This is a genomic window from Pseudomonas sp. ArH3a (genome assembly GCF_022648765.1).
Taxonomy (GTDB): Bacteria; Pseudomonadota; Gammaproteobacteria; order Pseudomonadales; family Pseudomonadaceae; genus Aquipseudomonas.
In genome coordinates this window covers 4,695,710-4,752,233 of the sequence record NZ_CP080330.1, presented here as the reverse complement: position 1 = coordinate 4,752,233, position 56,524 = coordinate 4,695,710, and the positions used below count along the sequence as shown (strand labels likewise).

Below are 56,524 nucleotides of genomic sequence, written 5' to 3'. Positions count from 1 at the left end.
TCTATCTATCAAATGAAAAGACTGGCGGATAATAAGTGGTTTAGCCTCAAAAAATTTCCTCCGCTTCAGTCGGATGCGCCTGATGGAACATTAAAAGAGGCCGTGCTGATGTGGTCCCCGGTTAAGTTAGCCCAGTGGCGCGATACCCACTATCAGGTGATTAACCTTAACCAATTGCAGGGGACGCATATGCCGACGCAACCGCCTATCCGAGATGAAATCTTGTGGACGTTCTTGCCAGATGACGCCGCGCTGCGCAAGCAGGTCATACCTGCTATTGCCCCTCAAACCGTTTCAACGAAAACGACGACAAATCCAAATCACTCGTCCCCCGTATGCACCACTGCGCAAACGCCTCACCCAGCGCCGCCGAATGCTTGAAACCATGCCCCGAACACGGCGACACCACCAGCGTGTGCTGCAGCGAAGGGTGTTCATCGATGATGAAATGGTGGTCCGGCGTCACCGTGTAGGCGCACACCGCTGACTTCACCACATTGGCCGTCACTCCCGTGATACGGCCCTGCACCTGTCGTTCAAACATCTCCTGCGCTTGCGCCGCCGAGACCGTGCGGTCCAGCGTCTCGGGCGTAGAGGTGGTGTCATATTGCGCCGTGGCCAGCTTCAGGCTGCCTTCGCCGGGCAACGCCGGGAACCCATAGTGGGTCTGATCCTGGCCATGCGTGAGGATATAGGTGGGGGATTTCCCCACCAGATCGGCACCCGGTTCAAGCTCGAACCAAAACAACTGCTGGCGATAAACACTGAGCAATTGATCAAGCGGCGCGCCGAGCAAACCGCCCGCCCAGTTGCCTGCACTCACCACCAGCTTGTCAGTCTGCAATGTGCGCCGGTCGGTGGTCACCGTCACGCCGCCCGCGTCCGAACTGATGTGGGTCACGGTTTCGCCCTTGTACAGCGTAGCGCCGTGTTGCTCGGCCAACTTGAGCTGCACGTCAATGCAACGCTCCGGGCGCACAAAGCCGCCGCCGGGCTCGTAGTAGCCAATGGCACTGTCCGCCACGTGGGCAAATTGGGGAAAGCGCTGGCGAATCTGCGTGGCATCCAGCAATTCATGTTCGATGCCATAGGCCTGCGCCAGACCAATCGTGCGCAAGGTAAAGTCGGTTTCATCGCAGGGGTCAAAGCCATCGTGTGAGGTCAACACCAGCAACCCCGACTGCTCGAACAACGCCTCCCCGGACAACGCTTCCAGCTCACGCCAGATACGGTGCGAGTTACGCACGATGGGCACGTACTGAGCCCCTTCACCCACCGACAGCCGCGTGATGCGCGTATCGCCGTGGCTTGAGCCGAAGGTGTGAGGCGGGTGATGGCGGTCGATGCCAGCGACTTTTACCCCGACTTTCGCCAGTTGATACACCGTGGCGGCCCCCATGGCGCCTAGGCCGATGACCAGCGATTCATAGCGTTCCATGGTGGGTACTCGCGTGTGAGGGGTAGGGGGGAGTTGAGGTGACGGCGTGGAAAAAACAATCGACACCGCCAAGAGGAGTGTGTGGGAGTTTGACAGTTGTGTGCGTTATAGATAAGGGGGGCTCAAGTTTGCCCGTACCATTCGCAATGGATTTCGGCTCCTCGGGTTGGTTGAGTCTTTTCGTGCTCCCCCAATACGCCGAGGAAATTCATTCCAGCATCGTAGTTTTCTGGAATTTTTTCGGAAAGGTAGCGCCCCTGTTGATGATGTTGAGAGCATTTTGTGGGCGAGTGATAGGGACAAGGGATATCACGTTGTGCACTCATTTTTTCGGCTAAAGGTGCTCGCGTGTTACGCGGTCGCTGGTTTTGGGGCTGCTGCGCAACCCAACGCGGGGCAAGCCCGCTCGCCACAGGAAGCGCGCTAGCCACAAGGGCACGCAGTGCTGGCTAACCGACTAGCGCACCACTTCTAATGCCGTTATCTCATTCACATAATGCGATTCGCTCGAGGTCAACTCCAGCGTCAGCGCCACGCCCAGGTCTTCGATAAATACGCGGGAGGTTTTATAGTCGCCCTGGTCGCACGCCAGCTTGATGGCGTCGCCGGTCAAGGCGGCAAACACCTGCCGTGCCGGGATGCGCTCACCGACCTTGCAGGTCAACGAAGTTTCGTAGGGTTTGTCGGTCGGTTGGGCAGGCACATTCAGCATCTTCATGCGTGCGCTCAGCGTTTGGCCAGGGGCCCAGCTGTTCGGCAGCTTCAGCTCGACTTCGCGGGTTTGCAGCACGCGACCATCGCCTACGCCATTCATCTTCGACTTCAACTGGATCAGGTCGGCTTGCGTCAGGCGATCAACGTTGAAGGTATTGCCGTAGGCCTCGTTCTTCACCAGCAAACCACCCTCGGCCTTGAAGGTGACTGAGGTTGGAACGTCCTTGCTGCCATCGCCTTTTTTGGACAGGTAGCTGTAGTTCAGCGTCTTGAACTTCGGTTGCAGCAGGGGCGAGTCGAGGCGCTGGAGCACGTTGGCAGGCACGTCGACATCGCTGAAGTTGGTTTCGATCTGGGTGCGCGGGTAGTCGACCGGCGCGATGTCGGGACGCAACAGCGCCAGCAGCCCGGCATTCACGCCGCCTTGTACCGAGCAGCTGACACGCGATTGTGTGCCTTGCTTGCCTTGCGGCTCCACGATCAGCACCCGTTCCACCTGCCGCGTGCCCGGCGCCTTGCCCGGCTGGGGTTTGATTGACTGCCAGCCGTTGCCGACCTTGAGCTCGCTGCGCGTGTATTCCTTGTCGCCTTTTTGCAGCGACCCGGGTTGTTCCAACAGCGGCGCGAGGCGCTGGGCAACCTCATCGACACCGCCGTCCACAATGAAGCCCCAGTAATAGTAGCGCCCCAACGGGCCGAGGTCGGCGACCTCATCGGCATACGACAACAGCTTCAAACCCGCAATGGGCGGCGCGCTGACTGGCACTTGGTCGGCCTTGCGGTCGGCGCGGTTTTTGACCGCGATCCAGGTGAAGTTCTTTTCCTGCTTGAGCGGAGCGTAGGCCTGCCAGGCGTCACGGTGCGTGTTGAGGCTGGAGAAGAAGCTCGCGTCGCAGCGTGTGAAAGCCTTGAGTGTGTCGGTCAAGGCGGCGTCGTCGGCATGGGCGAGGGACGGCAACACGGCAGCAGCCAGGAGGAGGGCGGGCAACTTCATTACGGGGGATGTCCTTATCGGAGAAAGGCGAGGCGGCATTATCCAGTAGATGGGGGGCGGCTTCTAGGAAAACACGGCAAGCCCGCTCGCCACGAAAGCAAGCCAGCTCCCACAGTTGAACAGCGTCGCGTCCCTCAACCGAGGCGTCGGCGCCAATCGCCGCCATGCTGGGCGCTGCATGCTTGCTCGGAGTCGAAGCGCACGCAGCGATCAATGTTCACCGCCGTCACCTCGGCCTCGTGCAGCGCCGCCGCAGTCAGCTCACGCATGCGTTGGTCGGCGCCAGTTGCCAGGGCGTGGTCCTGATTGGCGCGGGTATCGAACACCCAGGTCACCCGCAGGCTTTGGGGGAAGGCGGCGTAGTCGACGGTGTGGGTCAGCCAGTCGAAGCCTGGAATTTCGGCTTTGGCGGTTTCACAGGCTTCGGTGAGTGTGGCGACCAGGCGGCGTTCGAGGCGGGCGATGTCGCGTTTTGGGGAAGGCATTAAGGGGTTCCAATAAGTTAGCGCTTAATCATCTGTTTTTTGGGTGTTTTTAATAAAAGTCATAGTAAAGCGCCCATTCGCCAGTGACGACGTTCTTCCAGAACATCAAGCTCCCGCTGTCCACGACGTTGAGGTTTATTTTCGCGTCAGACGATAGCTGGAACACAAACTCAAAGCCCGCGCCCGGGTCGACGCCCGACTGGCAAAACGAAGGGTAGCCGCCGATTTTATGTTCGTAGGTATGGGTGACCAAGTCGTAATAGCTTTGAATCTCGCCGGCTCGTTCCAGCTTGAGTATTTCATCCTCCAGATCAGCAGGTACGCCGCCGCCATCCCACAAAGGAAAATCCTTCGGCACAGCTTCCGCCTTCAATGGGAAGGGTTTCAGGAAGGAGTGCGCAACCGGTAGCGGCTTGCGCACCAGCACATCGTCAGCGCTATATTCGCGGATCAGCCAGTTGTTTCCCATGGGCTCAAAGTGCTCGGGAAATGGGTCCGACATAAACAGCGTCAGTACGCGAACCCCTTCAAGCGCCGCGCAGTGGAAGGGCAGGCCGGGCAAGTAAAACTGCGCATAGGGGAGTAGCTGCTCCCCGGCGTCGTTGGTCGGCACCCCTTCGTCAGGCGCGAACAGAAACACCTTCCCAAGCCAGCTTTCTTCATCGTCACCGCAGGGGCGAAAACCTCCGGCAATCAGTTTGAGGGCAGGTCGGGCCAGGCGCTGCTGGATGTCTTTGATCTCCATGGTGATGTGAAACTCCTTTAGCACTGGATATCACACCGCGCCTCAACGGCGTGCAGCCGTAAGGTCAGGCCCGATGCGAAGCACACGACAATATGATGGTCTGCCGGAAAGGTATCCGAGAGGTAGAACGCTTGCGTCTCGGCATCGGGCGCCACAATGCCGATCGCATGCAGCACTGTGTCATCCTCGAGCGGGCTGTCGTGGCGCCCGGTCGCCGAGAAGTAACTCACTTCATGGAACATGACGGTGATTTCCCGAGGTTCTTCGGGCGGCACCCAGTCCTCGGTTCGCCGCGTAAACCGCAGTGACAGCGTGCGCTTTTCCAAGGCGTAATGGATGGCGCGGGCAACATAAAAATTGTGCAGGTCGCATGCCCGACCCTCGACCTCAACTTCTATATGCCCGAGTGCGAAACCATGAAACTTCATCGTGCCGTCCTATCGCTGTTGAAACGCCACTTTCAGCCCCAGCCCCATAAACAGCGTGCCGATGATTTTACCTTCCCAGCGACGCAGCCTGGAAGAACGCCTGGCGTGGCGTGACCGCAGGCAGTTCAAGCCGCGCGTGTGTGCCGGTTTTGGCCATAAACGCCCGCACGCCTAAATAAATCAGGTACGACGCGCCCACCCACTTCACTGCGTTAAACGCCGCCGCCGAGGTCATCAAGATCGCCGACAAACCCAGTGCCGCGCACAGCGTATGAATCAGGTCGCCTGTTGCCACCCCCCAACCCGGTGGCGATGCCGACCTTACGCTCGCCTTGCAGCGTGCGAGTGAGTACCAGCAATACCGAGGGGCCGGGGATCAGGAACAGACCGATCACCACGGCGACGTAGGTGAGGAGGGAGGCGAGTTCAAACATGGCGGGCTATCTCGGAACAGGCCGCGGCTTACAGTAATCCCCATGTCGGCGCTCAATGCAACGCCGTTTCAGGCGAATGCGTCTTCGATAAACGCCTCCAACGCCTTCTCCTCCAGAATCTCGATAGAGAAATGCCCGAAGCGCTTGGGCAACCAGATGATGCGTTTCCCATCCGGCGACCGCAGGTCCTCAAGGGTCAACGGCTTGCCGTTTTCATCCTCCGGTTGCACCCCGGTGGCGATCAATTCGGCGTAGGCCGTTTCGATGTCCGGTGTGGTGTAGCAATGCCGGTAGATCATCCCTTCGCCGTGTGCGTCCAACAGCTCGCGCAAGTTGCCCGTCAATGGCTGAACCAGCATGAAACGCTCCTGGCCCATCAGTGCAATCGCAAAACGTACCTGCAGGCCGCCGCGATCCCAGACCTGGGTTTTGGAAATTTTGGCGTTGAGAATCTTTGCGTAGTAGGCGCACACCTCTTCGAGGTTCTCGACCAAGACGTCGACGTGGCTGAACTTTAAATCCATTGCAGGGCTCCTGGTGAGTGGCGGGTATTGCTGATGCTGCGGTGCGGGGGGTGTGGCAAGCCTGACAGCGTGTTTTATCAGGATGGGCCGTACTTCCCTGAAGCTGGCTCGGCTTCACCTTATACAACCATTGCGACGGATCGCAACGGCGATGTGGTGGCGCAGGAGTGGTTTGAGAATGCGGGTATTGCGTTGCACAAGATGCCGCAGGGTGAGCTTTTTGTATCGCTGATACGCAGTGCTGAGCGGTAGGGCACGCCTGTCGGGTTGGTTTTAACCGGCAGATTGAATATCTACCGCCGTGACCTCCAAAGCCCGCCTCAAGCTGATGGCTCATTCCATCACCCTGAGGACAGTGCCCATGAGCACGCCTAACACGCTTGCAGCGGTACCAACGCATCAAGAAATACGCACTCACCTGCTTGAAATCGACCCTGGGTTGCGTACCCAAACCAAGCTTCCCGTGGAGTTGCCAGCCGAACTGTTGGCGTTGGAAAAGCTCAACACCACCTTGATCACCGCCAACGACGTCCTGTTGAACCGGTCACGCAGTTTGTTCCAGGCATTGACGCAGGCAGATCTCACCCAGGCAGCCGGCCAGACGCTGCTCGCCACGCTCAAAACCGATTTGAACACACACCTGCAAGGCCTTGACGAAGCCAGCACCGTGGACGGTCTGGGCCGCAAGAGCTACATGACCTCCACGGCCGGCCTCAGCGCGCTGGAACAGCAGGCCACGCTGGATGTGCGTGACCATCTGCTGTCTCCCACCGAACAACGCATGATTGAAGACTGCTCCCGGGGCCCGACCTTTCGCCCCGGCATGTACTCGCTCAATTTCAGCTACCAGGACGCGATCGTGACATTTGCGGGGGCCTTTGTGCTCACGCGCAAATCCAGCCCTGTGGTGGATAACCTGACGTCGGGTGAGGACCTTGGCCAGGTCCTGTTATTTACCCCAAACCGAGGCCTGGAGGCTTTCGACTCTCTGGCAGAGCTCGACCAGTGTCTCAAGGCGAGCCTGGGGCTGCCGGCGGGCCACGCAGAGTTTTGCCGCTATTTGCCGGTGCGTTACCAAGCGCTGGACGTAGCGGGTATTTGGCCCCTGCAATTGCTGCCCATTGAAGGCGAGCCACTGTTCGAACATACCTACAACGCGATGCTCGATAAGCGCCGCCAGGACGTCGACCTGGCCTTGAGCCTGGTCGACAACCCGTTGCACGACGCAGCGCTGCTCAAATTGGCACTGGACAACGCGGTAAAGGCTGCGCTCCCGGATTTGTCGTTACGCCTGGCATTCAGGCAGCAACAACTGTTGGAACGAAGCTTGTACAACAGCCTGCCTGATTGGTATCGCAGCGCTGACGCGATCAGCCAGCAAACCCTGAGTGGTTTCATACAAGGTTACAACCAGGCCCGAAATACCTTTATCGACCTGCTGGGGCCTGCCGCTTCGCCCCAGGCCTTGGCGCTTTATCAGTTGACCGAGTACCTGGACGAGGAGCTGGAGATTCATGACCTGGATCTGCAAAACCTGCAAGTCACGACCCGCCGTAACGTTGCCTACGTCGGCATCTACGAGCAGCAGCGCAACCTGGCGCAGCTGAGCTATTCGGGGCTGCATACCGGTGATGAGCGGCCTGCCTCGGACTTTCTGGCCAGCACTGCCCTGACCTACGCGGGCGCACCACTGCAGGGCCGCCATGCCGAGCTGAATGCGCAAAGCCTGCTGGATATACTTCGCGAACCGGACCTGCAACCGCGCCTGGACTTTGCGGCGCTGCAAAAAGCCATGCAGCGCAAACCTGAATTCAAACAGGCTGCCCTACACCTGTTCGATCAACGCCTGGTGTTGCTCGCTTATGTCGCCAAGTTACGAGGCGACTTGAACCCGGCGAACTACCTGTTGTTCGAGGACCTGCGAGCCGGCACAAACCCGCGTTTGCGTGCGCAGACCGTGCTGCTGCATGGCGCGCAACTCAAAGACCTGTGGTTATTGCGTGAGGAGGATGCCGATGGCCAACCCCAGCGCTTGCTGTTGTGCACCCCCGGCTCGCCACGTGAGCAACAGTTCCTTGCCTTCACGAGCGAGCGCGAATGCCAGACCCATATCATCGACTGGGCCGATGACAAAACCCGGTACAACGGCCAGACCATGAGCGACTACTTGCTTGCGCAATGCCCGCTGCGTTTTCGCCCGAAGATGGGCACGTTCCTCGCCGGGCTGGGCTTCAAGCCCGACGCGAAGGAACACGAGGAAGTGACATTCGGCCCTCTGTGCACCCATACAGTCTGCCTGGAGGCCATGGTTGTTCATTCGCAAAGCGCAGCGCTGGATGACTACGAATACAGCACCCCGCTGTGGTACCGCTCTGCCTCGGCGCCAGACCGTACCCGGTTGACCAGCCTTGGCGAGGATGCTGCGGGTGCCTTGCTCGCCTATAACAGCCGGCCGGATTCAGAAGCGAACTTCATTACCTTCAACGCCTATCTGCACGAGCAAGCCAAACTCAGCCTGAACACGCTATTGGGGCGTAGCGAGAATGATATTGACCCGGACACCGTGTACGTTTCGGCGCCTTGGCCGTTGGTGGGCGGCCTGCCGGCGCCTATGTCCTATACCCAGTTATACAGAGACGGCTACAAGGACAACGTCGGCTTCATTGACCCTAAATTCTCGACCTCGGCCACCTTCAGCGGGCCGAAAGGGCTCGACATTAGCCTCCTGACTCCGCAAAAGGTTTCCCGCGCGGTGACCGGTGTGTGGATCGGTCAGCGTTATACCGAAGAAGTTCGCGACAAGTTGCAAAGCGCAACCAGCCCCGGTTACACCGAGCGGCGCAACGCTACCCTGGCGATTAACCAACTGCAGATGAAATACGCGGCGTTGGACTGCTGCCTGCGCGGCCATATCGCCCGGGTCGACCTGACTTGGCTGGAACACGCCATCGACAGCCTTGGCGATACCACGGTTGCGACCCGCAATACCTATAAGGTCCATCGGCTGGTGATTGACGGCGAATGGGTCATCGGCAATTACCTGTTCAGCCATGCGGACAACCCGGTTCTGCTGTACACCCCCAACGCCCCCGATGGCATCGACGTGCGTGAGGCTAAGCTGTTCAACTACTGGCTGAAAAAAGTCGACGGTGTATCGGACTATCTCCATGGTCGAGTGACGGTCAAAGCCAGGACCCGGATCGGCAGTTTTCTGAAGGCTGCCCGCGATGGGTTGCCCGAGACGATAGATCGCACGACCTCAAGCCCCGCACGTCATGACCCGATAGCCCTTGTCACGCCCCTGGCAGACCTGCGACACGAGCTGTACAACATGGTCTTGCAGCGCAAAATAGATGATGTGGTTGCCACCACGGTCAACCGCACGGACATGATCATGGGGGTTCTCTGGACGTGTGTAGAGCTGGTCACGGCCATCGCCACCCTCCCATTTCCTGCCTTGAGCCTGGGCCTGGGTGGCCTGCTGGCGTTCAAGGACGCCATGCTTGCTATCAACGCCTACCACCTGGGCGACAAGGATGGCGCGCTGCAACACTTCATCGGCTACCTGGCAAACCTGGGCGGCGCGGTGGTGTTCGACGTCCGCCCGGCCTTCAAAGGCCCGTTTAACGCATTGTCGATCAGGCCGGCGCTTAAAGCGGCAAAACTGGCCACGCTGCTTAAGGCGTCCGACCCTCGCATTCCTGGGGATATGAACCCCGTGCTCTTTGACGCCAAGGCGTTCTGGGTAAAGAGCACACCGGATTCCATCGGTCGTCATCTGCTGTATCGCTACGATTCGCTTACCGGGCAAATGCATTCAACCTCGCGTCTGGTCAACCAAAATGCCGAGGGGCGTTGGGTACGTTTTGGGGAGGTGGGAGGAGGGCGCAGGAAGTATCAGGCCCTTCAGGAGGGCGCTGAGCAGCCCCTGGCCAAATACGAGATTTCATCGGTGCAAGGCAAAAATTTTAGAGTGGCACTCGACCCGGATTTCCGCAAAAGCCTCGTCGACTATCCTGACGAAGTGCTTGCGACAGGCGCACGAGTGGAGGCCTATGAGGCGTTTCAGGCGCTACGCGACAGCTATCCCAACCAAGTGAAACAGCTGGTTCAGGACGCAGACGCATTCTACGCCTCGCCGCCAGCACGCCCGACCCGCACCGGTTTGCCGGTACTGGCGCCAGATTCCAGCCCCTCCAGCGTGCTTGCCGCCCTGTTCTCCCTCAAGAACGGGCTGATTATTGGCGCAGCCAACGCCAGCGTCGCCAGCAAGCAATTACTGATCGAAGACATTCAGGCATTGGCTGCGCAAGGGCTCAAACGCTTGTACATCGAGAACCTGCCGGCTGATGTTTTTCGCAGCAAACTTAGAATTATCAACGGGGAAGTCAAAGGCAAACTTGCGCACGCGTTGAGTACCGTCGAGGACCACCTGGCACGGGTCGACAAGGCGCTAGGCTGGGAGGCAGATGCCCCCTTTACCTTCCGCAAACTGATGCTGGAAGCGCACAAGCACAAAGTCGCCATCGAGGGTGTGGACGCGTCGAGTTCCTATCATATGGAGCATGTGTTGGCGCTCTCTGATGCACAACGATTTATCCCGCGCAGTGGCAAACTCAGAAATTTTTATTCGCACAAAGCCCTTGCGACCCAAAAAGCCGATGAAGGTTGGATCGCCCTGGTCGATCACAACCGCGTAGGGAGTGTCGACGAACTGCCGGGGCTGGGCGACTTGCAAAATGTCGTCGTCCTGCGTGTTGATGACGTTGCCCCGGGCCAGGCCGTGGGCGTCCTGCCCGATAGTTCTGCCGCCCAGCTGGCCCGGGGTGACTACAAGCTGACAATGGCAGCAGCGTCACAAACGGTGCCGACGGCCGGCCCCTCAACGGCAGTGCCGGTGCCGCTTGCCCCGTCCCACTACACGGCGTTTGATCTGCCCGCGATCCATAAACCCAACTTGGACGAAATGGTCTACTCGCAAAACGCCCTGGATACCCGATATGGCTTCACTGCCGAAAGCCCAGATGTATTGGCGTTCAGCGCTTTCAGGAGCACTCGCAATCGCTTGGATAAAACCGCCAGAGACGCATTTGCCGCTTACACCCCACCGGTACGCGCCGATTTCACCGACCTCGCCACGGCGACCACTGAAGAGGCGTTTATCGAGAAACTGTATAAACAAAAGTTGGGCCTTGTCATCGGCGAAGGCCACGCTCATCAATCGAGCAAACAGGCCCTGATCAAACACATGCAGCGGTTCAAAGCGCAGGGCGTCAAAACCCTGTACATGGAGCACCTGCTGACCGATCTGCATCAGGCCGAGTTGGACACCTTTTATAAAACGGCGAAAATGCCGAAAAACCTGCAGCGTTATCTGAGCGCACAAGATGCTGGCCATATGGGCCGTTATCGGGGTGACAACACGTATACCCATGTGGTCAAGGCCGCGAACAAGGCCGGAGTGCGCGTCCGAGCACTCGATTGCACAGCCAGTTATCACACCCGAGGTATGGAGGCGGTTCACGGCCGCTATAACGTTTTCAGCTATTTCGCCAATGAGGTGATCAAGGCTGACCAGGCTGCAGTGGGCCCCCATAAGTGGGTAGCGCTCATGGGCAGCGGCCACCTCGATAGCGTCCATGGTGTACCGGGTATCGCGCAATTGCAGGATGCGGTCAGCTTGACGGTACGCGATGTCGCCCCCAGCAACGCACGCCCGTTGCACCGGGGCGGATGGGAAATCCTCGAAGGCGGGATAGGCAGCTCCGGCAGCGTAGCCGTGCGCAGTGACTTCAAGATAGACGTCGCGATTGCCGGCAGCTCTCCACCGCTGCCCCCGGCCCAAACGGATCGCACGTGGCTGAGAAATATTGACGACTTCCTGATCGAGCGGCCGTCATTGGGCGAGGCCAATGTGCTCCACCGTGCCGACAACGGAGAGATTGTTTCCACCCCCATTCAAATTGACGATAAAGGCCAGTTTTTTGTTGAGCGTTGGCCGCAGTTGAAGGATCAACGTTTCTTCATGTTTGAACACGTGAACGAGGCCCTCAAGGCACACACGCGTTTGACCGCCGCCTCTACTAAGACCCAGCCAGGCGCACGGCTGAAAAATATCGGCGACTTCCTGATTGAACGGCCTGCAGTGAACCAGGCCACGCTGATGCGTCTTTCCGAAAACCGAGAAATCATTTCTCATCCGATAAAAATGGACAATGTGGGGCAGTTCTATATTGAGAACTTTCCACGGTTGAACGAGCAACGTTACTTGTTGATGGAGGACGTGGTTCAAGCACTCAAAACCGAACTGAACATGACAGCCGTCCCCTCGACGACGTCGTTGCGCTCACGGTTGAGGGAGAGCGGCGACTTTCTGATTGAGCGGCCTTCTGTGGCGCACACTAATCTGCTCCACCGAGCCAGGACGGGGGAAATTGTCTCCACGCCTATTCAAGTTGACGTCGATGGGCGTTTGTTTATTGATCGTTGGGATGATTTGAAAACCAGACGTTTCGATACCCTTGGGCAATTGATCTTCGCCCTCAAGGCAGGAAAGGGCATGTTACCCGCCTTCTAATCGCTTGACCCACTTTGGCCCTGGCCCTGCATCTTGTGCGGGCAGGGCTTTTTAACCGTCGATGTGGCGCTGTCTGTTTGATAAGCAACTGAGGCGTTGAGCTGAAAACAGCCCGTCGATGTGCATACCGGTCTACCATGGGGGCCCGGTAGTGGTTCCACGCACTACCGACCTCTCTTCTCAAAGGTATCGCTGATGTCCATCGACCAAATTTCCCTCCCCAAAGGCGTAGGCCCTCACGCGGCCAAGCTCCTCGACGCCATCACCGGCGCCTCCACCCATGAAGAACTCAACCGCGCTGGCGGCAAAGCCGAAGGTTTTGTGCTGGGGCTGGAATCCACCAAGGCCATCAAAAGCCAGATCGCTGAGTCGCTGTATGTGGCTTACGACGACGCGGCGAGTAATCGGGCGGGTGAGCTGAAGGGTTGAGCATTAGCTAGATAGAGCGTTTTGCGGCGCAATTTGCGCGCAGGTCGTTAGACTGGGCACCTTTGATTTCTCAGGATGAGGCTGTCATGTTTAAAGTTGCTCTGGCGTCACTGCTGCTGACCTGCACCTTCTGCGCTTCGGCGGCTTCGGGTGTCGATGTGTCGAAAATTTACGGCAACATCCAGTTCGTCGATCACTATCCCGACTACAAGGTTAAGGTTGTTAACCACTACCCTGACCTCAAGGTACAGCGGGTAGATCATTACCCTGACTCAGCCGGCAAATGGAAAATGGTCGATCACTACCCGGACTACAAGATCCAGATCGTCGATCACTACCCCGACTTCACCATTCAGTACGTGGATCACTACCCTGGCGCTAATTGAAGGCAGCGCCATCAGCGCGCTGGCGCTCACACAACCCTCCAAAAAGCAAAATTGGGCGGGTGCGTTGAAGGGCTGATAATCAGCCAGGGCAGGGCGCTTCGCGGTTCAGAAGTCTGGCCGTGAGCAGTACGCCCAGTTTGCTCAGTGGGTGGATAGCCAGTGCGATGGCGCGGTGTTTGCCGCACAGGTCTTCGGACAGGTCGAGCAGTAGTGTGCTGACGCAGGTGAAGGTTTCGTAGCTGTTGGTGATCAGGGTTTCGGTGCTGGCGTCGGGGACGACGGTGAAGGGGGTGGTTGAATCCTGTGTGACGTTAACCATTGTTAAGTTCCTTGCTTGGGCTACAACCTCATCGCTACTAAACCCGATCAGCCTTGAGACGGCCACTCCAGCGCATTCCCCTGTGGGAGCGGGCTTGCCCGCGAAAGCGGTGGGTCAGTCAACATCAATGTTTGCTGGGCCGACGTCATCGCGGGCAAGTCGAGTCGTCGCACCGCGGCTCCCACATTTAATCTTCGCTGCTCTGAGCATTGCGTTCGCTTAACTGAACGGCATTAGGGCAAGCCCGCTCGCCACAATGGCTTGCGGGCCACAGATTTTCTCTGTGCACCACAAAGGGCGGCGGCGGTGCTTAAAAGGCTTGGTTTACACCCACCCCACGCATGATCGAAAACCGTGGGTCGAGCAGCTTCAACGTTTGTTCTCCCTTCAAGCGTCCCACCACCACGTGATAGGTCTTGGGCACTTCGGAAAGGTGTTCCGGGTTACGCGCCAGTTTCTCAATCGCCGGGGTTTTGGCCCACGGGGCGATGGGTTGCTGGCGGATGTCCACGGTCACCACCCAGGATTTTTCGACGGCGGCGCCCATTGGGTGAGTATTAGCGGCGGTGTTCTGGATCTTGGTGATTGCATAACCTTGGGCGTAGCAGAACCCGGATTTTTCCTGCACGTAGGCGGCGCGGCCGGGCTCGGAGAGGGTGTAGGTTTTATCGTTTTTGGCAAGCAGGCCGGCGTCGGTCAGGGCGTCGAAGGCGGGCTGGTTGGCGCTGGAGGTGCCGCTGCTGAAGCTGTCGCTCAGGGTGATGGGGAAGTTGCTGAACATGGGCGCGGTGACGCAGGAGGCTCCTTCCAGTCGGGGTTGCAGCACCGCTTGAATGTCGGTGTCGGAAGGGCTGTCGCTGCAGGCCGTGAGCAGCAAGGCGCTGGTGGTGATGAGGGCCATTTCTCTGATGCGCATCGTTTTATCCTTGACGATTGGTTGCAGGCGAGCAAATTGTATAGAAACATTGCAGTAACGAAACCCACTCCACACGTGGTGTAGCGTCGGAGGTTCTAACGGCGCTGAATACACAGGAACGCTCATGACATTGACCGTCAAAACCCTCCTCGAACTGGCCATGGCCAACCCCATCAACGCCGAAATCACAGCGCGCCTGCCCGCCCTCGGCGTTGACCAGTGCATGCTCACGGCGGGCTGCCTGTTCCAGGCGGTGTGGAATCATCAGTCGAACCTTCCCGCCGACCGAGGCGTAAAGGACTACGACGTTTTCTACTTTGATACGGACCTGTCCTACGAGGCTGAGGACAGAGTCATCCGCTCGGCCGAGCAGTTGTTTCAGGATTTGGGCGTCAACGTCGAGGTCAAGAACCAGGCGCGGGTGCACCTTTGGTACGGCGAGCGCTTTGGTCGGCCTTATCCGCAGCTGCACACGGCTAAACAAGGCGTTGATCGCTACTTGGTGGCGGGCACGTGCATCGGGCTGGAGATTGAAACGGGTGAAGTGTATGCGCCGTATGGGTTGGAGGATGTGGCGCAGGGTGTGCTGCGGATTAATCCTCATCACCGCGAGCCGGAGTTGTTTGCGGCCAAGGCCAAGAGTTATCAGGCGCGCTGGCCGTGGCTGAAGATTGTGGCGCCTGATTCTGTGTGAACTTTTACCCACTCCCCAGGCGTCTTATCCTGAAATGAACCCTGACCGCTGACACCAGCCAAGGACAGCTCATGATCTTGCTTATTTTCCTCATCGCCTGCGGCGCTGCCGCCAGCACCGGCATCATTTTCAAACCCGGCCAGTGGTACGAAGCCCTGGTCAAACCCAGCTTCACACCGCCTAACTGGCTGTTCCCGGTGGCCTGGACGGTCATCTATCTGCTGCTCGCCTGGGCCGGTTACCGCTTGACCATGATCCCCGGCAGCCAACTGGCTTTGGGCTTGTGGGCCGCGCAGATTGCGTTGAATACGCTGTGGACGCCGGTGTTTTTCGGCGCGCATCGCATCTTCGCCGCGATGGTGGTGATAGTGCTGCTGTGGCTGGTGGTGGCGGCGCTGGTGGTGATGGCGTTGCGTTTGGACGTGATCACCGGGCTGATCCTGTTCCCCTACCTGGCGTGGCTGAGTGTGGCGGCGGCGTTGAATTTCTCGATTCTTCGCAATAACCGCTGATGGCGCACACCCCCTGGCCTGCCAGCGAGCCGGAGCTGGCCGAGATGCGCGGCTTTAATAAAAAGCTCGCCTGGTTGCCGCGCTTTAAAATCCGCAACCGCATCACGCCGCGTGTGATCCAGGCGCTGCTGCGCGTCAGTCAAACGCTCAAGAAGGCCCCGGCGGCGCAAACCCATCTGGTGGGCTCGGTACCCGTGCGCATCCTGCGGCCGGCGGGTAAACCCAAGGGCGTGGTGCTGGATATCCACGGCGGTGGCTGGGTGATCGGCAATGCGCAGATGGACGATGACCTGAACCTGGGCATGGTGCAGGCGTGCGGCGTGGCGGTGGTGTCGGTGGATTATCGGCTGGCGGTCGATACGCCGGTCGAGGGGTTGATGGAAGACTGCTTGGCCGCCGCTCGCTGGCTGTTGGGCGACTGTCCTGAGTTTGCCGACCTGCCGGTGATCATTGTTGGTGAATCAGCGGGCGGCCATCTGGCGGCGACGACGTTGCTGGCGCTCAAGCAATGGCCGCAGTTGCTCGCGCGGGTGAGCGGGGCGGTGTTGTATTACGGGGTTTATGATTTGACCGGCACGCCGAGCGTACGCGCAGCCGGGCCGGACACGTTATTACTGGATGGCCCGGGGATGGTCGAGGCCTTGCGTATGCTCACGCCGGGGTTGAGTGATGAGCAAAGGCGGCAGCCGCCGTTGTCACCGTTGTATGGCGACTTTACGGGGTTGCCGCCGGCGTTGATGTTTGTCGGCGAGCTGGACCCGCTGAAGGATGACACGCTGTTGCTGGCAGAGCGGTGGGGGGCGGTGGCGCAGGTTGAGGCGCACTTGCTGCCGGAAGCTGCCCATGGGTTTATTCATTTTCCGGTGGCGCTGGCAAATAGTGTGCTGGTCTACAGCAGGGCGTGGATCACTCAACAGATCAATGGCCGCTACACAGGTGGAAAGTCTTCGTAGGATTTTGGCAGGTAGCCCCAAATTCTGAGTACGTCAGCCCGAACTTCAAACTCGAACCCGATGTGTGCAACGGCCTGGGATATTTCTTCCGTGTGGTCAATGAGCGTGTCCGGGCGCAGCATTCCCTTGGCGGGTGCAATGCTCCGCAGGCCGATATCGAACCACTCGACGTAAGCAAATGGAAACGGCAGGTGGTAAAACCACTCGGTATCCCAGCCCGAAATATAGCCTGTGACGGATTTGGATCGAAAGGATGGCCGCCACCCCTCAAGCTGGCGAAAGTGGTTAATCAGTTCATTCCACTTGGTGTTGTTAGCCGCGCTTGCCAGGTTTCTTGCCGCGACAGCGGCCTGTATTTGCTTGCGTTTTTTATCATTCTGGCCTGCGTCTGCCATTGGCAGTTCGTGCATATTCAGCCCTTTTGGCCCCTGTGCATCGGGGCGGCTATCTTAGCGCCCAGCCGCCGCAGGGCATTAGTCGTGCTGCCTGGCGTCGAATGAAGTCACCCATCTGGTTTCCATACCAACTAGGCACTTTGGCGGTTCGTTGATCAGTACGGCTGCATCGTCACCCTGATTCAGATAGGTCAGGTAATCACCCGTCTCAAAGGTGATGTTGAACCCAACAAGCGAGGCTGTCTGGTCCCTTGCTACATCGATAACCCCGTGAACCTCGGTGATGACCTTACCCACCAGAGACGGCACGGATAAGCTGGCAAACAGGTTTTCCCTACGCCACGAGCAACTGCTCGCGTCATCAAGCTCAAAGGCCTCAGCTATTTCCAGCGCAGATAGATCCGCCCCGACACTTTCGCCATCGCTTAGCAGGTACATCGTAACGTGCGCAAGGTCGTCGCATCGCCACTCGAGCGAACCTATGTCGTCGACGCTTTTCTCATCGTTGAAGTAATACTGGTCATGCGAAAGCTCGCGAAGCCGTTGGCCGACCAGCAAGCGTGCATGGCTTAGGTCTTGGCCGATTCTCTCGCGAGAGCGGGTATGACGGTTAACCATAGGGGGGCCTTTTCTGCGAATGGCATGGAACGGTACATTAGACTAAACATTGGCTTGCCCGCTGACGGATTTGTGAAGTAGTTGAACTTAAAACCTGATCAATAAGTCAGGATAAGCAGCTGCTTCTCTCCCCTCACAAGGATGCCACCATGCGCGAATACACCCTGAACTACCTGTTCAACGACGAGCCCCGCACCCACGTGTTTGAACTCAAACAGCCTGAACTACCATTGCATGAGGCGGCGATGCATGTGTTGCAATTGCATTTTGGCGATGCGGAGAATGGACTGATCCTGCCGCCTGCGGATGCGACGCCCGAGGAGATTCTGGAGCAGGCAGAGGTGGTGGGGATCACCCAGATCAAGGTTTTATGAACCAACGGCCCGTCCTCCAGGCAGTCACTGCCGCGGACAGTACTGCGGTGCTGGCCTTCGTGCTGGAGGCCCGCGCCGAGCTTTTCCCCAAGCTCAGCGCCACGGGAATGCCGGACGACCTGGCACGGTTTGAAGCGACCTACCTTCAAGGCGACGGCCAGTTCCTGATCGCTCGCGCCGAGGGCCAGATCGTCGCAGCCATTGGCTACTTGCCCTACGACGGCCGTTTTCCGCAGTTGGATTACCAAGGCCTCAAGACGGTGGAGGTGGTGCGCCTGTTCGTACTTCCAGCGTTTCGCCGTTCTGGTCTGGCAGGCGAGTTATACCGCGCACTGGAGGCCAAGGCGCGGGCGGATGGAGTGGAGGTGGTTTACCTGCATACCCATCCGTTTCTTCCTGGGGCGATTGATTTTTGGCTGCGGCAGGGGTTTGAGATTGTCGATGTCGAAGCCGATCCGGTGTGGCAGACGACGCATATGCAGCGGTATCTATAGCGCCGAAGACCTGATGTGGGAGCTGGCTTGCCGGCGGTGGCGGTGTGTCAGCTAAGGATATGGCACTGATCCACCGCTATCGCCGGCAAGCCAGCTCCCACAGTTCAATTGTGTTGTTTTGAGGTCCGCTGTTAGCTCATCAGTTCGAGCGCAGCCGCAAGATCTGCGCCCCATCAAACGGGTCTGTCAGGTAATGCGCCTGCACGCCAAACGTGTCTTGCAAACGCTGCGGCGTCAGCACTTCCAACGGCTTGCCCAGTGCCACCAACCGCCCGCGATCCAGCACCGCCAGCCGATCACACGTGAGCGCCTGGTTCAGGTCATGCAGCGCAATCAGGGTGGTCACCGGCAGCGCCTGCACGCCTTTCAAGATCGCCAGTTGATGCTGGATATCCAAGTGATTGGTCGGCTCATCCAGCAGCAGAATCTGCGGGCGTTGCGCCAGGGCGCGGGCGATGTGCACGCGTTGGCGTTCGCCGCCGGAGAGGCTGCGCCAGGCGCGGTGGCTCAGGTGGGTGGCGTCCACGTCATGCAGGGCCTGGTTGACGATGGCGTCGTCTGCGCCGGCCCACGGGCTCAGCGCCGACAGCCAGGGCGTGCGGCCCAACGCCACGGCGTCGAACACGCGGATGGCGTCGTCGGTGTCGGCCTGTTGTTCCACCACCGCCAGCTGTCGTGCAATGGCGCGCCGGGACAGGTCGCCCAGGCGTTGGCCGCCCAGGCGCACTTCGCCGCTGCCAGGCGTGCGTAACCCGGCCAGCAGTTTGAGCAGGGTGGATTTGCCGGAGCCGTTTGGGCCGACGATGCCGAGGGTTTCGCCTAAGGCCACGTCCAGGTGAACATCACGCAGTAACTCGGCGTCGCGCACCTTAAAACCCAGGCCCGTGCAACTGAGTACCGTCATCGCGCATTCCTCCGGCCGATCAGGATCAACGCAAACACCGGCGCGCCGACCAATGCCGTGACCACGCCGACCGGAATCACCTGGCCCTTGATCAAGGTGCGCGACAGCACATCGGCGGCAATCAAAAACAACGCGCCGCCCAAGGCGCTGGCCGGCAGCAACCGCGAATGCCCGGTGCCGACCAGCAGGCGCACCGCGTGGGGGATCACCAGCCCGACAAAGCCGATAGAGCCGACCAGCGACACCATCACCGCCGTCACCAGCGCCGCGCAGCCCACCAGTACAAACTGCACGCGGCGCACTGGAATGCCCAGCGACGCTGCCGAGTCGGTGCCGAAAGTGAACGCATCCAGCGCGCGGCGGTGCCACAGGCATACCGCCAAGCCTGCGACCGCCACCGGCACCGCCAGCCACACCGACGGCCAGCGCACGCCGCTGAGGTTGCCCAGCAGCCAGAACAGAATGCCGCGCGCCTGTTCGGAGCTGGCCGACTTGGTGATCAGGAACGCGGTGAGGGCATTGAACAGCTGCGAGCCGGCGATGCCCGCGAGGATGATCTGGCCGGTGCCGCTGGAAGAACCGCTGGCGCGCGCCAGCAAAATCACCAGTGCGAACGCCGCCATCGCCCCGACAAAGGCACCTGCCGAGAGTGAAATCAGCCCGCCGCCCACGCCGATCAGTGCCACCAAGACCGCGCCGGTCGAGGCGCCGGCGCTGATGCCCAGCAAGTAAGGGTCGGCCAGTGGGTTACGCAGCAACGATTGCAAGATCACCCCGCAGGTGGCCAACCCCGCACCGCACGCGGCGGCGACCAGGGTGCGGGTCAGGCGGTAGTTCCACACCACGCCTTCGTCGATCGGGTCCAGCACGTAGCCGGCGGCCAGCAGTTTATTGGCGAGTACTTGCAACACCACCTGCGGCTCGATAGCGGTTTCGCCGATGGCCACGCCGGCGAGTACGGCGAGCAACAGCAGTGTCAGGGCGAGTAGGGAGCGGATCATTTGTGCAGGTCGTAGCCGTCGATGGCGCCGGCCAGTTGTTCCAGGCCGTCGAACATGCGAATGCTGGCTTGCAGCGCCAGGGCGTCAATAATGATGATGCGGTTGTTTTTCACCGCGTCCATGTTGCGCGTGACGGGGTCGCTGCGCAGGAAGGCGAGTTTCTTTTCATGGTCGTCGGCCGGGTAGCGGCGGCGGTCCATGCGGGCGATCACCAGGAAGGTCGGGTTGGCCTTGGCGAGGGTTTCCCAGCCGACGGCTGGCCACTCTTCATCAGACTGTACGACGTTGCGCAGACCGAGGGTTTGCAGCATGAATTCGGGAATGCCCTTGTGACCAGCCACGTACGGGTCGCTGGCCATTTCGGCGCTGGAGAACCATACCAGCGCGCTGGCCTGCTTGAGGCCTTTGCCTTGGGCTGTGGCGACGGACTTGGCCAGGCGCGCCTTGAGTGCGTCGTTCAACTGCTGGCCGCGCGCTTGTACGTCGAAGATCTCGGCCAGTTGGCTGATGCTCTTATAGACAGTGTCGATGCGAAACGGCTCCAGCCGCGTGCCGTCGGCGCCGACGAGGTTGTCCTTGCCTTCGCAGTCGGAGGGCAGCAGGTAAGTGGGGATTTTCAATTCGTGGAATTGCTCGCGGGTGCCGACCACGCCCTGCGGGCCGACCACCCATTCCAGCTCTGCGGCCACCAGTTGCGGGCGCTTGGCGATCACCGCTTCGAAGCTCGGCTCGTTGTCGGCCAGGCGCTCGATGTTGTCGTTCTGAGCCTTGAATTGCGGCAATACGCTGTTGAACCACAGTGAAGTGCCAACCACGGTGTCGGCGACGCCCAAGGCATAGAGCATCTCGGTGGCGGCCTGGCCGATGGTCACGCTGCGCGCGGGCGCTTGCTGAAAGGTGAGGGTGCTGCCGCAGTTCTGCACCGTCAGCGGGTAAGCAGTCGGTGTGGCGTGGGCCAGGCCACAGAAGGCGAGGCCGGTGATCAGGGCGGTAACGCGTGGCAGCATGGGGCAATCTCCGGGAGAACCGTACGTGACAACAGGGGAGGTACGGCTCGGAAATACACCCACGGACGCTGCAGGTTTTGCAGGGCACGGATGGCCTTCCCGGACACCCCGCCGGTCAGTGATGTAGCTGGGCCGGCAGGTCTCCTGACTGATGCGTCGTCGCCTCGCTCCGGCCTTCCCGGGCAATGCCCAGTGGCGATGTGGAGCAGGCTCAGCACCTACAGTTGCGGGGGCAGTTTCGATTGGCGCGATGGGCTGCGCTTCGAATTCCCTATTAGTCCCGTTTGGGAACCGGCGCGGTATGGTAGTCGATCATGGCAACGAGGGGGAGCCTGATCCGCGCAATTGGCCTGTTGCAGCCACTGGGGTCTCTATCCCTTGGCATAGGGTGTACCATCAGTCTCTGTTCATCAGATATTAGTCAGACATGCCCACGCATAGCGAAGAGAGCCGCCGGATCGTAGCTTCTCTGGCGCACCGTGTTGGTCCGCACGCTGACACTGCAAGCATCGCCACGGCGATTGTTTCCATTTTGCAGGATATGGGCGCAGCACTGGCGCCCATTATCGGCCAGCAAGGCGTCGCCGCGCTGTACCGCCGCAGCTTCCATCTGTGCGTCTCGCCCCGTCCACGCCTGGCCGGCACCTATGACAGCGTGCCGGCCGCGATGGACCTGATTGCCCTCAAATCCGTACTCGTCGAGCAGAACGAAACCGATGCGCTGTTTTTCGGTGAGGTGTTGCTGACAACCCTCTACGAGCTTCTGACCACGCTGATCGGGCCTTCACTCACCGCACGTCTGCTGGTTGACGTGTGGAAGCCTTCTTCGAGCGACACCTCTTCGCAGGAAATTTCGCCATGAGCACCAAAGTGACTATCAACCGTCTGGCCACGGGTGTGCCAGGACTGGACGAGGTCCTGGGCGGAGGCCTGCCGGAGTTTTCGTTCAACTTGATCGCAGGCCCTCCTGGGTGTGGCAAAACCACCCTGGCGCACCAGATGATGTTTGCCCTGGCCACACCAGAGCGCCCAGCGCTGTTCTTTACCGTCCTCGGGGAGCCGCCGCTGAAGATGCTGCGTTATCAGCAGCAGTTCGATTTTTTCGACAGCGAAGCGATCAACCAGTCGATTCGCTACATCAATCTGGCCGACGACACCTTGGCCGGCGACCTGGACGAAGTGTTGCGGCGCATTGTCAGCGAGGTCGAGGCGCATTCGCCGTCGCTGGTGTTTGTTGACTCGTTTCGCTCCGTGGTGCTGGCCAGCCAGACCCAGCACAACCCGAACAACAACCTGCCGCAGTTCATCCAGCAACTGGGCATGTTGATGACCACGTGGCAGGCGACGACCTTCCTGATCGGGGAATACTTCACCGAAACCGACACCAACCCGATTTTCACCGTGGCCGACGGCCTGATCTGGCTGCGCCAGAGCGTCGAGCGCAACTCGATGGTGCGCAAGATGGAAATTATGAAGATGCGTGGCCAACCGACCTTGCCGGGGCTGCACACCTTCCGTATTGCCACTTCGGGCGTCAAGGTGTTCCCGCCGGCTGCTATCAATCGCGCAGTTGACGCGCCATCGACGTTCCCGATCACCCGCCTGAAAATGGGCGTGCCGGCACTCGATGAGATGCTCGGTGGCGGCCTGCCTCGCGGGTATTCGCTGTTGGTGGCCGGGCCATCAGGCTCGGGCAAGAGCATCCTGGCGGCGACCTTCCTGGCCGAAGGCGCGCGCAACGGCGAAACCGGGGTGATTGCGGTGTTTGAGCAACGGCCCAACCATTCGCAAAACCCTAAATTGGCCGAGTTGATCAAGCGCGACAAGATTGGTTTGGTGGACAGCCGCTCGCCGGACCTGTCCATCGACGAAATCGTGCAATTGCTGCTCGGCGAAATCAGCCGTTTGAACGCCACCCGCGTCGTCATCGACTCGCTGTCGGGCTTTGAACTGGCGCTGGCGCCGACCTTTCGCGCGGACTTTCGCGAGTCGCTGTCACGCATGGTGACTGCGCTGACCGCTGTGGGGGTCAGTGTATTGATGACCTCGGAGCTGGAAGACCGCTACACCGACCTGCGTTTCAGCCCTTACGGCACCGCGTTCCTGACCGACGCGATCATTGTGCAGCGCTATATCGAAGTCGAGAGCCGTTTACTGCGCATCATGGCGGTGGTCAAGGTGCGCGCCAGTGCCCATTCCGATCAACTGCGCCAGTACCACATCGACGATAACGGCCTGCAGATCCGCGACATGCTGCCCGAGCAGGAAGGGTTGCTGGGCGGGCGGCCGACCAAGAAAATTTCGACGGGAGCCAAACATGTGTGAGCCCGACTCATGAGTGACGGCGGCCGTAAGAATGACAGTGAGCTGAAGAATGCTGCTCACGAACTGTTCCTGCTTGGGCAAAAAACCGTGGAGGCGCGCGCCGTACTCGCCGCCCTGCAACAGCAATTGACTGACGCCAGCAGCCGTCTGGTGGATACCCAGCACGTCGAGCAGGTGATCGAGGCCAATCAGCAATTGGTGCTGGCGATTCTTCTCGCGCAGTCAGACGCGGTCAATCTGCCGCGTGTGGAGGAGCAGCGCCTTTACCAGGAGCTTCGCGAGGCGAATGCGCAATTGGTGATCGCGGCACTCAGCGCCCAAGACCTGCAGGCGACCGCCGAGCGTGCGCTGGGCCAGCAGAAAAGAATCCTGGCGATGGTCGCGCATGAGCTGCGTAACCCGTTAACACCGATCAGCATGATCGCCGAGCGCATGGTCCGGCTGCCGAGCGACCAGCTGCCGCGCATGCGTGAGCTGATCGAAGGCCAGGTGCAGCATATTTCACAACTGGTGGACGATTTGCTGGACGTGTCCCGCGTCAGCACGGGCAAGCTGCACATCGAACGCAGGGAGGTCGACATGCTGCAGATTCTGAGAAGCGCCATTGATGCGTGCGGCCCGGTGATGCGCGCGAAAAATCAGCGGTTCGATGCCCACCTGCCTGACGGCAGCTTGATGCTCATGGGTGACGCGGGGCGCCTTGCGCAAATTCTGCATAACCTGCTGGCGAATGCAGCCAAATACACGGCGGTGGGCGGTACCATTGTGATGTCTGTCAGCGTGGCGGATGAGTTGAGGATCAGCATTGCTGACAACGGCATTGGTGTGTCGGCCAAGGCGCTACCGTTTATCTTTGATCCTTACGTGCAGGATGAGCACGCCATCGGCTTTAACTGCTCTGGCTTGGGGATTGGCTTGACGGTGGTTCGCGAGCTGGTGGAGGCGCATGGCGGCAAGGTCACCGCCATCAGCGAGGGCAAGGGCTGTGGCAGTGAGTTTGTGGTGACGTTGCCGTTGTTGAATGCCTGATTAGCGCCGTCCTTTTGGCGAGCGGGCTTGCCACAACAATCCGCTCGCCACAGAAGGATTTGACTTACTTGCGATCCAACCAAACCGTCTGTGCATTGCAGAATTCCCGCACGCCAAAGTGCGACAACTCCCGCCCGAACCCACTCTTTTTCACACCGCCAAACGCCACCCGAGGGTCGGACACGCTGAAGGCGTTGACGAAGATCCCGCCGGTTTCCAGCTGGTTGGCGATATCCCGTGCCTTGGCCGAGTCGGTGGTGAAGATGCTGGCGGTCAGGCCGAACTCGCTGTCGTTGGCCAGGGCCACGGCGTGGTCGGCATCGCGGGCGGTGATGATCGAGGCCACGGGGCCGAACAGTTCCTGTTTGAACGAGGTCATTTGGTCGGTGACGTTGGCCAGCACGGTCGGCTCATAGTAGTTGCCGGCGCCGGGGACTTTGTTGCCGCCCAGCAACAGGGTCGCGCCTTCTTCCAAGGTGGCCTGGACCTGGCCATGCAGCTCGTCGCGCAGGTCGAAGCGGGCCATTGGGCCGACGTAGGTGCTGGTCGCAGTCGGGTCGCCCATCACCAACGCGCGGCTGGCTTCGAGGAATTTGGCGGTGAAGGCGTCCACCACGCCTTCTTCGATAATCAGGCGCTTGGCGGCGGCGCAGACTTGGCCGCTGTTCTGGAAGCGCCCGATCACAGCGGCCTGCACGGCGGCGTCGAGGTCGGCGTCATTGAGCACGATGAACGGGTCGGAGCCGCCCAGTTCCAGCACACATTTCTTCAGCGCCGCGCCAGCCTGTGAGCCGATGGCGATGCCGGCGCGTACGCTGCCGGTGAGGGTGACGGCGGCGATGCGTGGGTCGGCGATGGCCTGGGAGACGCCGTTGTTCGTCACGTTGACCACTTCAAAAATGCCTTCGGCGAAACCGGCTTTCTGGAACGCTTGCTGGATCAGGTAGGCGCTGCCCATCACGTTGGGTGCATGTTTGAGCACGTAGGTATTGCCGGCCAGCAAGGTCGGCACGGCACCGCGCAGCACTTGCCACACCGGGAAGTTCCACGGCATTACGGCGAAGATCGGGCCCAGCGGGCGGTATTCGATCTGCGCGCTGCCGTTGTCCACCAACGTCGGTTCTGGCGCCAGCATGGCCGGGCCTTGGGCGGCATACCACTCGGCGAGTTGCGCGCATTTTTCGATTTCGGCACGCGCCTGGGCGATGGGTTTGCCCATTTCCAGGGTGATCATCTGCGCCATGTCCTCGGCTTGATCACGCAGGGCAGCGGCCAAGGCCAGCAGCCATTCGGCGCGTTGGCTCACCGGCTGGCGGCGCCAGGTGCGGAAGGCAGCGGTGGCGCGGTTGAGCGCGGCGTCCAGTTGCGCCTCGGTTTCGTAAGGGTAGCTGGCGACTGTTTCGCCGTTGGCGGGGTTGATCGACAAGGCGTGGGTCTGGTGAGTGATAGCGTTCATGGCACCGTCCGGCTGAATGAGTGGAATGGATTGAGCCTACGGGGATGTATGTTTTCTGGAAACTGAATAATATTGAGGGGTTCGTTCTCAAATTGAGAATGATATTTGGGTTGGGACGCAGCGCTCCGGGCGCTATTCCCACGCAGAGCGTGCGAACGATCACCTTCACGATGGGAGAATGACTTGGACTTGGTGCAGCTGGAAATCTTCAAGGCCGTTGCCGAGCAAGGCAGCATCAGCGCGGCCGCGCAGTTGATTCATCGCGTGCCCTCGAACCTGACCACGCGCATCAAGCAGCTGGAGCAGGACCTGGGCGTAGAGCTATTTATCCGCGAGAAGAGCCGCCTGCGCTTGTCACCGGCCGGGTGGAATTTCCTCGGCTATACGCGGCGTATTCTTGATTTGGTGCAAGAAGCCCGCGCCACGGTGGCGGGGGAGGAGCCCCAGGGCGCTTTTGCCCTGGGGTCGCTGGAGAGCACGGCGGCGGTGCGTATCCCCGCGTTGCTTGCGGCGTACAACCAGAAGCACACCAAGGTCGAGCTGGACCTGAGCACCGGGCCGTCGGGCACGATGATCGAGGGCGTGTTGTCCGGGCGCCTGGCGGCGGCGTTTGTCGATGGGCCGGTGTTGCATGCGACGCTGGAGGGCGTGGCAGTGTTTGAGGAAGAGATGGTGGTGATCGCACCGCTGCACCACGCGCCGATCACGCGCGGGCAGGATGTGGCGGGGGAGAGCATCTACACCTTTCGCTCGAACTGCTCGTATCGGCATCACTTCGAACGCTGGTTCTCACAGGACGGCGCGGTGCCGGGCAAGATCTTCGAGATGGAGTCCTACCACGGCATGCTCGCCTGCGTCAGCGCCGGGGCCGGCCTGGCGCTGATGCCGCGCAGCATGCTGGAGAGCATGCCGGGGTTTACCGCGGTGAGTGTGTGGCCGTTGAGCGACGCGTTCCGCATCCTGAATACCTGGCTGATCTGGCGCCGGGGCACGGTGTCGCAGAGTTTGAACAGTTTTGTGAAGTTGTTGGAGGAGAGCGTTCTGCAGGCGAAGTAGATCCCGTGTGGGAGCTGGCTTGCCTGCGATAACGGTGTATCAGTGATAGCGGTATCAGCAGGTCTGACGCTATCGCAGGCAAGCCAGCTCCCACCGTTGATCTTTGTTAACCGCCGAACTGGAAGGTGCCCATCGCCAATTTGGCCATGATCGCCGTCGCACCCAACTGCACCAGCCACAAGGCCAGTCCACCGAGGAACACGCCGAGGGCCACTTGCAGCACCAGGCTTTTCTCGCGCTTGGCTTGCGGCGCGCGCGGGGTGTAGTCATGCAGTTCGTCGCGGTCAGCGCGCAGGTCCAGGTCGTCGTTTCTCATAGGGCTCTCACAGCAAAGGGGCAGTCGGGGTTCAGTCTAGGGCTGGTTGCGGCAAGCAGCGAGGTTTTCTTCCTGTGGCGAGCGGGCTTGTCGAATCGACAAGCCCGCTCGCCACAAAAAAGGGGAAGCCACTAAATGGCTTCCCCTTCATCACAACCATTACAGGCTTACAGCACCTGAACAATCGCCTTTGTCACGGCACCAATGTTCGCCTGGTTCAGCGCCGCCACGCAGATGCGGCCGGTGTCGAGTGCGTAGATACCAAACTCAGTGCGCAGGCGGGTGACTTGCTCAACGGTCAGGCCGGAGTAGGAGAACATCCCGCGCTGGCGGCCGACGAAGCTGAAGTCGTGGCCCGGGGCTGCCTTGGCCAGTTCCGCCACCATCTGCTCACGCATGCCACGGATGCGCAGGCGCATTTCGGCCAGTTCCGCTTCCCACTGGGCGCGCAGCTCAGGGTTGTTCAGCACGGCAGCCACGATTGCTGCGCCGTGGGTCGGCGGGTTGGAGTAGTTGGTGCGGATCACACGCTTGACCTGGGACAGGATGCGCGCGCTTTCTTCCTTGGATTCGCTGACGATCGACAGCGCGCCCACGCGTTCGCCGTACAGCGAGAACGACTTGGAGAACGAGCTGGACACAAAGAAGGTCAGGCCCGACTCGGCGAACAGGCGTACTGCGGCGGCGTCTTCGTGGATGCCGTCGCCAAAGCCCTGGTAGGCCATGTCGAGGAATGGCACCAGGTTTTTCGCCTTGACCACGTCCAGCACTTGTTGCCAGTCGGCTGGGCTCAGGTCGACGCCGGTCGGGTTATGGCAGCAGGCGTGCAGTACCACGATGGACTGTGGCGGCAGGGCGTTGAGGTCTTCGAGCAGGCCGGCACGGTTTACGTCGTGGGTGGCGGCGTCGTAGTAGCGGTAGGTCTGCACCGGGAAGCCGGCTTTTTCGAACAGTGCCTGGTGGTTTTCCCAGCTTGGGTCGCTGATGGCAACCACGGCATTGGGCAGCAGTTGCTTGAGGAAGTCAGCGCCGATTTTCAGCGCGCCGGTGCCGCCGACCGCTTGTGCGGTGATGACACGGCCGGCGCTCAGCAGCGGCGAGTCAGCGCCAAACAGCAGCTTTTGCACGGCCTGGTCGTAGGCGACGATCCCGTCGATCGGCAAGTAGCCACGGGCGGCGTGTTGCGCCACGCGAATGGCTTCCGCTTCGGCAACGGCACGCAAGAGTGGAATCTTCCCCTCTTCGTTGCAGTAAACGCCCACGCCAAGGTTGACCTTGGTGGTTCGTGTATCGGCGTTGAATGCTTCGTTGAGGCCCAGGATTGGATCGCGTGGTGCCATTTCGACAGCGGAGAACAGGCTCATTTTTGCGGCAGCTCTATGGGGGAATGGAGGGACGTGTCGCGCTCCAGCCGAATGCACTAGAGCGGTGCACAAACGGGGAGCTAGTATAGAGGCCATCCAGGCTGAGGGCGACAGCCGAAACGGCTTTTCGGCCAAGTTTTTCGGTTTATTTGCCGACCATTAGTCTTATTGCAACATGGGGCCACGACGGCAGGTAGGACGATTACCTTGAAACCCGTGACATTCGGCACCACTTCTACAGCTATCATGGTTTTTTCCTGCAACCTGCGATGACTATTCGCGGGTTGCTGAGCTTTTTCGTCCCTGGCGGTTTCGAGTCTGGGGTGACTTCACGAGGTACGTTATGTCGGATTTCCAGCTCGTCACCCGCTTTGAACCCGCCGGCGATCAACCCGAAGCCATTCGCCTGATGGTCGAGGGCATCGAAGCCGGCCTGGCGCACCAGACGCTGCTCGGGGTGACCGGTTCAGGCAAGACCTTCAGCATCGCCAACGTGATTGCGCAGATCAATCGCCCGACCTTGGTGCTGGCGCCGAACAAGACCCTGGCCGCGCAGCTGTACGGCGAGTTCAAGGCGTTCTTCCCGAACAACGCGGTGGAGTACTTCGTTTCCTACTACGACTACTACCAGCCCGAAGCCTACGTGCCGTCGTCCGATACCTTCATCGAGAAGGATGCGTCGATCAACGACCATATCGAGCAGATGCGGCTGTCAGCGACCAAGGCGCTGCTGGAGCGTAAGGACGCGATCATCGTCACCACGGTGTCGTGCATCTACGGTCTGGGTAGCCCCGAAGCCTATTTGAAGATGGTGTTGCACGTTGATCGCGGCGATAAACTCGACCAGCGCGAGCTGTTGCGTCGCCTGACGAGCTTGCAGTACACCCGCAATGACATGGACTTCGCACGCGCCACCTTCCGTGTGCGCGGCGACGTGATCGACATCTACCCGGCCGAATCCGACCTGGAAGCGATCCGCATCGAGCTGTTTGACGATGAAGTCGAGAGCCTGTCGGCCTTCGACCCGTTGACCGGTGAGGTGATCCGCAAGCTGCCGCGCTTCACCTTCTACCCGAAAAGCCACTACGTGACCCCGCGCGAAACCCTGATGGGCGCCATTGAAGGCATCAAGGGCGAGTTGGTTGAGCGCCTAGAGTATTTGCGCGCCAACAACAAGCTGGTGGAAGCCCAGCGCCTGGAGCAGCGCACGCGTTTCGACCTGGAGATGATCCTGGAGCTGGGCTACTGCAACGGCATCGAAAACTACTCGCGCTACCTTTCGGGCCGCGAATCCGGGCAGGCGCCGCCCACTCTGTTTGATTACCTGCCGGACGACGCTTTGCTGGTGATCGACGAATCCCACGTCAGCGTGCCGCAGGTCGGTGCGATGTACAAAGGTGACCGCTCGCGTAAAGAAACCTTGGTGGAGTACGGCTTCCGCCTGCCGTCGGCGCTGGATAACCGGCCGATGCGTTTTGACGAGTTTGAAAGCATCAGCCCGCAGACGATTTTTGTCTCCGCCACGCCGGGTAACTACGAAGCCGAACACGCGGGGCGTGTGATTGAGCAACTGGTGCGCCCGACCGGCCTGGTGGACCCGCAAATCGAAATCCGCCCGGCGCTGACCCAGGTCGATGACTTGCTTTCGGAAATCACCAAGCGCGTGGCTTTGGAGGAGCGGGTGCTGGTCACCACGCTGACCAAGCGCATGTCCGAAGACTTGACTGACTACCTGGCCGACCACGGCGTGCGCGTGCGCTATTTGCACTCGGACATTGACACTGTGGAACGTGTGGAAATTATCCGTGACCTGCGCCTGGGCACCTTTGATGTGCTGGTGGGGATCAACCTGCTGCGCGAAGGCCTGGACATGCCGGAAGTGTCGCTGGTGGCGATCCTAGATGCCGACAAGGAAGGCTTCCTGCGTTCCGAGCGCTCGCTGATCCAGACCATCGGCCGTGCGGCACGTAACCTCAATGGTCGCGCGATTCTGTACGCGGACCGCATCACCGGCTCCATGGAGCGGGCGATTGGCGAGACCGAGCGCCGCCGTGACAAGCAGATTGCCTACAACCTGGAGAACGGCATCATCCCCAAAGGTGTCTTCAAGGATGTCGCCGACATCATGGAAGGCGCCACCGTGCCCGGCTCGCGCAGCAAGAAGCGCAAGGGCATGGCCAAGGCGGCCGAAGAAAGCGCCAAGTACGAGAACGAATTGCGCTCGCCAAGTGAGATCACCAAGCGCATCCGGCAGTTGGAAGAGAAGATGTACCAGTTGGCGCGCGATCTTGAGTTTGAAGCGGCGGCGCAGACGCGCGATGAGATCGGCAAGCTGCGGGAGCGGTTGTTGGCTGTTTGATATGTAGAGGCTGTGATGGCTTCTTCGCGAGCAAGCCCGCTCCCACATTCGACCGCATTCTCATGTTGGAAATCGGTCAACTGTGGGAGCGGGCTTGCTCGCGAATGGCAGCGCCGCGGTCTACCAGATTCACCCAGGCTGGAGCCCAAGCACCCCAGGCTGTTACCATTCGCCCCTTGTTTCAATTTTCAGCTTTATCGCCCACTCGAGACCTGCCATGACCACCGTCCGCACGCGCATTGCGCCATCGCCTACTGGGGATCCCCACGTCGGCACTGCCTACATCGCCTTGTTCAACTACTGCTTCGCCAAGCAGCACGGCGGTGAATTCATCCTGCGGATCGAAGACACCGATCAAGTGCGTTCGACCCGTGAGTCGGAACAGCAGATTTTCGATGCGTTGCGCTGGTTGGGCATTACCTGGGCAGAAGGCCCGGACGTTGGTGGCCCGCACGGCCCGTATCGCCAGAGCGAGCGCAGCGACATCTACAAGCAATACACCCAGCAATTGGTCGACATGGGCCATGCCTTCCCGTGCTTCTGCACCGCGGAAGAACTGGACCAGATGCGCGCCGAGCAACAGGCGCGTGGCGAAACCCCGCGCTACGACGGCCGCGCGCTGCTGCTGTCCAAAGAAGAAGTGGCCCAGCGCCTGGCCGCCGGCGAGCCCCACGTTATCCGCATGAAAGTGCCGAGTGAAGGCGTGTGCGTGGTGCCGGACATGCTGCGCGGTGACGTCGAGATCCCGTGGGACCGCATGGACATGCAGGTGCTGATGAAGACCGATGGCCTGCCGACGTACTTCCTGGCCAACGTGGTCGACGACCACCTGATGGGCATCACCCACGTGCTGCGCGGCGAAGAATGGCTGCCGTCGGCGCCGAAACTGATCCTGCTTTATGAGTACTTTGGCTGGGAACAGCCGCAGTTGTGCTACATGCCGCTGCTGCGTAACCCGGACAAGAGCAAGTTGTCCAAGCGCAAGAACCCGACCTCGGTAACCTTCTACGAGCGCATGGGCTTTATGCCCGAAGCGATGCTCAACTACTTGGGCCGCATGGGCTGGTCGATGCCGGACGAGCGCGAGAAGTTCTCGCTGCAGGAAATGGTCGATAACTTTGACCTGTCCCGCGTCTCCCTGGGCGGGCCGATCTTCGACATCGAGAAGCTGTCGTGGCTCAACGGCCAATGGCTGCGTGACCTGCCGGTGGAAGAATTCGCCAGCCGCGTGCAGCAGTGGGCGTTGAACCCCGAGTACATGATGAAGATTGCACCGTTGGTGCAGGGCAGGGTGGAGACGTTCAGCCAGGTCGCACCGTTGGCGAGCTTCTTCTTTGCCGGTGGCGTGAACCCGGACGCCAAGCTGTTTGAATCCAAGAAGCTCTCGGGCGATCAGGTTCGCCAGTTGATGCAGTTGATCCTGTGGAAGCTCGAAAGCCTGCGTCAGTGGGAGAAGGATGCGATCACCGCGACGATTCAGGCGGTGGTCGAGTCCCTGGAACTGAAATTGCGCGATGCCATGCCGCTGATGTTTGCTGCGATCACCGGGCAGGCCAGTTCGGTGTCGGTACTCGATGCGATGGAAATTCTCGGCCCAGACCTGACGCGTTTCCGTCTGCGCCAAGCCCTTGATTTGCTTGGTGGTGTGTCGAAGAAAGAAAACAAAGAGTGGGAAAAGCTGCTGGGTGCTATCGCCTAAGCAACCTGCGGTAACGATAAAACCCCGGTTTTCCGGGGTTTTAACGGTAAGTGATTGTTATCCCGGCAAAAAATTTTGGAAATTGTTGAAAATAAATTTGACAGCCTTTCAAACCGCCATTAAGATTCGCCCCGTCCTCACCGATGAGGGGCTATAGCTCAGCTGGGAGAGCGCTTGCATGGCATGCAAGAGGTCAACGGTTCGATCCCGTTTAGCTCCACCAATTTACAGGTTCAAGGTCTGGCCACACCGTCCTTGAATTGATCAGGTCTCGGCTCTGATCGGTTGTACAGAAGGTTTTGTCCCCTTCGTCTAGTGGCCTAGGACACCGCCCTTTCACGGCGGTAACAGGGGTTCGAGTCCCCTAGGGGACGCCAGTTTCAACAAGCAGCTCGAAAGGTCTGCTGCGTCGCGAGACGAAAAATCTGGGGCTATAGCTCAGCTGGGAGAGCGCTTGCATGGCATGCAAGAGGTCAACGGTTCGATCCCGTTTAGCTCCACCAATTTTACAGGTTCAAGGTTCTGGCCACACCGTCCTTGGATCGACCAGTCTCAGCCTGGTCAGTGTATAGAAGGTTTGTGTCCCCTTCGTCTAGTGGCCTAGGACACCGCCCTTTCACGGCGGTAACAGGGGTTCGAGTCCCCTAGGGGACGCCACGATTACCCGCTCTGCGGGATTTTTAAGGGTCATTCAATTATTGAATGGCCCTTTTGTTTGTCTGGCGTTTGGCCAATCCTCTCCTCAATTCCAATTTTCTGTCCTGACCAGTGGTCATGCCTGTCGCTTGCTAAATATTATTATGGTAATAATATTCAACCCATGAGAGACGGAGGCAACCATGAGCGATAAAAAAGCGCAAACCCGCGAACGCATTTTGCGGGCCGCCAGCGCGGCGTTGATCCAGCGCGGCCCGGCCGAGCCGAGTGTCGGCGAAGTCATGGGCGCGGCAGGGCTTACGGTCGGTGGTTTCTACGCGCACTTTGAAAGCAAGGACGCGTTGATGCTGGAGGCCTTCACCCAATTATTGGCTCGGCGGCGCGCGTCCGTCGACGACATGGACGCGCAACTGACCGGTGAGGAGCGCAGAGGCCTGGTGGCGGCGTTTTACCTGTCGCGCAAGCACCGTGACTCTACGGATCAAGCCTGCCCGATACCGGCCACTGTGGGCGAGATGAGCCGCCTGCCGGATGAGTTTCGCCAGGCACTCAACGAGCATACGGAGTTGATGGCTGCCCAGTTGGCTGCCAGCCCCGAAGACACCGACAAGGCCCTGGCCGACATGGCGTTGATGATCGGTGGCCTGGCCTTGGCCCGCGCCCTTGGGCCGTGTGAGTTGTCCGACCGTGTATTGCGTGCTGCCAAGTCGGCGGTGCGCTGAAAAAGGAGGCGCATGATGGGCGCATTAACCTGGATCCGTGGCTTTAATGGCACCGTCGGCCGCTTGGCGCCGCGCATGGTGGCCAGCAAGTTGCGCCGTACCTTCATGACGCCTCGTAACCTGCCGCTGCGTGAGTGGGAGCTGTCGTCGCTGGCGCAATCGGAGCGCATCACCCTGCGCTTTGGGTTGTCGGCGTTGCGTTGGGGCCAAGGCCCTGCGGTGCTGCTGATGCACGGCTGGGAAGGGCGTCCCACGCAGTTCGCCAGCCTGATTACAGCGTTGGTGGATAACGGTTATTCAGTGATTGCCTTGGATGGCCCGGCTCATGGTCGTTCGCCGGGGCGTGAAGCACATGTGCTGCTGTTCGCACGCGCTATGCTCGAAGCCGCCGCTGAACTGCCGCCGTTGCGCGCGGTGGTGGGGCATTCCATGGGCGGCGCCAGTGCGATGCTGGCGGTGCAACTGGGGCTGCGTACCGAGGCCTTGGTGAGTATTGCCGCGCCGTCGCGCGTCCTCGATGTGCTGCGCGGTTTTGCCGGCATGGTCGGTTTGCCGCCACGGGCGCGCTCGGCGTTCATCCAAGAGGTCGAGTTGACCCTTGGTATCCCGCTTAAGCACTTGGATGTGGCGCACTACCAGATGAATATCCCCGGCCTGATCGTGCACGCCGAAGACGACACCTTCGTTCCGGTCAAAGCCTCGCAAGCCATCCATGACGCTTGGTTCGACAGCCGCCTGCTGCGCTTGGAGCAGGGTGGCCACCAACGAGTCCTGGCTGACCCTCGGGTGATCGATGCCGTGTTGGCGCTGCTGGCGGGCCGCCGTTTACAGGAGCGGCAGACCGCCTGATACACTTCCCGTCGACATTAAGCGACGGGAGCAAGGCATGGGCTGGGATTTGGCAACGCCGTTTATCATCGACCTGCAGGTCGGCGCTGAAGACATCGACGGCCTGGGGCACGCCAATAACGCGGTGTACGTGTCCTGGTTGGAGCGTTGCGCCTGGCGCCATTCTCAGCGCCTGGGGTTGGACCTTACCGAGTACCGCCGCCTCGACCGCGCCATGGCCGTCGTTCGCCATGAGATCGACTACCTGGCGGCGGGTTACGAGGGCGATGAGTTGCAACTGGCCACCTGGATCGTCGACTGGGATCGGCGCTTGAAAATGACGCGTCGCTTCCAGTTGGTACGCCCTCGCGACGGCGCGACATTGCTGCGCGCGCAAACTACTTTTGTCTGCATCGAGCTGTCCACGGGTAAGCCCAAGCGTATGCCGGCCGAATTTCTCGACGGCTATGGCCCTGCGCTGACGGGGGGTTAACGTTTACTGTGGGAAACCCAGTAAACTGCGCCACGATTTTTGTTGAGTGTTTTCCATGCAAATTGCTTTGGCGCCCATGGAGGGGTTGGTCGACAACATCCTGCGCGATGTGCTGACCCGCGTGGGCGGTATTGACTGGTGCGTGACCGAGTTCATTCGCGTCAACGACCGCCTGCTCACCCCTGCCTATTTCCACAAGCTCGCCCCGGAACTGCTGCACGGTGCCCATACCGCAGCGGGCGTGCCGCTGCGCGTGCAGTTGCTGGGCTCCGACCCGGTGTGCCTGGCGGAAAACGCCGCGCTGGCTTGTGAGTTGGGGTCACAAGTGATCGACCTCAACTTCGGTTGCCCGGCCAAGACCGTCAACAAGTCCCGTGGCGGCGCAGTATTGCTCAAGGAACCGGAGCTGCTTAACCAGATCGTCGAGCATGTGCGGCGTGCCGTCCCGGCGCATATCCCGGTGACCGCCAAGATGCGCCTGGGCTTCGATAGCCCCGACGGTGCGCTGGTGTGCGCCACGGCCCTGGCCGAAGGCGGCGCAGCGCACATCGTGGTGCATGCGCGCACCAAGGCCGATGGCTACAAGCCGCCGGCGCATTGGGAGTGGATCCCACGGGTGCAGGACGTGGTTAAGGTGCCGGTATTCGCCAATGGCGATATCTGGAGCGTCGAAGACTGGAGGCGCTGCCGTGAAATCAGTGGCGTCGAAGACATCATGCTCGGCCGTGGCCTGGTGGCACGCCCTGACTTGGCGCGGCAGATCGCGGCGGCGCGGGCGGGCGAAGAGGTGGTGGAAATGACTTGGGCGCAGATGCAGCCGATGCTCCACGAGTTCTGGCGCCAATCGGTGGCGCAACTGACGGAAAAGCAGGCGCCGGGCCGTTTGAAGCAGTGGTTGGCGATGCTGACGCGCAATTACCCCGAGGCGGTGGAGCTGTTTACCGCGATGCGCCGGGAAACCGAGCTGGAGCAGGTCAGCCGTCTGCTCGGCATGCCGCACCCCATCGCGGTCTGAGGCGTTAAGTTTTCTTATTTCACCTGAAAAGGGCGCCACTGGCGCCCTTTTTTTCGCTCGCGAGTTAGCACAAAAGTTTGGCGAATAGGTGTTTTATTATTGTCGTTTAGTTGCGCTTTTTCAGTGTATTAACGCGTGTGACGCTTCCTCGTCGTCAAGAGCGGCTTAAATCGCGGCCTTGTCAGAAAAGTCCATGGGGCAAAGTCTGATAATGCCCATTGGTTTCCTTATATGAACGCCGAATTTCGGAACTCGATAGCCTAACTTTCCACCTATGTCAGGACTGTGAAGCAGCGCTGTTGTTTCCAGCGAATAAACTATTGATGTTCTGATCCGTTAATACGGTCGGGCTTTGTTGAATAAGGAACTACTAATGTCTCTATCGGTTAATAACCCGTCGCTTGTAAAGATTGATGTCCCTTCTCTCGATCGGAACGCTGTCTCGGCCTCTAAAGTTGGCGGGGGAGATAACACCCAGGCCCCGAGTTCAAATGCCAACATCACACCACTGCACAATGACAGTTCACGGTTCTCGCCCAATGAAGTCATGATCCCTGGCGCAGCGCTCACCAAGTTGTTTGACATGCTTGAGATGGTCTTCAAAGCCATGCGGGAGATGGTTTACGGGAAAAACCTGACGCCCGACACTTTGACCGGGTCAGGTCAATTGCCGAACGGTAAGCCGCAGGTGCTCGGTTTGCCGGCGAATGCTGATGCAGTCAGGCAGCCGAATATGCCGGGTGCGGGCAGGTTACTGGGGAATTCTGAAACAGGTAAGCAGGCAAATGTGCCGTTGAATGCTGAAGCAGGCAAGCAGGCGAATGTGCCGGTGAATGCTGAAGCCGGCAAGAAGATGGATTTGCCGTTGAATCCTGAAGCGGGCAAGAAGGCGAACGTGCCGGTGAATGCTGAAGCCGGCAAGAAGACGGATTTGCCGTTGAATCCTGAAGCAGGCAAGAAGGCGAATGTGCCGGTAAATGCTGAAGCCGGCAAGAAGACGGATTTGCCGTTGAATCCTGAAGCCGGCAAGAAGGCGATTGTACTGGTGAAAGCGGATGCCGATAAGCAGGCGGACGCACCGGTGAATCCTCCAGCAGGTAAGCGTACGAATGTGCCGGATGCACGCACGCAGCACTTGACGACATCCTACCCGCCAGCACCGAGCCCTGATGTCACCGTAACCAATGATGCCAGGACAAACGTCCATTTGAACGTTAACGTCAATTCTTGCCACTGCCCTGATGCGAAGGCGTTGCCGGATAACGGTCCAAGGCCCAAGCCTGAGGTTTCGACCACCGTTACGCCTGCGCACGGGACGGACCACCCGCCAATCGTGACGACCACTATCACGCCTAGGGGCAAGGCCGAACTCCCAAGCCAGCCGCCGGCCCAGACGCTTAAGGATAAGGCCGAACTCCCAAGCCAGACGCCGGCCCAGACGCCTAAGGACAAGACCGAGCACCCAAGCGCGCCGCTGATCCAGACGCCTAAGGACAAGACTGAGCACCCAAGCGCGCCGCTGATCCAGACGCCTAAGGACAAGACCGAGCACCCAAGCGCGCCGCTGATCCAGACGCCTAAGGACAAGACCGAGCACCCAAGCGCGCCGCTGATCCAGACGCCTAAGGACAAGACCGAGCGCCCAAGCGCGCCGCTGATCCAGACGGCTACGGACAAGACCGAGCGCCCAGGCGCGCCGCTGATCCAGACGCCTAAGGACAAGACCGAGCGCCCAAGCGCGCCGCCGATCCAGACGGCTAAGGACAAGACCGAGCGCCCAAGCGCGCCGCTGATCCAGACGCCTACGGACAAGACCCACCCACCAGCCGCGACCCCTCTTACGGTTGTAAATCCACGGCCATCGCCTGAAGCCCCCACCAGCCCAGGCCCCGCGGAAGATCATTTTGATCTAAGCCATTGGCAGCCAAAATTCAGGCCGAATTTCAGGCGCTGATAGTGTCGACTCTGTTTTAACTTCTTGAGTAGTGCAGGTACTTCTTCGGCTATGACCCGCGAGGAAGTGCCTGCTGATGGGGGAACATATGTCTGGTTGTTCAATTAATAATATTGCGCCTGTCGTCAATGTAAGGCGGGTAATAAACATTGATTCGCGTCCGCCCAGTAATGAACTAGAGCCTCAACTAAAACTCTTCATGAAAGAAGCTGCTCCGCATTTTCGTGATCCCTTCCTCGGCGTACCGGAGAGCACGCTGGCGGTCGCCAATGTCTCAGGCGCAGCTCATTCGCTGGCGGCTCTGCTTACTTCCTTTTTTACTCGGCTACTCAGTTTGGTATCGGATAAGCAAGCTACACCAGTGCCTGTCATACCTGCTCCCACACCCACACCGCAGGTTACTCCGCCGCTAGTTGTGACCGAGCCCATAGTGCCCAACAACACGCCCAGCGTCGCAGCCAACATCCCGGGACTTTCAAGCAAACAAGGCGGCGCGAAGCCGGACAATATCTGGAGTGGATTCCGCCAAGGCCCTGATGGCAATTGCGTGACGGTATCTGCGATCAAGGCGGCGATGTATCGATTTGGTCAAAGCCCCACAGATATCTACAAGCAAGTGACCAGGGTGGGCGACGGTTACCGAGTGGTAATGCGCGATGGCTTTCAGCTCACCTTGACTGATAGCGAATTGGCCGAAGCTGCACGGAGCTCGAAATTCATCGGGCGAGACCACGAGATGCTCAAGGATGCGCACTTTCTATTTGCGGTCAGTGCCAAGCGCGCGCAGATGGAAAACAACGATCACACGGCAGGCAGGAGTTATCAGGCTGCGATTCGCAGCCTGAATGATGGTGAGGATGAAGACGGGCCGGGGGAGGGGTTCCTACGACTGGGGTTGCGTCAGCACATGAGAACCGTCCCTGTAAGAGATCTCGCCCGTGGACAAGTGGGCATGTGCAATCGCAGGAGGCATTCGGTGGCGGTTATCAACGGTCGTGAAGAGTTATGGGGGCGCCCGGGCTCGGCGCCGGTTTGGGGGCAGGCGATAGCGCTTGTCTAGTGGTCGACGGGTTGGGCCATAGGCGATGCAGTTTTGGCGCGACTCACTTCACCGCGGCCCGGCTTTTTTTTGCAGGTTATTGCTTTGTAAAGTCTCAGGAAACCAGTGAATGAATATCCCAGTAAGTAATTATCCAGGCGCGCCCGCCAAAGGGCAGGGCTACGTGGCTTCGGTGTTTTCGTCAAAGCAAGTAGGGGAAAAGCCCGCGGATGTCACGCGGGCATTCAACTCGGGGCAAAGGCAATTTGGTGAGAACTTTGACAGCAGCACCCACGAGGCCGTCATCAAGCTGATGATGCAAACCTTGGGTCAACATCCGGCAGGCATGTTCAAAACGCTGACCGCCGTCGGTGATGGGTATCACATCACCATGAAGGACGAGTTCAAGGTTCAGCTGTCTCACCAGGAACTGGAGCAGGCCACGCAAGCCTCACGCTTCAGTGGAAACGATGCCGGTGCGGTAAAGGACGCCAACTTTGTGTTTGCGGCCTTTGTAAAGCGCAAGCAACTTATAGGGGGGTACCCGACATTTGCAGCGGCGCTGGCAAAGACGCTGGAGGGTGAGACCACCCAGCGGTGCCTACAGGGCATGGGGATGTACGGCCTTTCTCAATACGTTTCGTCGAGTGACATGGCGGCCAAGGGAGGGGCGGGCGTCCTGGAAACACATAACTTTGGCTCTGCGTTGGTTGTGGAGGGTGTGAGGCATGAGTACGGCGAACAACGTAAGGCGGATCGGGGTTACGGGTATGTCTTGTTTGATGACAAGCCGAGCCCTGCCGACGACGCCAGACGGGTCAACGATATCGTTTCCGGCATGTCGCCCGCGCAGATCTGGGATGGTTTTTATCAAGGCGAGAAAGACAATTGCGTTACGGTATCGGCGATCAAGGCCGCCATCATTCGGTTCTGGCAGGATCCCAAGGGAATCTTCGAGCGCATTCAGGTCACCCCGGACGGCTTTGAGGTGGTCATGAGGGATTCCTTCAGGCTGCAGGTGACCCATGAGGAAATGAACCAAGCTGCCGCCGCGTCGAACTTCCATGGCAGTAGTCCTAAGCTGCTCAATTACGCCATCTTCTTGTACGCGGTCAGTGCCAAACGTGCGCAGATGGAAAACAACGACTTTCGCGCCGGGGAGAGTTTTGCGAAGGCGTTGGATACCCTCAATGACGGCGAGGCCCCAGGGGAGGCGCTTCGGCGGCTGGGGTTGTTTGGCTATATACGTAACAGCACGCTCGATGAGCTGGTCAGGGGGGCGATTGGCACGCTGGGGGACAACGTACACTCAGTCGCAGTGGTCAACGGGTCGCTTGATTACTATGGGCAAAAGCAGGACTTGGCGTCATCGCACTGGATGAACACTGGGTTTCACGTATTGAAACTGGTGTGACGCTTACCCCAGCAAGCGCCTGAACCCCTCGATCGACAGTGGCCGACTGTGCAAATAGCCCTGGTACAAATGGCAGCCCAGCTTCTGCAGGAACGCCAGTTGTTCCGGGGTTTCCACGCCTTCGGCAATCACTCCCAGGTTCAAACTGTGGGCCATGGCCACAATGGCGCGGATGATTTCGGCGTCGTTGGGGTCGTGGGTTGCATCGCGCACAAAGGACTGGTCGATTTTCAGCGCATCCACCGGCAGGCGCTTGAGGTAGGTCAGCGACGAGTAGCCGGTGCCGAAATCATCCATAGCAAAACTCACGCCGAGCTTTTTAAGGCGGCGCATCTTAGCCACGGTTTCGTCCAGGTTCTGGATCACAATGCCTTCGGTGATCTCCAGTTTCAGCAAGTTATAGGGCAGCTTATGGTGTGTGAGGCTGTGTTCCACCCGTTCCACGAAGTCGCTCTGGCGGAACTGCCTGGGGCTGATATTCACGCACAAGCTGAAATTCAGTGGGTCCACCAGGCCCTCGGCGATCAACTGCGCGAATGCGCCGCACGCTTCATCAAGAATCCAGGTGCCGACTTCCAGGATCAGGCCGCTGTCCTCCAGCACCTTGATAAATTCCGTGGGTGACTGCGCGCCCAGTTGCGGGTGCTGCCAGCGCACCAAGGCTTCGGCGCCGATGATACGGTTGCCACGCGCATCCACCTGGGGTTGGTAATGCACGCTGAACTCACCGCGCGACAGCGCCAGGCGCAGGTCGGTCTCCATGCGCAGGCGCTCGCTGGCGGTTTTTTGCATGCTGTTGTGAAACATCTGCGTGGTGTTACGCCCCGAGTCCTTGGCCCGATAGAGCGCAATGTCGGCGCGTTTGAGCAGGTCCGCCGGGGTGGAGCCATGGTCCGGGATCAGCGCCACGCCAATGCTCGGCGTGACCTGCAAGCGTTGGCCATCGAGAAACATCGGTTCCGAGAGCAATTCGCGCAGGGTGTCGGCCAGTTCCTGCACCTGGGCGCTGACTTGCGCCCGCGTACCGTCCAGGCCGCTAAGTAGCACCACAAACTCATCGCCACCCAGGCGCGCCACCGTGTCCTCCATGCGCACGCTGGCTTCCAGGCGCGCGGTGACGATTTTCAGCACGGTGTCGCCCACCGGATGGCCGAGGGAGTCGTTGATGTGCTTGAAATGGTCGAGGTCGAGAAACAACAGGGCGCCGCGCAGGTTATGGCGTTTGAGCAGGGCGATTTGCTGGCTCAGGCGGTCCATCAGCAAGGCGCGATTGGGCAGGTTGGTCAACGGGTCGTGATAAGCCAGGTGGCGAATCTGCGCCTGGGCGTTTTTCAGCAGGCTCACGTCTCGCGCGGTCAGCAGCAGGCACGGCGTTTCATTCAGCGTAATCGGCTCTACCGAGACCTCCACGGCCAACAACTCGCCGCGTTTGTTGTGCCAGAGCATTTCCAAGTGATGAATGCGGCCCTTGATCTGCAGCTCGGCCAACAGCGCGGTGCGCTGGTTTTCATCGGCCCAGATGCCGATCTGGTACAGCGTCAGGCCGATGGCCTCTTCGGCGCGATAACCGGTCAGGCGGCAGAAGCCGTCGTTGACCTCCACATATCGGCCGGTGTCGCGCTCGGTGATAGAAATGGCGTCGGGGCTGGAGTGGAAGGCCTTGGCGAATTTCTCTTCACTGGCCTTCAGCGCGGCCTCCGAGCGCTGCTGTTGGGTGATGTCGCGCAGCGTGGTGACGATGCATGGCTGGTCGCCGACCTTGATCAAGCGGCTAGAGATCATGCAGGTCAGGCTCTGGCCGTTTTTGTGACGCGCCACGATGGCCACGTTGCTCAGTGCCTGCTCGCGAATCACCTGTTCGATACGTTGCAGGCGTTTGCTGGAGTCGTCCCATAAACCGATCTGCTCGGCGCTCTTGTTGATGACCTCGGCGGCGCTCCAGCCAAAGGTCTGGGTAAAGGCCGGGTTGATTTCGATAAAGGTGCCGCCGTCCAGGCAGGTGACGCAGATGGGGTCGGGGCTGGCCTGGAACAGGCTGGCGAATTTCTCTTCGGACGCGGTGATCCGCTGTTCGCGTTCCACTTGGTCGGTGATGTCGAGCAAGGTGCCGGCCATGCGCAGAGGTTTGCCGGCTTCGTCACGATACAGGCGCGCGCGGCTTTCCAGGTAGCGAGGGCTGCCGCATTCCGTCAGCACGCGGTAGGTCAACTGGTAGTTACCGTCCGAGCCTTCACGCAAGCTGCGATAGGCGTTGCGCATGCCCTCGCGGTCTTCATCGGACATGCCCTCAAAAAACGCGTCGAAGGATTCGTGGAATTGCTCCGGCGGCAGGCCATGCAGTTGGGCGGCGCGGGCCGAGCCGTAGAGCATGCCCGTGGGGATGTGCCAGTCCCAGGTGCCCAGTTGCGCCGAGTTCAGGGCCAGGTCGAGGCGTTCCTGGCTGTCTTTCAAGGCTTGCTCGGCGTTTTTACGTTCGGTGGTGTCGAGGAACGTGCTGATCAGGTAGGCCTCGCCCTCCAGCTCGACTTTCTGCGCGCTGAGGGTGCCATCGTGAATCTGGCCGTTACTGGCGCAGAACTGCACCTCCATGGTGATCGGCTCGCCCTTGCGCTGGGTGGCCTTGACCAGCAGCGCGCGCTGTTCGGGGTCGCGCCACAGCCCGAGGTCCAGGGTGGTGCGGCCGATGACATCGGCCACTGGCCAGCCGAAGAGCATCTCGAAATACTGGTTGGCTTCGCTGATCCGGCCATCAGATTGGCGCGTCAGTAGAACCATATTGGGGCACAGGTGAAACAACGTGGCGAAGCGTTTTTCCGAGTGGCTGAGGGCGTGCTCGCGCTCGCGCTGGCGGGTGGTTTCGCGGATCACCCCGATCATGCGGCGCCGACCGGTCTTGTCCGGCGCCAGGCTGCCATTGATTTCCAGCCAATGATGGCTGCCGTCCGGCCATTGGATGTGGTGGTGCGTGGCCTGCTCGAACGGCTCGCCCGCCAGCACGGCGTGAAAGGCCCGCACCACTCGCGCACGATCTGACGGTGCCAGCAGGTCCAGGTAGTCCAGGTCAGTGGGTAAAGGTTGGCGGGGGTCGAAACCGAACAGCGCTTGGGTGCCGCGTGACCAACTTATCCGCCCGGTATCGATTTCCCACCACCACGCGCCCAGGCGGGCAGCATTGAGGGCTGCCAGCAATTGCGGGGCGCTGTCCCAGCTTTGTTCCGCCTCTTGAGGGTCCAAGGCGTAAATACGGGGCAGGGGTGGCACGGAATCGACGGGGTTGCGCATTATCAATGGGCCTTGGCTCAATGGGCGTTCGGCGCGGCTTTAATCAGACCTTGAGGCCGCACAGCTTCATGCCGGTATCGCTGGCAGATCGACCTGTGCATCCAGTAGGCTCATGAAAGCCCGCGCAGCGTTCGACAGCGTCCTTTCGGTGTGCACGATATAGCCTAGCTGGCGACTGAGTTGTATGCCCGGCAAAGCGATACTTGCCACCTGATCATCGAGCATGGTGCGCGGCAACACGCTCCAGGCCAGGCCGATGGATACCATCATTTTTATAGTTTCCAAGTAGTTAGTGCTCATCGCGATGTTCGGCGTCAGGCCCTGGGCTTCGAACAAGCGCCTGACAATATGGTGGGTAAAGGTATTGCCGCCCGGGAACACCGCCGGGTGCTTGGCAATATCGGCCAAGTTGACCGTGCCATTGCCGGTCAAGCTGTGTTCCGGCGCGACCACGAAATCCAGCGGGTCGTCCCACACCGGCGTGGCACGGACCAGGTTGTGCGGGTCGGGCGCCAAGGTGATCACCGCCACTTCGGCGCGGCCGTGGAGGATTTCCTCGTAGGCCACTTCCGAGTCGAGGAACTGAATATCCAGCGCCACATTGGGGTACTCGCGCGTAAAGGCGCGCAGGATCGGCGGCAGGCGATGCAGGCCGATGTGATGGCTGGTGGCCAATGTCAGGCGACCGCTGACTTCGCCGCTCAGGTTGGTGAGGGCGCGGCGGGTGTCGTCCAGCACATTGAGGATCTGATACGCACGCGGCAGCAGGGCGCGCCCGGCCTCGGTCAGGCCGACTTCACGGCCCAGACGGTCGAATAAACGTACCTTTAATTGTTGTTCCAGCCCGGCAATGCGCTTGCTGATGGCCGGTTGTGTCAGGTGCAGGCGTTCACCTGCACCGGAGAAGCTGCCGGTCTCGGCGATGGCAATAAAGGCATTGAGGTTGGCCAAGTCCATGGTGGTATTCCAGTTGGTAATCCAAAGCATAAAAAATATGAATTTGAGTTATTTAATGTAGCGCCATACCATCAGCCTCACAAGCCAAAGGGTTATTGAATCGCTCAAGACCTGGGGCATAGAAAGACCGATGATGAGGACCGACTGATGGCCGGCAAAACGCTTTACGACAAGCTTTGGGATTCCCATGAAGTGAAACGGCGCGACGATGGCTCGTCGCTGATCTACATCGACCGTCACATCATCCATGAAGTGACCTCGCCCCAAGCGTTCGAAGGCCTGCGACTGGCCGGGCGCAAGCCTTGGCGCGTCGACTCCATCATCGCCACCCCGGACCACAACGTGCCGACCACGCCTGAGCGTAAAGGCGGCATCGACGCGATCGTCGACACCGTGTCGCGCCTTCAGGTGCAGACCCTCGACGACTATTGCGATGAATATGGCATCACCGAATTCAAGATGAATGACGTGCGTCAAGGCATCGTTCACGTGATCGGCCCGGAGCAGGGCGCGACCTTGCCGGGCATGACCGTGGTCTGCGGCGACTCCCACACCTCCACCCACGGTGCGTTCGGCGCCTTGGCCCATGGCATCGGCACTTCCGAGGTGGAGCATGTGTTCGCCACCCAGTGCCTGGTCGCCAAAAAGATGAAGAACATGTTGGTGTTGGTCGAAGGCCAGCTGCCCTTCGGCGTGACCGCCAAAGACATCGTGCTCGCCGTGATCGGCAAGATCGGCACCGCCGGCGGTAACGGCCATGCCATCGAGTTCGCTGGCAGCGCGATTCGCGACCTGTCTATTGAAGGCCGCATGACCATCTGCAATATGTCCATCGAAGCCGGTGCCCGCGTGGGCATGGTAGCAGCGGACGAAAAGACCGTTGAATACGTCAAGGGCCGTCCATTCGCGCCGAAAGGCGCCGATTGGGATACCGCCGTCGAAGCCTGGAAAGACTTGGTCTCCGACGCCGATGCGGTGTTTGACACCGTGGTCGAGCTCGACGCTGCCCAGATCAAGCCGCAAGTCAGCTGGGGCACCTCGCCCGAGATGGTTCTGGCCGTTGATCAAAACGTGCCGGACCCGGCCAAAGAAGCCGACCTGGTCAAGCGTGGCTCCATCGAGCGCGCCTTGAAATACATGGGCTTGAAAGCCAATCAGGCGATTACCGACATCCAGTTGGATCGCGTGTTTATCGGTTCCTGCACCAACTCGCGGATTGAAGACTTGCGCGCTGCGGCGGTGATCGCCAAGGGCCGCAAAGTCGCCTCGACCATTAAGCAAGCCATCGTGGTGCCAGGTTCGGGGTTGGTCAAAGCTCAAGCCGAAGCCGAAGGCCTGGACAAGATCTTCCTCGAAGCCGGTTTTGAATGGCGCGAGCCGGGCTGCTCCATGTGCCTGGCGATGAACCCGGACCGTTTGGAGTCGGGCGAGCATTGCGCGTCCACCTCCAACCGTAACTTCGAAGGGCGTCAGGGCGCCGGTGGGCGTACCCACTTGGTCAGCCCGGCCATGGCCGCTGCCGCTGCCGTCAACGGTCGTTTCATCGACGTTCGCGAATTGATCTGAGGAAAACCCGATGAGAGCTTTTACCCAACACACAGGTTTAGTCGCGCCGTTGGACCGTGCCAACGTCGACACCGACCAGATCATCCCCAAGCAGTTCTTGAAGTCGATCAAGCGCACCGGTTTCGGCCCAAACCTCTTCGACGAGTGGCGCTACCTGGACGTGGGCTACGCCTACCAGGACAACTCCAAGCGCCCGTTGAACAAGGATTTTGTGCTCAACGCCGAGCGTTACCAAGGCGCCAGCGTGTTGCTGGCCCGGGAAAACTTCGGCTGCGGCTCCAGCCGTGAGCACGCGCCGTGGGCCCTGGAAGAATACGGCTTTCGCAGCATCATCGCGCCGAGCTACGCCGACATCTTCTTCAACAACAGCTTCAAGAACGGCTTGCTGCCGATCATCTTGAGCGACGCCGAAGTGGACGAGCTGTTCAAACAAGTCGAAGCCGATGTGGGCTACCAGCTCACGGTTGACCTGGCAGCGCAGACGGTGACCCGTCCGGACGGCAAGGTGTACCACTTTGAAGTCGACGCGTTCCGTAAGCACTGCCTGATCAACGGCCTGGACGATATCGGCCTGACCTTGCAGGACGGCGATGCGATTGCCGCCTTTGAAACCAAGCACCGGGCCAGCCAGCCTTGGTTGTTTCGCGACGCCTGATTTGCGGTAGGCCGTGCGGGCCCCATCGCGGGCAAGCCCGGCTCCCACATGTTGACCTGTGAACACGGTCAACTGTGGGAGCTGGCTTGCCTGCGATAGCGCCCGTACCAACACCACAAAACCCAAGGAAGCTCACCATGACCAACACCGCCCACACCCAAGTCGTGCAAAAACAATTCGGCGAGCAAGCCTCGGCTTACCTGAGCAGTGCCGTGCACGCCCAAGGCACCGAATTCGCGCTGCTGCAGGCCGAACTGGCCGGGGCCGGTGCGGCACGCCTGCTGGATTTGGGTTGCGGTGCCGGGCATGTGAGTTTTCATGTGGCACCGCTGGTGAAAGAAGTGGTGGCCTACGACCTTTCCCAGCAGATGCTCGACGTGGTCGCGGCCGCTTCAAAAGACCGTGGGCTGGACAACATCCGCACCGTGCACGGCGCCGCCGAACGCTTGCCGTTCGCCGATGGCGAGTTCGACTTCGTGTTCAGCCGTTACTCAGCCCACCACTGGAGCGACCTGGGCCTGGCGCTGCGTGAAGTCCGTCGAGTACTCAAGCCGGGCGGTGTGGCGGCATTTGTGGATGTCTTGTCACCGGGCAGCCCGCTGTTGGACACTTACCTGCAAACCGTCGAAGTGCTGCGCGACACCAGCCACGTGCGCGATTATTCCGCCGGCGAGTGGATGCGCCAGCTCAGCGAGGCCGGCCTGCACGTGCGCAACAGCAGCCGTCAGCGTTTGCGCCTGGAATACACCTCGTGGGTCGAGCGCATGCGCACGCCAGAGGTATTGCGTGCTGCAATCCTTGAGCTGCAAAAGGCGATGGGCCAGGAAGTACGCGATTACTACGAGATTCAAGCCGACGGCACCTTCAGCACCGACGTGCTGGTGGTCTTTGCCGAACGCTGATTAATTTTCCCGACCTGCCTGCGGGCGGGTCGCTTGATGAAATGAGGAACGCATGAGCAAGCAGATTCTGATTCTTCCTGGCGACGGTATTGGTCCGGAAATCATGGCCGAGGCGGTCAAGGTCCTGGAATTGGCCAACAGCAAGTACAGCCTGGGCTTCGAATTGAGCCACGACGTGATCGGCGGCGCCGCCATCGACAAGCACGGCGTGCCCCTGGCCGACGAGACTCTGGACCGCGCCCGTGCGGCTGACGCGGTGCTGCTCGGCGCCGTGGGCGGCCCGAAATGGGACAAGATCGAACGCGACATCCGCCCTGAGCGCGGCCTGCTCAAGATCCGTGCGCAACTGGGCCTGTTCGGCAACCTGCGCCCGGCGATCCTCTATCCGCAACTGGCCGATGCGTCGAGCCTCAAGCCGGAAGTGGTTGCAGGCCTGGACATCCTGATCGTGCGTGAACTGACCGGCGGTATCTACTTCGGCTCGCCACGCGGCGTGCGCACGCTTGAGAATGGCGAGCGCCAGGCCTACGACACGCTGCCGTACAGCGAGAGCGAAATCCGCCGTATCGCCCGTGTCGGTTTCGACATGGCCCGTGTGCGCGGCAAAAAGGTCTGCTCGGTCGATAAAGCTAACGTACTGGCCTCCAGCCAGCTGTGGCGCGAAATCGTCGAAGAAGTCGCCAAGGACTACCCCGACGTCGAACTAAGCCACATGTACGTCGACAACGCCGCCATGCAACTGGTGCGTGCACCCAAGCAGTTCGACGTGATCGTCACCGATAACCTGTTCGGCGACATCCTGTCCGACCAGGCCTCGATGCTCACCGGTTCTATCGGCATGCTGCCGTCGGCGTCCCTGGACACCCACAACAAAGGCATGTACGAGCCGTGCCACGGTTCGGCGCCGGACATCGCAGGGCAGGGCATTGCCAACCCGTTGGCGACGATTTTGTCGGTGTCGATGATGTTGCGTTACAGCTTCAACCTGAGTGACGCGGCCGATGCCATCGAGAAGGCTGTAAGCCTGGTGCTGGATCAAGGTTTGCGCACCGGTGACATTTGGTCACAGGGTTGCACCAAAATCGGCACGCAAGAAATGGGCGACGCAGTAGTCGCCGCGCTGCGGAATCTGTAATCTCTCCGGCCCGCTTGCAGTTGTTGCTGCAAGGCGGCCCACTTTTTAACAAGGTGTAGTTGCGATGAAACGTGTAGGTCTGATCGGTTGGCGCGGTATGGTCGGTTCCGTGCTCATGCAGCGGATGCTGGAAGAGCAGGATTTCGATCTTATTGAGCCGGTGTTTTTCACCACTTCGAACGTAGGTGGCCAAGGGCCGTCCGTGGGCAAGGATATTGCTCCGCTCAAGGACGCCTACAGCATTGAAGAGCTGAAAACCCTCGACGTGATTCTGACCTGCCAGGGTGGCGACTACACCAGCGAAGTCTTCCCCAAGCTGCGTGAAGCCGGCTGGCAGGGTTACTGGATTGACGCCGCCTCGAGCCTGCGCATGCAGGACGACGCGGTGATCATCCTCGACCCGGTGAACCGCAGGGTCATCGACCAACAGTTGGACGCTGGCACCAAGAACTACGTGGGCGGCAACTGCACCGTCAGCCTGATGCTGATGGGCCTGGGCGGCTTGTTCGAAGCCGGTCTGGTCGAGTGGATGAGCGCCATGACCTATCAGGCGGCCTCCGGCGCCGGCGCGCAGAACATGCGTGAACTGATCAAGCAGATGGGCGCGACCCACGCAGCCGTCGCCGATCAACTGGCGGACCCTGCCAGTGCGATCCTCGACATCGACCGTCGTGTGGCCGAAGCCATGCGCAGCGATGCCTACCCGACCGAGAACTTCGGCGTGCCATTGGCCGGTAGCCTGATCCCGTGGATCGACAAAGAGCTGCCGAACGGCCAGAGCCGCGAAGAGTGGAAGGCCCAGGCTGAGACCAACAAGATCCTCGGTCGCTTCAAGAGCCCGATCCCGGTGGACGGCATTTGCGTGCGCATCGGCGCCATGCGCTGCCACAGCCAGGCGCTGACCATCAAGCTGAACAAAGACGTGCCGATCGCCGATATCGAAGGGTTGATCAGCCAGCACAACCCTTGGGTCAAACTGGTGCCGAACAACCGTGACATCAGCATGCAGGAGCTGAGCCCAACCAAGGTTACCGGCACCCTGAATGTACCGGTCGGCCGTCTGCGTAAGCTGAACATGGGGACTCAGTACCTGGGCGCGTTCACTGTTGGTGACCAACTGCTGTGGGGCGCGGCTGAACCGCTGCGTCGTATGCTGCGGATTTTGCTGGAGCGTTGATCGCTTAGTGCTGTACGAAAAACCCGCGACTGGTGACAGGCGCGGGTTTTTTGTTGCCCTTGAGGCCCTCATCGCGGGCAAGCCCGCTCCCACATTTTGATTTGTGAATACATTCAAGTGTGGAGGGGGCGGGCTGGCCCGCGATGAGCATAGGTATCTACACATCTTTTTATGGGTTGAATTCTTGGGTTGTCGCGGGGGCGCGGGGTGCATATCCGTTATTTGGGTAACGGCTGCTATGGGTTCCGCTCTTACAGCCATGCCTTTCAAGGTCTGCGTTTAAAAGTTCGTTTAAAGCAGTGTTTAAGTCTGTTTATCCGACTTGGCAGCCTTAAGCTCCCGAGCTGTTGAAACATGAGCCCGTGCGGCCTTACCTTCCAGCCACTCCTTGGGTTTGGCGATTTTAGGGCCGCGCGGGCTTTTCGCGACGGCCTTAGGTTTGATCAACCTCGCCAGGGCCAGTAACCGCTCTGCCAACCCTTGCGAGGTCTTTTCGAGAGGGAAGTTTTCCGCCGGTAATGCGATCTGCATTCCCTCATAACCGCTGCGAACGTGCACCGCCAAATGGTAAATCGAAGCCTCCCAACTCGCTGGCTGCGTTTCGCGGTGCGCCTGTTCCACACTGCGTTTGAGAACCGACAAAACGTTGTAAGCCAGAACCGCCGAGGCGAAGCCCAGCAGCGCGGCTTTAGGGCTACCAAGGCTCTTAATCTCACTGTCGAGCACCGATTCAAGGCGTTGGAACATCCCTTCAATACTCCAGCGGCGGCGGTATAAATCAGCTATTTGTCGAGCGCTGATGGTGTCGGGCAAATTGCTCCAGAACCACATCACCAAATCACCTGAGTCATTTGCCGTTTGCAGGCTCAACTCAACGCGTCGCCAGCGGCGACCGCCTTTTACTTCGATGGTTTGTTCGCGAACGGTTCCGGTGTCGACGGTCCCTGACTCTTGCCAGTCGCCTTCCTGGATCACACGTGGATGTTTGCTGTGTTGGCGAACGATGAACGAGGCCCCTGTGTTTTCGCAGGCTTGCAGGACAGGCAGCGTGCAATAAAGTCGGTCAGCCATCCATAGTTGACCCGCGCTTGCGCGGGCCAACAGCGGTAGAACACTGACCCGCTCGCTGGCATGGGCGTCTTCCCAAGGCTGAAGATCGACGACTAAATCCAGATCAGGATCGTAGGCCACTACGGAAAACCCTGGGCGAGCCGCAGCTCGCTCGCTGCGCAAAGGGCCTAAACGTTTTTCAGTGGCCGGTAGGTGGTTGCCATCGACAATGCGCAACTGCCAGCCGGGTAGTATCGATGAGTGGCCGAGCGTTTTGATGGTTGGTTCTAAACGCTCTGCGCTGCCTGAGATGAGGGCTCGAAGCACCTCGGGTTCGGTCCGATTGATCTTGTCATAGAGCGCCGCAACGCTCACCGAAAGGCCCTCCATCTTACGCGCTGCAGCGTGCAGTGATGGCCTCAAGCCCAATGAAACAAGGGACATCAGCTCTACAACGGTTGAAAACAAGAGCTCACGGGAGTACTGGCGTTGTCGGTGGTCATTGAACACCTTGTCAACCCACTCGGCAGGTACGGCCTGCTCCAATACCAGCTTGGTCATGACACTGGCCGGCGCCTGCTTTTCAAACCGTTCTAGAACCTTTTCCCACATCGTTTCGTCATCCTGACTAAAGTATTTGTTTATGTTTTAAACCAAGACCTTGAAAGGCATGGCTCTTACAGCGGGTCACTTTTGGAAAAGAGCCCCAAAAGTAACCAAAAGGGCTCTTGCCCCACCACTCGGCACCTCGCTTAGGCTCGGTGTGCCCTCACCCCCGCTCCAAAGCCTGCGTTCGGCCAGCGTGGTTTAACGGGGCGCCTAAGATCAAGATCAAAAGCAAGAGCACGGCGGCCTAGTAGCCGACCTGAGTGGTTGAAGCAAATCAAAAGCAAAGCCGAGGCGGCCTGACAGCCGACCTGATCTCTGAAACTGAACTCAATCTAATGTGGGAGCTGGCTTGCCTGCGATGGCATCAACTCGGTGTACTTGATGGACCGAGGTGTCTGCATCGCAGCGGTGCGGCGATCCGACAAGCCAGCTCCCACAGAAAAGCAGATCTGCTTTTGCTGTGCTTTTGCCCTGCTTTTGCTTCTACCACTCAGGTCGGCTACTAGGCCGCCGTGCTCTTGCTTTTGATCTTGATCTTAGGCGCCCCGTTAAACCACGATGGCCGAACGCAGGCTTGAATCCGTGGGTAACCCGGCAGGACGCCGGGTTAGCCGCGATGGGCCAAGGATGGCCCATGGCGGCGGCCCACGGATTCAAGCCGGAGTGAGGGCATGCCGAGCCTAGGCGAGGCACCGAGTGGTGGGGCAAGAGCCCTTTTGGTTACTTTTGGGGCTCTTTTCCAAAAGTGACCCGCCGTAAGGGCGGAACCCTACGAAGCCGTTACCGCAGCAACGGATATGTACTCACATCTACCTAAAAACCCCGTCAAAAGCTCAGCGCAACACAAAAAGTTGCGTAGATACCTATGCCGCGATGAGGTCATCAGCCCCACCACAAAAACCAGGTTAATTGCCTCACTCCCAACCACCCGTTAAAGTGCCGCTCCCCCCGCAATGCCCGAGGCAGCCACCATGACCCAGACCTTTGAAATCGCCGTGATCGGCGCCACCGGAACCGTTGGCGAAACCCTGGTGCAGATTCTCGAAGAACTGGATTTCCCGGTAGGCACCCTGTATCTGCTGGCGGGCAGTAACTCGGCCGGTGCATCAGTGCCGTTTCGCGGCAAGAACGTGCGGGTCAAGGAAGTCGATGAGTTCGACTTCAAAAAAGCGCAGTTGGCCTTCTTCGCGGCAGGCCCGGCGGTAACCCAGAGTTTCGCCCCGCGCGCCATCGCTGCCGGTTGCTCGGTGATCGACCTGTCCGGCGCTTTGCCGGCCGATCAGGCGCCTCAAGTGGTGCCGGAAGCCAATGCGCATATCCTCAAAGGTTTGAAAAAGCCCTTCCAACTCGGCAGCCCAAGCCCATCCGCTACCAACCTGGCCGTCGTCCTCGCGCCGTTGCGCGGGTTGCTGGACATCCAACGCGTCAGCGTCACTGCCAACCTGGCCGTATCCGCCCAGGGTCGCGAGGCTGTCAGTGAACTGGCCCGGCAGACCGCCGAACTGTTAAACGTACGCCCGCTGGAGCCCAAGTTCTTTGATCGGCAGATGGCCTTCAACCTGCTGGCACAAGTCGGCACGCCAGACGCCCAGGGGCATACAGCCCTGGAGAAACGTCTCGTGCACGAGCTGCGCGCAGTGCTGGAAACTCCTTTGCTAAAGATTTCCGCAACTTGCGTTCAAGCCCCGGTGTTTTTTGGCGATAGCCTGACAGTGTCATTGCAGTTGGGCGCGCCGGTCGACCTTGCGGCGGTCAACCGCGCACTTGAGGCGGCGCCAGGTATCGAGCTGGTGGAAGAGGGCGACTACCCTACGCCGGTTGGGGATGCGGTCGGCCAGGATGTAGTCTACGTCGGCCGGGTGCGTGCGGGCGTGGACGACCCGGCGGAACTAAATCTGTGGCTGACGTCAGATAACGTACGCAAGGGGGCTGCACTCAACGCGGTGCAGCTGGCGCAGTTGTTGATAAAAAGCCTTGCGTAAAAGATACTTGGCGGCAATTTGTAGATTGATTCTAACCAGGCGCTATGCTTGGTCCAAAGCGGAACAGAAGCGCGTCGGTGACCTATCGGCTCGCCATGCCTAATGGCAGCGGTTACCAACCTTCTCGCAGGTCGGGGAGTGTTCAGACAAAGGATGAGGCTATGGTTCAAGTTCGCAAACTGGTGTTAGCAATAGCGGCCGCCTCGGCGCTGTCCTCCGGTATGGCGCAGGCGCTGCAGCTTGGGGAGATGACCCTCAAGTCGAAGTTGAACCAGCCGTTGTCAGTGGAAATCGAATTGCTCGATGTCGGTGGCCTTACGGCTTCCGAGATCACGCCCAGCCTGGCGTCTGATCAGGCATATGTGGATGCGGGCGTGGATCGCCAGGCGTTTCTCAATGACCTGACATTTACCCCAGTGGTCAATCCAAGTGGCCGCAGTGTGGTGCGCGTTACCTCCAGCAAGCCGCTGCCCGATTCCTACGTACGTTTCTTGTTGCAGGTGCAATGGCCTAACGGCCGCCTGATGCGCGACTACAGTGTGCTGCTCGACCCGGCGAAGTTTGAGCAATCGACGCCCGCCGTCAGCGCGCCTGCACCGCGCTTGAGTGCGCCGTCTGCTACAACGCCCGCCCGCACTGCACCGACTGTCAGCAAGGCTGCCCAGCACACCACGACGCCTCACGACACCTTGTGGGAAATTGCCGCGAAGAATCGCAACGGCGCCTCGGTCCAGCAAACCATGCTGGCTATTCAGGCGCTCAACCCTGATGCGTTTCTAGACGGCAATATCAACCGCTTGAAAACCGGCCAGGTATTGCGCCTGCCGGATCGCGTGCAAGCGACCAGCCTGCCGCAGCCTGAGGCAATTGCCGAAGTGACCGCGCAAAACGCGGCCTGGCGCGAAGGGCGCCGCACGGCTAAAAATCAAGCCGCTGGCAAGCAGCAACTGGACGCGACCAAGCGCACCCAGGCGGGCAATGCGCCGGCGAGCACCAGCGCCAAGGATAATTTGAGCCTGGTCTCGGCCGAATCCGCCAAGCCGGGCGCGAAGGGCAAGGCCGGTGATAGCCGGGCGCTAAACGACAAGCTGGCGATGACCCAGGAAGAACTGGACACCACGCGCCGCGACAATGCCGAGCTGAAAAGCCGTGCGGCGGACCTGCAAAGCCAACTGGATAAGCTGCAAAAACTGATTCAGCTGAAAAATGATCAGTTGGCTAAGTTGCAGGCTGAAAACGGTAACCCGGCAGCGGCGGCAACAGCGGCGATGCCCGCTCAGTTGGCCGGTGAGCCTGCGGCCACTGCGCCGGCAGCGGATACCACGCCGACTGCAGCAGCGCCTGCGCCCGAGCCAATCAAGCCGGATGCCGCGCCTGCCGCCACCACCGAAGGCAAATTCAACGAGCTGCTGACCAACCCGGTTGTGCTTGGTGTCATTGGCGGCGCGGCCGGTCTGTTGGTGTTGTTGCTCCTGCTGCTGTGGGCGCGTCATCGCAATGCCCGCCTCGAAGAGGAAAAGCACCTGCGGATGGCGCGGGCGCTGGCTGAAGAGCCGCAATTCTCCCCGAACGTAGAGCACGATCTGCCACCGGACAGCTTTGAAGGTCTGGAAGTGGTGGCGCCGAACGTCAAGATGGCTGCCGCTCCTGCGCCCGCACCTGCTGCGGTTGCCGAGCCGGTGGTGGTGCCGTCGGTTGCTTCCGTGCTTTCGCCCTTGGCCGCTGCAGTGGCTCCGCAAAATTCCAGCGATTCGCTGGCACAAGCTCAATCCCATATTGATCGCGGTCATTTGAACCAGGCTGCCGACGTCCTTCAGCAGGCGATCAAGCACGAGCCAAAACGCAGCGACCTGCGTTTGAAGTTGATGGAGGTTTACGGCCTGCAAGGCGATAAGGACGGCTTCATCAGCCAGGAGCGTCAACTGGTGGCCACGGGTGAAAATCACGCCCAGGTTGAACAACTAAAAGGCCGCTTCCCGGGCATGGCTGTGTTGGCAGCGGGCGTCAGTGCTGCGGTTGCCGCGGCAGCCTTGGACGCGCAATACGTCAAGAACTTGCTGGAAGACAAGCCGGCCGCGCCGGCTCCAGTACCAGACGCTTTCGACACCGATTTTGACTTGAGCCTGGACGATCTGGAAGCCG

50 protein-coding genes, 4 tRNA genes, 1 pseudogene and 1 riboswitch (2 of these 56 cut by a window edge) are annotated in these 56,524 nt (G+C 59.9%); of the genes and pseudogenes, 34 read left to right on the top strand and 21 right to left on the bottom strand.

Going from position 1 to position 56,524, the window contains the following annotated elements; genetic code table 11:
• Window positions 1-381: the end of a hypothetical protein gene (locus K0P33_RS21730; protein WP_242151328.1), read on the top strand. It extends 480 nt beyond the left edge of the window; the window shows 381 of its 861 coding nt (coding positions 481-861); its start codon lies beyond the left edge, outside the window; its stop codon occupies window positions 379-381.
• Here the strand turns inward: K0P33_RS21730 and solA are convergent.
• The 8 genes from solA to K0P33_RS21690 all read right to left on the bottom strand — a co-directional run bounded on the left by solA (window position 275) and on the right by K0P33_RS21690 (window position 5,762).
• The gene (gene solA / locus K0P33_RS21725; RefSeq protein ID WP_242151325.1) at window positions 275-1,438 is read right to left on the bottom strand and encodes an N-methyl-L-tryptophan oxidase; all 1,164 of its coding nucleotides are present in this window, start codon (window positions 1,436-1,438) and stop codon (window positions 275-277) included. The genes K0P33_RS21730 and solA overlap by 107 nt on opposite strands.
• A 457-nt stretch (window positions 1,439-1,895) precedes the next feature.
• A complete protein-coding gene (locus tag K0P33_RS21720) occupies window positions 1,896-3,146 on the bottom strand; it encodes a hypothetical protein (protein ID WP_242151322.1) in 1,251 nt (416 codons plus the stop codon).
• Window positions 3,147-3,280: 134 nt separating this feature from the next.
• The gene (locus K0P33_RS21715) at window positions 3,281-3,631 is read right to left on the bottom strand and encodes a hypothetical protein (RefSeq protein WP_094952126.1); all 351 of its coding nucleotides are present in this window, start codon (window positions 3,629-3,631) and stop codon (window positions 3,281-3,283) included.
• Window positions 3,632-3,680: 49 nt separating this feature from the next.
• Window positions 3,681-4,376: a DUF1963 domain-containing protein gene (locus K0P33_RS21710; RefSeq protein ID WP_242151319.1), complete on the bottom strand. Its 696-nt coding sequence runs from the start codon at window positions 4,374-4,376 to the stop codon at window positions 3,681-3,683.
• A gap of 17 nt (window positions 4,377-4,393) precedes the next feature.
• Window positions 4,394-4,804, bottom strand: coding sequence for a hypothetical protein (locus K0P33_RS21705; RefSeq protein WP_242151317.1), 411 nt, complete (start codon window positions 4,802-4,804; stop codon window positions 4,394-4,396).
• Between the two features lie 67 nt (window positions 4,805-4,871).
• Window positions 4,872-5,099: a LysE family transporter gene (locus K0P33_RS21700; protein ID WP_242151314.1), complete on the bottom strand. Its 228-nt coding sequence runs from the start codon at window positions 5,097-5,099 to the stop codon at window positions 4,872-4,874.
• A complete protein-coding gene (locus K0P33_RS21695) occupies window positions 5,017-5,238 on the bottom strand; it encodes a hypothetical protein (protein WP_242151310.1) in 222 nt (73 codons plus the stop codon). Before K0P33_RS21695 ends, K0P33_RS21700 begins: the two co-directional genes overlap by 83 nt.
• 68 nt (window positions 5,239-5,306) lie before the next feature.
• A complete protein-coding gene (locus K0P33_RS21690; protein WP_242151307.1) occupies window positions 5,307-5,762 on the bottom strand; it encodes a VOC family protein in 456 nt (151 codons plus the stop codon).
• A gap of 11 nt (window positions 5,763-5,773) precedes the next feature.
• On the opposite strand from K0P33_RS21690, the pseudogene K0P33_RS21685 reads away from it, so the two are divergent.
• From K0P33_RS21685 to K0P33_RS21670, 4 genes and pseudogenes are all read left to right on the top strand, one after another.
• Window positions 5,774-6,014, top strand: a pseudogene (locus K0P33_RS21685) (hypothetical protein); the annotation flags it as partial.
• A gap of 109 nt (window positions 6,015-6,123) precedes the next feature.
• Complete coding sequence (locus K0P33_RS21680) at window positions 6,124-12,339, top strand: membrane-targeted effector domain-containing toxin (RefSeq protein ID WP_242151305.1); 6,216 nt, start codon at window positions 6,124-6,126, stop codon at window positions 12,337-12,339.
• Window positions 12,340-12,534: 195 nt separating this feature from the next.
• Window positions 12,535-12,768, top strand: a complete 234-nt coding sequence (locus K0P33_RS21675; protein WP_034136025.1) for a hypothetical protein — start codon at window positions 12,535-12,537, stop codon at window positions 12,766-12,768.
• Window positions 12,769-12,854: 86 nt separating this feature from the next.
• Window positions 12,855-13,154 carry a hypothetical protein gene (locus K0P33_RS21670; RefSeq protein WP_242151302.1) on the top strand — a complete coding sequence of 100 codons (300 nt, stop codon included), beginning with the start codon at window positions 12,855-12,857 and terminating at the stop codon, window positions 13,152-13,154.
• A 79-nt stretch (window positions 13,155-13,233) separates the two neighbouring features.
• Here K0P33_RS21670 and K0P33_RS21665 read toward each other — a convergent pair whose 3' ends face one another.
• Window positions 13,234-13,473, bottom strand: a complete 240-nt coding sequence (locus K0P33_RS21665) for a DUF6124 family protein (RefSeq protein WP_242151299.1) — start codon at window positions 13,471-13,473, stop codon at window positions 13,234-13,236.
• 310 nt (window positions 13,474-13,783) lie between these two features.
• Complete coding sequence (locus K0P33_RS21660) at window positions 13,784-14,389, bottom strand: hypothetical protein (RefSeq protein ID WP_242151297.1); 606 nt, start codon at window positions 14,387-14,389, stop codon at window positions 13,784-13,786.
• A 124-nt stretch (window positions 14,390-14,513) separates the two neighbouring features.
• On the opposite strand from K0P33_RS21660, the gene K0P33_RS21655 reads away from it, so the two are divergent.
• The 3 genes from K0P33_RS21655 to K0P33_RS21645 all read left to right on the top strand — a co-directional run bounded on the left by K0P33_RS21655 (window position 14,514) and on the right by K0P33_RS21645 (window position 16,548).
• The gene (locus K0P33_RS21655; protein WP_242151294.1) at window positions 14,514-15,083 is read left to right on the top strand and encodes a nucleotidyltransferase family protein; all 570 of its coding nucleotides are present in this window, start codon (window positions 14,514-14,516) and stop codon (window positions 15,081-15,083) included.
• Window positions 15,084-15,154: 71 nt separating this feature from the next.
• Entirely contained in the window at window positions 15,155-15,595 is a 441-nt protein-coding gene (locus tag K0P33_RS21650; RefSeq protein ID WP_094952134.1) for a TspO/MBR family protein, read from the top strand.
• Window positions 15,595-16,548 carry an alpha/beta hydrolase gene (locus K0P33_RS21645; RefSeq protein WP_242151291.1) on the top strand — a complete coding sequence of 318 codons (954 nt, stop codon included), beginning with the start codon at window positions 15,595-15,597 and terminating at the stop codon, window positions 16,546-16,548. Before K0P33_RS21650 ends, K0P33_RS21645 begins: the two co-directional genes overlap by 1 nt.
• Here the strand turns inward: K0P33_RS21645 and K0P33_RS21640 are convergent.
• Window positions 16,524-16,958: a DUF6678 family protein gene (locus tag K0P33_RS21640; RefSeq protein WP_176462976.1), complete on the bottom strand. Its 435-nt coding sequence runs from the start codon at window positions 16,956-16,958 to the stop codon at window positions 16,524-16,526. The two genes, K0P33_RS21645 and K0P33_RS21640, sit on opposite strands and share 25 nt — an antisense overlap.
• A 63-nt stretch (window positions 16,959-17,021) precedes the next feature.
• Entirely contained in the window at window positions 17,022-17,561 is a 540-nt protein-coding gene (locus K0P33_RS21635) for a hypothetical protein (RefSeq protein ID WP_094952137.1), read from the bottom strand.
• 149 nt (window positions 17,562-17,710) lie between these two features.
• On the opposite strand from K0P33_RS21635, the gene K0P33_RS21630 reads away from it, so the two are divergent.
• Entirely contained in the window at window positions 17,711-17,935 is a 225-nt protein-coding gene (locus K0P33_RS21630) for a hypothetical protein (protein ID WP_094952138.1), read from the top strand.
• On the top strand, window positions 17,932-18,429 hold the full coding sequence (locus tag K0P33_RS21625) for a GNAT family N-acetyltransferase (RefSeq protein WP_242151288.1): 498 nt from the start codon (window positions 17,932-17,934) through the stop codon (window positions 18,427-18,429). Before K0P33_RS21630 ends, K0P33_RS21625 begins: the two co-directional genes overlap by 4 nt.
• Window positions 18,430-18,568: 139 nt before the next feature.
• On the opposite strand, the gene K0P33_RS21620 is transcribed toward K0P33_RS21625, so the two are convergent.
• Genes K0P33_RS21620 through K0P33_RS21610 form a run of 3 tightly spaced genes read right to left on the bottom strand, consistent with a single transcriptional unit; the run spans window position 18,569 to window position 21,341 of the window.
• A complete protein-coding gene (locus tag K0P33_RS21620) occupies window positions 18,569-19,333 on the bottom strand; it encodes an ABC transporter ATP-binding protein (protein WP_242151285.1) in 765 nt (254 codons plus the stop codon).
• The gene (locus tag K0P33_RS21615) at window positions 19,330-20,334 is read right to left on the bottom strand and encodes an iron ABC transporter permease (protein WP_094952141.1); all 1,005 of its coding nucleotides are present in this window, start codon (window positions 20,332-20,334) and stop codon (window positions 19,330-19,332) included. Before K0P33_RS21615 ends, K0P33_RS21620 begins: the two co-directional genes overlap by 4 nt.
• Window positions 20,331-21,341, bottom strand: coding sequence for an ABC transporter substrate-binding protein (locus K0P33_RS21610; RefSeq protein ID WP_242151282.1), 1,011 nt, complete (start codon window positions 21,339-21,341; stop codon window positions 20,331-20,333). The genes K0P33_RS21615 and K0P33_RS21610 overlap by 4 nt, the downstream gene beginning before the upstream one ends.
• Window positions 21,342-21,457: 116 nt before the next feature.
• Window positions 21,458-21,652, bottom strand: a riboswitch (cobalamin riboswitch).
• A 116-nt stretch (window positions 21,653-21,768) separates the two neighbouring features.
• Between K0P33_RS21610 and K0P33_RS21605 the strand changes: the two genes are divergently transcribed.
• Genes K0P33_RS21605 through K0P33_RS21595 form a run of 3 tightly spaced genes read left to right on the top strand, consistent with a single transcriptional unit; the run spans window position 21,769 to window position 24,695 of the window.
• Window positions 21,769-22,203 (top strand): hypothetical protein, encoded by a 435-nt coding sequence (locus tag K0P33_RS21605; RefSeq protein WP_242151280.1) that lies wholly within the window; start codon window positions 21,769-21,771, stop codon window positions 22,201-22,203.
• Complete coding sequence (locus tag K0P33_RS21600; protein ID WP_094952143.1) at window positions 22,200-23,666, top strand: ATPase domain-containing protein; 1,467 nt, start codon at window positions 22,200-22,202, stop codon at window positions 23,664-23,666. The genes K0P33_RS21605 and K0P33_RS21600 overlap by 4 nt, the downstream gene beginning before the upstream one ends.
• A 9-nt stretch (window positions 23,667-23,675) precedes the next feature.
• Window positions 23,676-24,695: a HAMP domain-containing sensor histidine kinase gene (locus K0P33_RS21595; protein WP_242151278.1), complete on the top strand. Its 1,020-nt coding sequence runs from the start codon at window positions 23,676-23,678 to the stop codon at window positions 24,693-24,695.
• Window positions 24,696-24,759: 64 nt separating this feature from the next.
• Here K0P33_RS21595 and K0P33_RS21590 read toward each other — a convergent pair whose 3' ends face one another.
• A complete protein-coding gene (locus tag K0P33_RS21590) occupies window positions 24,760-26,151 on the bottom strand; it encodes an aldehyde dehydrogenase family protein (RefSeq protein WP_094952145.1) in 1,392 nt (463 codons plus the stop codon).
• A 183-nt stretch (window positions 26,152-26,334) separates the two neighbouring features.
• On the opposite strand from K0P33_RS21590, the gene K0P33_RS21585 reads away from it, so the two are divergent.
• Window positions 26,335-27,207 (top strand): LysR family transcriptional regulator, encoded by an 873-nt coding sequence (locus K0P33_RS21585; protein ID WP_242151274.1) that lies wholly within the window; start codon window positions 26,335-26,337, stop codon window positions 27,205-27,207.
• A 106-nt stretch (window positions 27,208-27,313) separates the two neighbouring features.
• On the opposite strand, the gene K0P33_RS21580 is transcribed toward K0P33_RS21585, so the two are convergent.
• Both K0P33_RS21580 and K0P33_RS21575 read right to left on the bottom strand, forming a co-directional pair.
• On the bottom strand, window positions 27,314-27,523 hold the full coding sequence (locus K0P33_RS21580) for a hypothetical protein (RefSeq protein WP_094952147.1): 210 nt from the start codon (window positions 27,521-27,523) through the stop codon (window positions 27,314-27,316).
• 167 nt (window positions 27,524-27,690) lie between these two features.
• Window positions 27,691-28,887 (bottom strand): amino acid aminotransferase, encoded by a 1,197-nt coding sequence (locus K0P33_RS21575; RefSeq protein ID WP_083357714.1) that lies wholly within the window; start codon window positions 28,885-28,887, stop codon window positions 27,691-27,693.
• A 343-nt stretch (window positions 28,888-29,230) separates the two neighbouring features.
• Here K0P33_RS21575 and uvrB point away from each other — a divergent pair, with 343 nt between their 5' ends.
• From uvrB to K0P33_RS21510, 13 genes are all read left to right on the top strand, one after another.
• Window positions 29,231-31,246 (top strand): excinuclease ABC subunit UvrB, encoded by a 2,016-nt coding sequence (gene uvrB, locus K0P33_RS21570; RefSeq protein ID WP_083357715.1) that lies wholly within the window; start codon window positions 29,231-29,233, stop codon window positions 31,244-31,246.
• Window positions 31,247-31,463: 217 nt separating this feature from the next.
• The gene (gltX, locus tag K0P33_RS21565) at window positions 31,464-32,945 is read left to right on the top strand and encodes a glutamate--tRNA ligase (RefSeq protein ID WP_017737872.1); all 1,482 of its coding nucleotides are present in this window, start codon (window positions 31,464-31,466) and stop codon (window positions 32,943-32,945) included.
• A 147-nt stretch (window positions 32,946-33,092) separates the two neighbouring features.
• Window positions 33,093-33,168, top strand: a tRNA-Ala gene (locus K0P33_RS21560).
• Window positions 33,169-33,246: 78 nt separating this feature from the next.
• Window positions 33,247-33,322, top strand: a tRNA-Glu gene (locus tag K0P33_RS21555).
• Between the two features lie 50 nt (window positions 33,323-33,372).
• Window positions 33,373-33,448, top strand: a tRNA-Ala gene (locus tag K0P33_RS21550).
• A 78-nt stretch (window positions 33,449-33,526) separates the two neighbouring features.
• A tRNA-Glu gene (locus K0P33_RS21545) sits at window positions 33,527-33,602 on the top strand.
• Window positions 33,603-33,784: 182 nt separating this feature from the next.
• A complete protein-coding gene (locus K0P33_RS21540) occupies window positions 33,785-34,324 on the top strand; it encodes a TetR/AcrR family transcriptional regulator (protein WP_094953198.1) in 540 nt (179 codons plus the stop codon).
• A gap of 15 nt (window positions 34,325-34,339) precedes the next feature.
• A complete protein-coding gene (locus K0P33_RS21535) occupies window positions 34,340-35,173 on the top strand; it encodes an alpha/beta fold hydrolase (protein ID WP_094953200.1) in 834 nt (277 codons plus the stop codon).
• 37 nt (window positions 35,174-35,210) lie between these two features.
• A complete protein-coding gene (locus tag K0P33_RS21530; protein ID WP_242151270.1) occupies window positions 35,211-35,645 on the top strand; it encodes a thioesterase family protein in 435 nt (144 codons plus the stop codon).
• A gap of 55 nt (window positions 35,646-35,700) precedes the next feature.
• Window positions 35,701-36,660: a tRNA-dihydrouridine synthase family protein gene (locus K0P33_RS21525; protein ID WP_242151267.1), complete on the top strand. Its 960-nt coding sequence runs from the start codon at window positions 35,701-35,703 to the stop codon at window positions 36,658-36,660.
• A gap of 373 nt (window positions 36,661-37,033) precedes the next feature.
• Window positions 37,034-38,614: a hypothetical protein gene (locus K0P33_RS21520; protein ID WP_242151264.1), complete on the top strand. Its 1,581-nt coding sequence runs from the start codon at window positions 37,034-37,036 to the stop codon at window positions 38,612-38,614.
• Window positions 38,615-38,690: 76 nt separating this feature from the next.
• On the top strand, window positions 38,691-39,674 hold the full coding sequence (locus tag K0P33_RS21515; RefSeq protein ID WP_242151261.1) for a hypothetical protein: 984 nt from the start codon (window positions 38,691-38,693) through the stop codon (window positions 39,672-39,674).
• Between the two features lie 109 nt (window positions 39,675-39,783).
• Complete coding sequence (locus K0P33_RS21510) at window positions 39,784-41,067, top strand: hypothetical protein (RefSeq protein WP_094953207.1); 1,284 nt, start codon at window positions 39,784-39,786, stop codon at window positions 41,065-41,067.
• Window positions 41,068-41,070: 3 nt separating this feature from the next.
• Here the strand turns inward: K0P33_RS21510 and K0P33_RS21505 are convergent, their stop codons facing one another.
• The gene (locus K0P33_RS21505; protein WP_242151258.1) at window positions 41,071-44,349 is read right to left on the bottom strand and encodes an EAL domain-containing protein; all 3,279 of its coding nucleotides are present in this window, start codon (window positions 44,347-44,349) and stop codon (window positions 41,071-41,073) included.
• 66 nt (window positions 44,350-44,415) lie between these two features.
• Window positions 44,416-45,306: a LysR family transcriptional regulator gene (locus tag K0P33_RS21500; RefSeq protein ID WP_094953211.1), complete on the bottom strand. Its 891-nt coding sequence runs from the start codon at window positions 45,304-45,306 to the stop codon at window positions 44,416-44,418.
• Window positions 45,307-45,453: 147 nt separating this feature from the next.
• On the opposite strand from K0P33_RS21500, the gene leuC reads away from it, so the two are divergent.
• The 5 genes from leuC (at window position 45,454) to asd (ending at window position 50,741) form a co-directional block, all read left to right on the top strand.
• Window positions 45,454-46,872 (top strand): 3-isopropylmalate dehydratase large subunit, encoded by a 1,419-nt coding sequence (leuC, locus tag K0P33_RS21495; RefSeq protein ID WP_094953213.1) that lies wholly within the window; start codon window positions 45,454-45,456, stop codon window positions 46,870-46,872.
• Window positions 46,873-46,882: 10 nt separating this feature from the next.
• Complete coding sequence (gene leuD / locus K0P33_RS21490) at window positions 46,883-47,527, top strand: 3-isopropylmalate dehydratase small subunit (protein ID WP_094953214.1); 645 nt, start codon at window positions 46,883-46,885, stop codon at window positions 47,525-47,527.
• A gap of 137 nt (window positions 47,528-47,664) precedes the next feature.
• Window positions 47,665-48,429 (top strand): class I SAM-dependent methyltransferase, encoded by a 765-nt coding sequence (locus K0P33_RS21485; RefSeq protein ID WP_094953215.1) that lies wholly within the window; start codon window positions 47,665-47,667, stop codon window positions 48,427-48,429.
• A gap of 52 nt (window positions 48,430-48,481) precedes the next feature.
• A complete protein-coding gene (gene leuB / locus K0P33_RS21480) occupies window positions 48,482-49,564 on the top strand; it encodes a 3-isopropylmalate dehydrogenase (RefSeq protein WP_094953216.1) in 1,083 nt (360 codons plus the stop codon).
• A gap of 64 nt (window positions 49,565-49,628) precedes the next feature.
• A complete protein-coding gene (gene asd, locus K0P33_RS21475) occupies window positions 49,629-50,741 on the top strand; it encodes an aspartate-semialdehyde dehydrogenase (protein WP_094953218.1) in 1,113 nt (370 codons plus the stop codon).
• Window positions 50,742-51,044: 303 nt separating this feature from the next.
• Here the strand turns inward: asd and K0P33_RS21470 are convergent, their stop codons facing one another.
• Window positions 51,045-52,352, bottom strand: coding sequence for an IS4 family transposase (locus tag K0P33_RS21470; protein WP_242151255.1), 1,308 nt, complete (start codon window positions 52,350-52,352; stop codon window positions 51,045-51,047).
• 1,019 nt (window positions 52,353-53,371) lie between these two features.
• On the opposite strand from K0P33_RS21470, the gene K0P33_RS21465 reads away from it, so the two are divergent.
• Both K0P33_RS21465 and K0P33_RS21460 read left to right on the top strand, forming a co-directional pair.
• Window positions 53,372-54,382, top strand: coding sequence for an aspartate-semialdehyde dehydrogenase (locus K0P33_RS21465; RefSeq protein ID WP_242151252.1), 1,011 nt, complete (start codon window positions 53,372-53,374; stop codon window positions 54,380-54,382).
• A 161-nt stretch (window positions 54,383-54,543) separates the two neighbouring features.
• On the top strand, window positions 54,544-56,524 hold the 5' portion of the coding sequence (locus K0P33_RS21460) for a FimV/HubP family polar landmark protein (RefSeq protein ID WP_094953102.1). Its footprint extends 599 nt past the window's final position; only the first 1,981 of its 2,580 coding nucleotides appear in the window; its start codon is at window positions 54,544-54,546; its stop codon lies beyond the right edge, outside the window.

What these genes read in the sequence shown, in the direction of transcription:
- K0P33_RS21515 (WP_242151261.1), top strand. Translation starts at nt 38,691, where the DNA reads ATGGGGGAACATATGTCTGGTTGTTCAATTAATAATATTGCGCCTGTC.
- K0P33_RS21610 (WP_242151282.1), bottom strand. Translation starts at nt 21,341, where the DNA reads ATGCTGCCACGCGTTACCGCCCTGATCACCGGCCTCGCCTTCTGTGGC.
- K0P33_RS21575 (WP_083357714.1), bottom strand. Translation starts at nt 28,887, where the DNA reads ATGAGCCTGTTCTCCGCTGTCGAAATGGCACCACGCGATCCAATCCTG.
- K0P33_RS21580 (WP_094952147.1), bottom strand. Translation starts at nt 27,523, where the DNA reads ATGAGAAACGACGACCTGGACCTGCGCGCTGACCGCGACGAACTGCAT.
- K0P33_RS21625 (WP_242151288.1), top strand. Translation starts at nt 17,932, where the DNA reads ATGAACCAACGGCCCGTCCTCCAGGCAGTCACTGCCGCGGACAGTACT.
- K0P33_RS21655 (WP_242151294.1), top strand. Translation starts at nt 14,514, where the DNA reads ATGACATTGACCGTCAAAACCCTCCTCGAACTGGCCATGGCCAACCCC.
- leuD (WP_094953214.1), top strand. Translation starts at nt 46,883, where the DNA reads ATGAGAGCTTTTACCCAACACACAGGTTTAGTCGCGCCGTTGGACCGT.
- K0P33_RS21705 (WP_242151317.1), bottom strand. Translation starts at nt 4,804, where the DNA reads ATGAAGTTTCATGGTTTCGCACTCGGGCATATAGAAGTTGAGGTCGAG.
- K0P33_RS21500 (WP_094953211.1), bottom strand. Translation starts at nt 45,306, where the DNA reads ATGGACTTGGCCAACCTCAATGCCTTTATTGCCATCGCCGAGACCGGC.
- gltX (WP_017737872.1), top strand. Translation starts at nt 31,464, where the DNA reads ATGACCACCGTCCGCACGCGCATTGCGCCATCGCCTACTGGGGATCCC.
- K0P33_RS21465 (WP_242151252.1), top strand. Translation starts at nt 53,372, where the DNA reads ATGACCCAGACCTTTGAAATCGCCGTGATCGGCGCCACCGGAACCGTT.
- K0P33_RS21505 (WP_242151258.1), bottom strand. Translation starts at nt 44,349, where the DNA reads ATGCGCAACCCCGTCGATTCCGTGCCACCCCTGCCCCGTATTTACGCC.
- K0P33_RS21600 (WP_094952143.1), top strand. Translation starts at nt 22,200, where the DNA reads ATGAGCACCAAAGTGACTATCAACCGTCTGGCCACGGGTGTGCCAGGA.
- K0P33_RS21650 (WP_094952134.1), top strand. Translation starts at nt 15,155, where the DNA reads ATGATCTTGCTTATTTTCCTCATCGCCTGCGGCGCTGCCGCCAGCACC.
- K0P33_RS21630 (WP_094952138.1), top strand. Translation starts at nt 17,711, where the DNA reads ATGCGCGAATACACCCTGAACTACCTGTTCAACGACGAGCCCCGCACC.
- K0P33_RS21520 (WP_242151264.1), top strand. Translation starts at nt 37,034, where the DNA reads ATGTCTCTATCGGTTAATAACCCGTCGCTTGTAAAGATTGATGTCCCT.
- K0P33_RS21695 (WP_242151310.1), bottom strand. Translation starts at nt 5,238, where the DNA reads ATGTTTGAACTCGCCTCCCTCCTCACCTACGTCGCCGTGGTGATCGGT.
- K0P33_RS21670 (WP_242151302.1), top strand. Translation starts at nt 12,855, where the DNA reads ATGTTTAAAGTTGCTCTGGCGTCACTGCTGCTGACCTGCACCTTCTGC.
- K0P33_RS21510 (WP_094953207.1), top strand. Translation starts at nt 39,784, where the DNA reads ATGAATATCCCAGTAAGTAATTATCCAGGCGCGCCCGCCAAAGGGCAG.
- K0P33_RS21535 (WP_094953200.1), top strand. Translation starts at nt 34,340, where the DNA reads ATGGGCGCATTAACCTGGATCCGTGGCTTTAATGGCACCGTCGGCCGC.
- K0P33_RS21660 (WP_242151297.1), bottom strand. Translation starts at nt 14,389, where the DNA reads ATGCGCATCAGAGAAATGGCCCTCATCACCACCAGCGCCTTGCTGCTC.
- K0P33_RS21590 (WP_094952145.1), bottom strand. Translation starts at nt 26,151, where the DNA reads ATGAACGCTATCACTCACCAGACCCACGCCTTGTCGATCAACCCCGCC.
- asd (WP_094953218.1), top strand. Translation starts at nt 49,629, where the DNA reads ATGAAACGTGTAGGTCTGATCGGTTGGCGCGGTATGGTCGGTTCCGTG.
- K0P33_RS21530 (WP_242151270.1), top strand. Translation starts at nt 35,211, where the DNA reads ATGGGCTGGGATTTGGCAACGCCGTTTATCATCGACCTGCAGGTCGGC.
- K0P33_RS21470 (WP_242151255.1), bottom strand. Translation starts at nt 52,352, where the DNA reads ATGACCAAGCTGGTATTGGAGCAGGCCGTACCTGCCGAGTGGGTTGAC.
- K0P33_RS21620 (WP_242151285.1), bottom strand. Translation starts at nt 19,333, where the DNA reads ATGACGGTACTCAGTTGCACGGGCCTGGGTTTTAAGGTGCGCGACGCC.
- K0P33_RS21485 (WP_094953215.1), top strand. Translation starts at nt 47,665, where the DNA reads ATGACCAACACCGCCCACACCCAAGTCGTGCAAAAACAATTCGGCGAG.
- solA (WP_242151325.1), bottom strand. Translation starts at nt 1,438, where the DNA reads ATGGAACGCTATGAATCGCTGGTCATCGGCCTAGGCGCCATGGGGGCC.
- K0P33_RS21675 (WP_034136025.1), top strand. Translation starts at nt 12,535, where the DNA reads ATGTCCATCGACCAAATTTCCCTCCCCAAAGGCGTAGGCCCTCACGCG.
- K0P33_RS21540 (WP_094953198.1), top strand. Translation starts at nt 33,785, where the DNA reads ATGAGCGATAAAAAAGCGCAAACCCGCGAACGCATTTTGCGGGCCGCC.
- K0P33_RS21615 (WP_094952141.1), bottom strand. Translation starts at nt 20,334, where the DNA reads ATGATCCGCTCCCTACTCGCCCTGACACTGCTGTTGCTCGCCGTACTC.
- K0P33_RS21640 (WP_176462976.1), bottom strand. Translation starts at nt 16,958, where the DNA reads ATGCACGAACTGCCAATGGCAGACGCAGGCCAGAATGATAAAAAACGC.
- K0P33_RS21595 (WP_242151278.1), top strand. Translation starts at nt 23,676, where the DNA reads ATGAGTGACGGCGGCCGTAAGAATGACAGTGAGCTGAAGAATGCTGCT.
- K0P33_RS21665 (WP_242151299.1), bottom strand. Translation starts at nt 13,473, where the DNA reads ATGGTTAACGTCACACAGGATTCAACCACCCCCTTCACCGTCGTCCCC.
- leuC (WP_094953213.1), top strand. Translation starts at nt 45,454, where the DNA reads ATGGCCGGCAAAACGCTTTACGACAAGCTTTGGGATTCCCATGAAGTG.
- K0P33_RS21635 (WP_094952137.1), bottom strand. Translation starts at nt 17,561, where the DNA reads ATGGTTAACCGTCATACCCGCTCTCGCGAGAGAATCGGCCAAGACCTA.
- K0P33_RS21680 (WP_242151305.1), top strand. Translation starts at nt 6,124, where the DNA reads ATGAGCACGCCTAACACGCTTGCAGCGGTACCAACGCATCAAGAAATA.
- K0P33_RS21715 (WP_094952126.1), bottom strand. Translation starts at nt 3,631, where the DNA reads ATGCCTTCCCCAAAACGCGACATCGCCCGCCTCGAACGCCGCCTGGTC.
- K0P33_RS21710 (WP_242151319.1), bottom strand. Translation starts at nt 4,376, where the DNA reads ATGGAGATCAAAGACATCCAGCAGCGCCTGGCCCGACCTGCCCTCAAA.
- K0P33_RS21720 (WP_242151322.1), bottom strand. Translation starts at nt 3,146, where the DNA reads ATGAAGTTGCCCGCCCTCCTCCTGGCTGCTGCCGTGTTGCCGTCCCTC.
- K0P33_RS21525 (WP_242151267.1), top strand. Translation starts at nt 35,701, where the DNA reads ATGCAAATTGCTTTGGCGCCCATGGAGGGGTTGGTCGACAACATCCTG.
- K0P33_RS21690 (WP_242151307.1), bottom strand. Translation starts at nt 5,762, where the DNA reads ATGGATTTAAAGTTCAGCCACGTCGACGTCTTGGTCGAGAACCTCGAA.
- uvrB (WP_083357715.1), top strand. Translation starts at nt 29,231, where the DNA reads ATGTCGGATTTCCAGCTCGTCACCCGCTTTGAACCCGCCGGCGATCAA.
- K0P33_RS21645 (WP_242151291.1), top strand. Translation starts at nt 15,595, where the DNA reads ATGGCGCACACCCCCTGGCCTGCCAGCGAGCCGGAGCTGGCCGAGATG.
- K0P33_RS21605 (WP_242151280.1), top strand. Translation starts at nt 21,769, where the DNA reads ATGCCCACGCATAGCGAAGAGAGCCGCCGGATCGTAGCTTCTCTGGCG.
- leuB (WP_094953216.1), top strand. Translation starts at nt 48,482, where the DNA reads ATGAGCAAGCAGATTCTGATTCTTCCTGGCGACGGTATTGGTCCGGAA.